At 58.8% G+C, this 57,671-nt stretch carries 49 protein-coding genes (2 of these 49 running past the window's edge); 22 read left to right on the top strand and 27 right to left on the bottom strand.

All coding sequences use genetic code 11. The annotated features are described in order from the left end of the window. The 14 genes from GVK95_RS09530 to glnT form a co-directional block, all read left to right on the top strand. Positions 1–491: the 3' portion of a FecR family protein gene (locus GVK95_RS09530; RefSeq protein ID WP_244618721.1), read on the top strand. Its footprint begins 505 nt before the window's first position; the window shows 491 of its 996 coding nt (coding positions 506–996); the start codon falls outside the window, past its left edge; the stop codon is at positions 489–491. A gap of 108 nt (positions 492–599) precedes the next feature. Next, the gene (locus GVK95_RS09525) at positions 600–3,053 is read left to right on the top strand and encodes a TonB-dependent siderophore receptor (RefSeq protein ID WP_244618720.1); all 2,454 of its coding nucleotides are present in this window, start codon (positions 600–602) and stop codon (positions 3,051–3,053) included. A gap of 281 nt (positions 3,054–3,334) precedes the next feature. Continuing rightward, the gene (locus GVK95_RS09520) at positions 3,335–4,426 is read left to right on the top strand and encodes a DUF2218 domain-containing protein (protein ID WP_159948882.1); all 1,092 of its coding nucleotides are present in this window, start codon (positions 3,335–3,337) and stop codon (positions 4,424–4,426) included. A 188-nt stretch (positions 4,427–4,614) separates the two neighbouring features. Beyond that, on the top strand, positions 4,615–5,535 hold the full coding sequence (locus GVK95_RS09515; protein WP_159948880.1) for a metalloregulator ArsR/SmtB family transcription factor: 921 nt from the start codon (positions 4,615–4,617) through the stop codon (positions 5,533–5,535). A 113-nt stretch (positions 5,536–5,648) separates the two neighbouring features. After that, on the top strand, positions 5,649–7,157 hold the full coding sequence (locus GVK95_RS09510; RefSeq protein WP_159948878.1) for an alpha-N-arabinofuranosidase: 1,509 nt from the start codon (positions 5,649–5,651) through the stop codon (positions 7,155–7,157). 26 nt (positions 7,158–7,183) lie between these two features. Further along, the gene (gene ugpC / locus GVK95_RS09505) at positions 7,184–8,281 is read left to right on the top strand and encodes a sn-glycerol-3-phosphate ABC transporter ATP-binding protein UgpC (RefSeq protein ID WP_159948876.1); all 1,098 of its coding nucleotides are present in this window, start codon (positions 7,184–7,186) and stop codon (positions 8,279–8,281) included. Position 8,282: 1 nt separating this feature from the next. Continuing rightward, entirely contained in the window at positions 8,283–9,164 is an 882-nt protein-coding gene (locus GVK95_RS09500) for a sugar ABC transporter permease (protein WP_159948874.1), read from the top strand. Beyond that, positions 9,161–10,012, top strand: coding sequence for a carbohydrate ABC transporter permease (locus GVK95_RS09495; RefSeq protein WP_159948873.1), 852 nt, complete (start codon positions 9,161–9,163; stop codon positions 10,010–10,012). The genes GVK95_RS09500 and GVK95_RS09495 overlap by 4 nt, the downstream gene beginning before the upstream one ends. Positions 10,013–10,096: 84 nt before the next feature. Further along, a complete protein-coding gene (locus tag GVK95_RS09490) occupies positions 10,097–11,407 on the top strand; it encodes an extracellular solute-binding protein (protein ID WP_159948872.1) in 1,311 nt (436 codons plus the stop codon). Positions 11,408–11,671: 264 nt separating this feature from the next. Beyond that, complete coding sequence (locus GVK95_RS09485; RefSeq protein ID WP_159948871.1) at positions 11,672–12,328, top strand: XRE family transcriptional regulator; 657 nt, start codon at positions 11,672–11,674, stop codon at positions 12,326–12,328. A 93-nt stretch (positions 12,329–12,421) separates the two neighbouring features. Then, on the top strand, positions 12,422–13,327 hold the full coding sequence (locus GVK95_RS09480; RefSeq protein WP_159948870.1) for a glutamine amidotransferase family protein: 906 nt from the start codon (positions 12,422–12,424) through the stop codon (positions 13,325–13,327). Positions 13,328–13,359: 32 nt separating this feature from the next. Next, positions 13,360–14,046, top strand: a complete 687-nt coding sequence (locus tag GVK95_RS09475; RefSeq protein ID WP_159948869.1) for a GXGXG domain-containing protein — start codon at positions 13,360–13,362, stop codon at positions 14,044–14,046. A 14-nt stretch (positions 14,047–14,060) separates the two neighbouring features. Next, the gene (locus tag GVK95_RS09470; protein ID WP_159948868.1) at positions 14,061–15,389 is read left to right on the top strand and encodes an FMN-binding glutamate synthase family protein; all 1,329 of its coding nucleotides are present in this window, start codon (positions 14,061–14,063) and stop codon (positions 15,387–15,389) included. An 85-nt stretch (positions 15,390–15,474) separates the two neighbouring features. Continuing rightward, on the top strand, positions 15,475–16,782 hold the full coding sequence (gene glnT / locus GVK95_RS09465) for a type III glutamate--ammonia ligase (protein ID WP_159948867.1): 1,308 nt from the start codon (positions 15,475–15,477) through the stop codon (positions 16,780–16,782). 123 nt (positions 16,783–16,905) lie between these two features. Here the strand turns inward: glnT and GVK95_RS09460 are convergent, their stop codons facing one another. The 4 genes from GVK95_RS09460 to GVK95_RS09445 form a co-directional block, all read right to left on the bottom strand. After that, positions 16,906–17,964 carry a dipeptidase gene (locus tag GVK95_RS09460; RefSeq protein WP_159949502.1) on the bottom strand — a complete coding sequence of 353 codons (1,059 nt, stop codon included), beginning with the start codon at positions 17,962–17,964 and terminating at the stop codon, positions 16,906–16,908. Between the two features lie 437 nt (positions 17,965–18,401). Next, a complete protein-coding gene (locus tag GVK95_RS09455; RefSeq protein ID WP_159948866.1) occupies positions 18,402–19,547 on the bottom strand; it encodes a helix-turn-helix domain-containing protein in 1,146 nt (381 codons plus the stop codon). Between the two features lie 400 nt (positions 19,548–19,947). Beyond that, on the bottom strand, positions 19,948–23,043 hold the full coding sequence (locus GVK95_RS09450) for an efflux RND transporter permease subunit (RefSeq protein WP_159948865.1): 3,096 nt from the start codon (positions 23,041–23,043) through the stop codon (positions 19,948–19,950). Beyond that, positions 23,040–24,146, bottom strand: coding sequence for an efflux RND transporter periplasmic adaptor subunit (locus GVK95_RS09445; RefSeq protein ID WP_159948864.1), 1,107 nt, complete (start codon positions 24,144–24,146; stop codon positions 23,040–23,042). Before GVK95_RS09445 ends, GVK95_RS09450 begins: the two co-directional genes overlap by 4 nt. A 656-nt stretch (positions 24,147–24,802) precedes the next feature. Between GVK95_RS09445 and GVK95_RS09440 the strand changes: the two genes are divergently transcribed. Beyond that, complete coding sequence (locus tag GVK95_RS09440; RefSeq protein ID WP_159948862.1) at positions 24,803–25,939, top strand: alpha/beta fold hydrolase; 1,137 nt, start codon at positions 24,803–24,805, stop codon at positions 25,937–25,939. Positions 25,940–25,946: 7 nt separating this feature from the next. Here the strand turns inward: GVK95_RS09440 and GVK95_RS09435 are convergent, their stop codons facing one another. Genes GVK95_RS09435 through GVK95_RS09405 form a run of 7 tightly spaced genes read right to left on the bottom strand, consistent with a single transcriptional unit; the run spans position 25,947 to position 31,510 of the window. After that, positions 25,947–29,048: a proton-conducting transporter membrane subunit gene (locus GVK95_RS09435; protein WP_159948860.1), complete on the bottom strand. Its 3,102-nt coding sequence runs from the start codon at positions 29,046–29,048 to the stop codon at positions 25,947–25,949. Continuing rightward, entirely contained in the window at positions 29,042–29,410 is a 369-nt protein-coding gene (locus GVK95_RS09430) for a sodium:proton antiporter (protein ID WP_159948858.1), read from the bottom strand. Before GVK95_RS09430 ends, GVK95_RS09435 begins: the two co-directional genes overlap by 7 nt. 22 nt (positions 29,411–29,432) lie before the next feature. Next, positions 29,433–30,131, bottom strand: coding sequence for a hydrogen gas-evolving membrane-bound hydrogenase subunit E (mbhE, locus tag GVK95_RS09425; RefSeq protein WP_159948856.1), 699 nt, complete (start codon positions 30,129–30,131; stop codon positions 29,433–29,435). Further along, the gene (gene mnhG, locus GVK95_RS09420; RefSeq protein WP_159948854.1) at positions 30,128–30,475 is read right to left on the bottom strand and encodes a monovalent cation/H(+) antiporter subunit G; all 348 of its coding nucleotides are present in this window, start codon (positions 30,473–30,475) and stop codon (positions 30,128–30,130) included. Before mnhG ends, mbhE begins: the two co-directional genes overlap by 4 nt. A gap of 3 nt (positions 30,476–30,478) precedes the next feature. Next, the gene (locus tag GVK95_RS09415) at positions 30,479–30,721 is read right to left on the bottom strand and encodes a hydrogenase subunit MbhD domain-containing protein (protein WP_159948852.1); all 243 of its coding nucleotides are present in this window, start codon (positions 30,719–30,721) and stop codon (positions 30,479–30,481) included. A 5-nt stretch (positions 30,722–30,726) separates the two neighbouring features. Further along, positions 30,727–30,987 carry a monovalent cation/H+ antiporter complex subunit F gene (locus tag GVK95_RS09410; protein WP_159948850.1) on the bottom strand — a complete coding sequence of 87 codons (261 nt, stop codon included), beginning with the start codon at positions 30,985–30,987 and terminating at the stop codon, positions 30,727–30,729. Further along, positions 30,980–31,510, bottom strand: coding sequence for a Na+/H+ antiporter subunit E (locus tag GVK95_RS09405; RefSeq protein WP_159948848.1), 531 nt, complete (start codon positions 31,508–31,510; stop codon positions 30,980–30,982). Before GVK95_RS09405 ends, GVK95_RS09410 begins: the two co-directional genes overlap by 8 nt. A 445-nt stretch (positions 31,511–31,955) precedes the next feature. On the opposite strand from GVK95_RS09405, the gene GVK95_RS09400 reads away from it, so the two are divergent. Continuing rightward, positions 31,956–33,680 carry a hypothetical protein gene (locus GVK95_RS09400; protein ID WP_159948846.1) on the top strand — a complete coding sequence of 575 codons (1,725 nt, stop codon included), beginning with the start codon at positions 31,956–31,958 and terminating at the stop codon, positions 33,678–33,680. A gap of 193 nt (positions 33,681–33,873) precedes the next feature. Here the strand turns inward: GVK95_RS09400 and GVK95_RS09395 are convergent, their stop codons facing one another. The 4 genes from GVK95_RS09395 to GVK95_RS09380 form a co-directional block, all read right to left on the bottom strand. Further along, on the bottom strand, positions 33,874–35,709 hold the full coding sequence (locus GVK95_RS09395) for an SLC13 family permease (RefSeq protein ID WP_159948844.1): 1,836 nt from the start codon (positions 35,707–35,709) through the stop codon (positions 33,874–33,876). Between the two features lie 233 nt (positions 35,710–35,942). Next, complete coding sequence (locus tag GVK95_RS09390) at positions 35,943–37,145, bottom strand: M20/M25/M40 family metallo-hydrolase (RefSeq protein ID WP_159948842.1); 1,203 nt, start codon at positions 37,143–37,145, stop codon at positions 35,943–35,945. Positions 37,146–37,192: 47 nt separating this feature from the next. Next, positions 37,193–38,734, bottom strand: coding sequence for an AbgT family transporter (locus GVK95_RS09385; protein WP_159948840.1), 1,542 nt, complete (start codon positions 38,732–38,734; stop codon positions 37,193–37,195). 448 nt (positions 38,735–39,182) lie between these two features. After that, complete coding sequence (locus GVK95_RS09380; RefSeq protein ID WP_159948838.1) at positions 39,183–39,440, bottom strand: YMGG-like glycine zipper-containing protein; 258 nt, start codon at positions 39,438–39,440, stop codon at positions 39,183–39,185. Between the two features lie 469 nt (positions 39,441–39,909). On the opposite strand from GVK95_RS09380, the gene GVK95_RS09375 reads away from it, so the two are divergent. After that, positions 39,910–40,905 carry a substrate-binding domain-containing protein gene (locus tag GVK95_RS09375; RefSeq protein ID WP_159948836.1) on the top strand — a complete coding sequence of 332 codons (996 nt, stop codon included), beginning with the start codon at positions 39,910–39,912 and terminating at the stop codon, positions 40,903–40,905. 64 nt (positions 40,906–40,969) lie between these two features. Here the strand turns inward: GVK95_RS09375 and GVK95_RS09370 are convergent, their stop codons facing one another. From GVK95_RS09370 to GVK95_RS09350, 5 genes are read right to left on the bottom strand one after another with little or no spacing between them, the layout of a single operon-like run. Beyond that, positions 40,970–42,235 (bottom strand): ABC transporter substrate-binding protein, encoded by a 1,266-nt coding sequence (locus GVK95_RS09370; RefSeq protein ID WP_159948834.1) that lies wholly within the window; start codon positions 42,233–42,235, stop codon positions 40,970–40,972. Between the two features lie 24 nt (positions 42,236–42,259). Then, on the bottom strand, positions 42,260–43,096 hold the full coding sequence (locus tag GVK95_RS09365; RefSeq protein ID WP_159948832.1) for a carbohydrate ABC transporter permease: 837 nt from the start codon (positions 43,094–43,096) through the stop codon (positions 42,260–42,262). After that, positions 43,093–44,031: a sugar ABC transporter permease gene (locus tag GVK95_RS09360; protein WP_159948830.1), complete on the bottom strand. Its 939-nt coding sequence runs from the start codon at positions 44,029–44,031 to the stop codon at positions 43,093–43,095. Before GVK95_RS09360 ends, GVK95_RS09365 begins: the two co-directional genes overlap by 4 nt. Next, complete coding sequence (locus GVK95_RS09355; protein ID WP_159948828.1) at positions 44,024–45,193, bottom strand: ABC transporter ATP-binding protein; 1,170 nt, start codon at positions 45,191–45,193, stop codon at positions 44,024–44,026. Before GVK95_RS09355 ends, GVK95_RS09360 begins: the two co-directional genes overlap by 8 nt. After that, on the bottom strand, positions 45,190–46,026 hold the full coding sequence (locus GVK95_RS09350) for a metallophosphoesterase (RefSeq protein WP_159948826.1): 837 nt from the start codon (positions 46,024–46,026) through the stop codon (positions 45,190–45,192). The genes GVK95_RS09355 and GVK95_RS09350 overlap by 4 nt, the downstream gene beginning before the upstream one ends. A 378-nt stretch (positions 46,027–46,404) precedes the next feature. Between GVK95_RS09350 and GVK95_RS09345 the strand changes: the two genes are divergently transcribed. Then, the gene (locus tag GVK95_RS09345) at positions 46,405–47,655 is read left to right on the top strand and encodes a D-amino acid dehydrogenase (protein ID WP_159948824.1); all 1,251 of its coding nucleotides are present in this window, start codon (positions 46,405–46,407) and stop codon (positions 47,653–47,655) included. A 464-nt stretch (positions 47,656–48,119) separates the two neighbouring features. Here GVK95_RS09345 and GVK95_RS09340 read toward each other — a convergent pair whose 3' ends face one another. The 3 genes from GVK95_RS09340 to GVK95_RS09330 form a co-directional block, all read right to left on the bottom strand. Then, positions 48,120–48,266 carry a DUF1127 domain-containing protein gene (locus GVK95_RS09340; protein WP_159948822.1) on the bottom strand — a complete coding sequence of 49 codons (147 nt, stop codon included), beginning with the start codon at positions 48,264–48,266 and terminating at the stop codon, positions 48,120–48,122. A gap of 159 nt (positions 48,267–48,425) precedes the next feature. Beyond that, a complete protein-coding gene (locus GVK95_RS09335) occupies positions 48,426–49,409 on the bottom strand; it encodes a 3'-5' exonuclease (RefSeq protein WP_159948820.1) in 984 nt (327 codons plus the stop codon). 135 nt (positions 49,410–49,544) lie between these two features. Continuing rightward, a complete protein-coding gene (locus GVK95_RS09330) occupies positions 49,545–50,183 on the bottom strand; it encodes an alpha/beta family hydrolase (RefSeq protein WP_159948818.1) in 639 nt (212 codons plus the stop codon). Between GVK95_RS09330 and GVK95_RS25240 the strand changes: the two genes are divergently transcribed. From GVK95_RS25240 to GVK95_RS09315, 3 genes are all read left to right on the top strand, one after another. After that, positions 50,124–50,705: a hypothetical protein gene (locus GVK95_RS25240; RefSeq protein WP_244618719.1), complete on the top strand. Its 582-nt coding sequence runs from the start codon at positions 50,124–50,126 to the stop codon at positions 50,703–50,705. The genes GVK95_RS09330 and GVK95_RS25240 overlap by 60 nt on opposite strands. 258 nt (positions 50,706–50,963) lie before the next feature. After that, entirely contained in the window at positions 50,964–51,614 is a 651-nt protein-coding gene (locus tag GVK95_RS09320) for a TetR/AcrR family transcriptional regulator (protein WP_159948816.1), read from the top strand. Between the two features lie 224 nt (positions 51,615–51,838). Continuing rightward, a complete protein-coding gene (locus GVK95_RS09315; RefSeq protein WP_159948814.1) occupies positions 51,839–54,052 on the top strand; it encodes an adenylate/guanylate cyclase domain-containing protein in 2,214 nt (737 codons plus the stop codon). Between the two features lie 23 nt (positions 54,053–54,075). On the opposite strand, the gene GVK95_RS09310 is transcribed toward GVK95_RS09315, so the two are convergent. Both GVK95_RS09310 and GVK95_RS09305 read right to left on the bottom strand, forming a co-directional pair. After that, complete coding sequence (locus tag GVK95_RS09310; protein ID WP_159949498.1) at positions 54,076–54,561, bottom strand: YHS domain-containing (seleno)protein; 486 nt, start codon at positions 54,559–54,561, stop codon at positions 54,076–54,078. A gap of 82 nt (positions 54,562–54,643) precedes the next feature. Continuing rightward, positions 54,644–55,234: an ankyrin repeat domain-containing protein gene (locus GVK95_RS09305; RefSeq protein WP_159948812.1), complete on the bottom strand. Its 591-nt coding sequence runs from the start codon at positions 55,232–55,234 to the stop codon at positions 54,644–54,646. 270 nt (positions 55,235–55,504) lie between these two features. Here GVK95_RS09305 and GVK95_RS09300 point away from each other — a divergent pair, with 270 nt between their 5' ends. Then, complete coding sequence (locus GVK95_RS09300; protein WP_159949496.1) at positions 55,505–56,494, top strand: GlxA family transcriptional regulator; 990 nt, start codon at positions 55,505–55,507, stop codon at positions 56,492–56,494. Between the two features lie 117 nt (positions 56,495–56,611). On the opposite strand, the gene arsH is transcribed toward GVK95_RS09300, so the two are convergent. After that, positions 56,612–57,295 carry an arsenical resistance protein ArsH gene (gene arsH / locus GVK95_RS09295; protein WP_200844262.1) on the bottom strand — a complete coding sequence of 228 codons (684 nt, stop codon included), beginning with the start codon at positions 57,293–57,295 and terminating at the stop codon, positions 56,612–56,614. 16 nt (positions 57,296–57,311) lie between these two features. Continuing rightward, on the bottom strand, positions 57,312–57,671 hold the 3' portion of the coding sequence (arsC, locus tag GVK95_RS09290; protein WP_200844253.1) for an arsenate reductase (glutaredoxin). The gene runs 66 nt beyond the window's last position; 360 of the gene's 426 nt are visible here — the last part of the coding sequence; the start codon falls outside the window, past its right edge; the stop codon is at positions 57,312–57,314.

Raw genomic sequence — 57,671 nt, 5'->3', positions numbered from 1 at the left:
AGGCCTTTTTCGATGTTGTCCCCGATGCAGCCCACCCGTTCAAGGTGGCGGGGCACTTTTCCGAGGTGGAGGTCAAGGGCACCGGCTTTTCGGTCAGAACCGACGACCAGCAGGATCTTGTTGTCCTGCAGCATGGCGCCGTTCAAGTCGACCATCTGCCCGATCGCGCCTCGACTGCGCATCTTGATCCGGGACAGTCGATCTCGGCAACAGCCTCATCGCTTTCACCTGTGCTGAGCGTCAGCACCGAAAACGCACTCGCCTGGCTCGAAGGGCGCATCGTGTTCACCGAGCGACAGCTTTCCAGCGTTCTCGACGAGATCGGACGCTACTACCCGAGCCCCGTAATCATTGCCAACAATCGTATAGGCCACATGCTCGTCAGCGGAAACTACCGCCTGACGGATCCGGAAGGAACGATCCGTTCCCTGGCCTCGGCCGCCGGCGCGACAGTGTCGAGGCTGCCGGGTGGAATCTTAATCCTTCAATAAAAGATCAACTTTTTTTGTGAGATTCAAAGCCCCCATTCGTCAATTGTTCATGGCCGCTGTCTGCAAGCGCAGACCGGCCCCTTACGATGATGGTTTGAGGGATTTCCTATGGGGCGTAATACGGGTGCTCGAGACACGGGCAAGATCAACCGAAACAAGGTGTCGAGCGGCAATCGCAGCATTCTGCGCCAATTCGTTATTGGCACTATGCTTGGCGGTTCCAGCCTGCTGATCACGACACCGGCGGTCGCCCAGCAGGCCGAGCAAGCAGCCGAACAGGCGGTCAGATTCTCGATCCCGGCACAGCCACTCGCAGCCGCGATCTCCGCCTTTATTCGAACCTCCGGCTGGGAGGTCGGGTATTCCTCGCAGATCGTCAACGGCAAGACATCCCGCCCGGTTTCCGGCTCCATGACCGCGGCGCAGGCGCTGCAGACGCTTCTGGGCGGAACCGGGCTTCGCATCCAGCTCACCGGCGCAACCAAGGCAGCGTTGATCGACCCGACGGCCACGGCCGGTGCGGACGCAGCAGTTGGCGGCGCCACGGTGCTCGACACAATCGTCGTTGCCGGTGAAGGCGGCGGCGCGATTGGGCCGGATGGCACGATTGTCGCGCAAAATTCGACCACCGGCAGCAAGACAGATACGCGCATCGTTGATTTGCCAGCCGCCGTCTCGGTCTTGACCCAGAAGGAAATGGATCGGCGGGGCGTTAAAAAACTCGACGAGGTTCTTGCCTACACAGCCGGCGTCACCACCGACATGTATGGTTCCGACGACCGTTACGACTGGTACCTGATGCGCGGCTTTGCCCAGACCGGCAATGGAAAATATCGCGATGGTCTGCCAATGCGCGTTTCCAATTTCACGGGGAGCCGCGTCGAGCCATACGGCATGCAGCGGATCGAGGCCTTGAAGGGCTCGACCTCCACCCTGTTTGGCCTGAACAGTGCCGGCGGCCTGGTAAATTCGATCACCAAGCGCCCACAGGACGAAAAATTCGGCGAAGTCTACACGACGTTTGGCGAGGACCATATCGAGACCGGGACGGATTTCGGCGGTCCGATCGACGAGGATGGCGTGTGGACCTACCGCCTGACCGGCAAGTGGCAGGATGGCGGCAACGGCTTCGACTACAGCCAGGACGACCGCATCTATATCGCCCCGGCCCTGACTTTCAGCCCGGACGATGCGACATCGCTCACCTTCATGTCCGACTACAACAAGCGCGACGGCAACACCGGACACGGCATTCCGATCGGCTCCGGCCTCGACACAACGGATTTCGTCGGCGAGCCGGATTTCGAAACCATGGACACGGTGGAAAAGAACATCGGCTATGCGTTCGAGCATGATTTCGGCAATGGGCTGCAGTTTCGCCAGAATCTAAGGTATACCGACCTCGACCTGACCTATGAAACCGTCTACGGCGGCACGATCGATCCGGCAGACGATCGCCTGGCATTCGCCGTCTATGGCCAGTCGCAACAGATCGCGCTCGACAACCAGTTGCAGTATGATGCGAGCTTCGGCCTGTTCGACAGCCGCACACTGCTCGGCTTTGACGTCACCAACACCGATTCGCAGGAAAGCCGCTATGACGGCAATGCAGACGGCATCGACATCTACAATCCGGCCTTCTGCGGCACTGCCTGCATCACCTGGAATACGGTGAATGACACTGACAGCAGCATGCTGACAAAGGGTGTGTATCTGCAGGAAGAACTGACCTTCGACGATCGCTGGATCCTGACCCTCGGTGGCCGCTATGACAATGTTTCCCAGCAATCGGTCACCGTCGGCCCATGGGCATCCGACTACGATTTTACCACCGAAGCCTTCACCAAGCGCATCGGCCTGACCTACAAGGCAACCAGCGAAGTCTCGCTCTACGCGAACTATGCGGAATCGTTCGAACCGGTAGCCCTTTATTACACCACCAGCCTCGACGATCCGAAGCCGATCGAAGGCAAGCAATATGAAATCGGCGCAAAATATCAGCCTGAAGGCATGGACGCGCTGTTCAGCGTCGCGCTGTTTGACCTGACGCAGAAAAATACGCCGCAGACCGCAGACGCCGTATCCTTTGCTGTCGAACAGATCGGCAAAATCAATGTCAAGGGCGTGGAGCTGGAAGGCAAGTTCGCTGTCACGGATCGCGCCAATGTTACGCTCGCCTATACCTATCTCGACGCCGAAATCCTCGAAGACGGCATCGGCACCAATGAAGGCAACCGTCCGGAACTTGTGCCCGAGCACATGGCATCGGCCTGGGTCGACTACACCATTCCAGGCAACGGCACTTTCGGCGACTTTACCATCGGCATGGGCGCACGGTATGTCGGCAGCAATTACGATGACAATGCCAACACACTCGACATTGCATCCCGTACGCTGGTCGACGCTGCCTTGAGCTACAAGGTGACCGACAGCACGACGCTCTCGGTCAATGCCACCAATATCTTCGACAAGAAGTACATCACCCACTACGACAGCTTTGCGAACCTGGAATTCTACGGCGATCGCCGCACTGTCAAAGCCACGCTGAAATACACCTGGTAATCTCAGCTTTTGCCCTACCCGCCTCCCGTGCAAACGGGGGGCGTTTTCCGTTTTCAACCCGACTGCTGATCACGTGCTTCATGGCGGCGCTCCGCCCAAAGAGGAATCGGCGCAATTGTAGCCAAAAACAGCCCCGGCGACATCGTCACGCTATACTTCATCGAGACCGTTTGGCATTTCGTCGATGATCATTGCAGATCCCGTCACCCATGCGCGCTGATTGTTCCGATGCTGCGCAGGGCAACAACATCCGTCCACGATGGCAAGGAAAGAACAACATCATGATCAATGCCTTTACGCTGTCGGGCATCGCCGTGCCGGTCAATGCGCAGCATATGCTCGACGAAGTCTTTGAGCATTTTGACGAACATGCCGATGTGCGACGGGAGGACACGGCCGTCTTCCTCAGCACCGAGATCGGCATCGCGGAGATCCGGATCGTTGACGACAAGCTGGCGATCGAACTTTCCTGCCCGAGCCATCAAGCCCTGCAGATCGCGCGTGGCGTCATCGCCGAGCACCTGTTCATGTTCGCCGGTGACGATCCATTCGAGCTTGGCTGGTCGGACGCTGTCGCAACAACCGTCCCACCGACACTTCGCGAGATCGCCATTGTCCGGGCCGAAACCGTCACGCCCCATATGCGCCGGCTGACCGTCACCTGTGACGATGTCACTTCCTATCTCGAAGGCGGCCTGCATGTGCGCCTTCTGATGCCACCGAAAAACAGAAAACCCGTATGGCCGTCGATCGGCACCGATGGCAGGCTATGCTGGCCAAAGGGCGAAGATGAACTGGGCGTGCGCATCTACACCATCCGGGCGATCGACGTCCCGCGCAAAGAACTGCTGATCGATTTCGTCCAGCACCAGGTCGACGGCATGGCCATGCCGGGCGCAGACTTTGCCCGCGATGCAAAGCCCGGGGATATTGCTGCCCTGATGGGCCCGGGCGGCAGCAGCGTTCCGAAGGCTGCCGATATTCTGCTGCTGGGCGACGAGACCGCACTTCCAGCCATTGCCCGCATCGCAGCCGAAGTGCCGGTAGAGACGCGGCTTCGCGCCTTTATCGAAGTGGAAGACGAGCGCGAGGAACAAGCGCTGTTGTCCAGCGCATCGCTGGAACTTCACTGGCTGCACCGTAAGGGCAGCCAGACCGGTGCAAGCGGCCTGCTGGTCGAGGCCATGCGAAACATCGCCGATGCGCTTGGCACGGACACCTATGTCTGGGCCGGATGCGAACGGCTTGAGGCGCAGCAGATCCGCGACATGCTCAAGGCCCGCGGGCACAATCGACACCTGATGTCGGTCAGTGCCTATTGGATCAGGGAGGAAGACAATACGACACGCGGAGAGACCCAAGCCACGGCGTAAGGCTGGCCGGCACGCGTCTCCAAAACGCGTGCCGGCCGTCGGAAAAGGCAGCTTGCAGAAGCCATAGCTGATTGCCCACTGCCGGTAGCCGCGAAACGCGTCTTGGCTGGGGCATTGACCCAGCCACAAGACACCTTGATTAAATCATATTTCTTGATACAAATCCGGAAACTCGGGCAGGAGAGATGATGAGCAGCCGGTTTCTGATGATCACGCCGGAAGACGGCAAGGATGTCTTGAAATGCCTTGCCGCACCCGCAAGGCTTGCAATCCTCGAACTGCTGCATGCCCGAGGGCCGTTAAACGTCAACGACATCGCCGATGTGCTTGACCTGCCCCAGTCGACTACGTCGACACATCTCAACCAGATGGAAGAAGCTGGTCTAATCCGCACCGAGGCCTTGAAGGCGCGCAAGGGCAGCCAGAAGATCTGCCATGCCGTTCATGACGAGATTATCCTGACGTTTGCCGGCCCGGCAAGGACTGCCGACGAGGCAATCGAGGTCGCCATGCCCGTCGGCCTCTACAGCGGCTACGACGTGGCAGCTCCCTGCGGCATGTGCTCGCATGATGGCATTATCGGCTACCTCGACAGTCCGGACACCTTTCTCGCACCGGAACGGATGAAAGCCGGGCTTTTGTGGTTCACGCGCGGCTATGTCGACTATCAGTTCCCCAACAACGCGCGGATCAAGGGCGCCGAGATCAAGGAACTGGAACTGTTGCTGGAGCTTTCATCCGAAGTCCCGGGCACCTCCGACAACTGGCCCTCCGATATCACCCTGTCGATCAACGGCAAGTCGATTGCCATCTGGACGTCGCCAGGTGACTTCGGCGACCACCGCGGCAAATACACACCGGACTGGTGGAAACTGCGCGGCAGCCAGTACGGAGTTTTGAAAAGCTTCCGCGTGACAGCCGACGGCACTTTCATCGATGGCGTCCGTGTCTCCGACACCTGTCTTGATGATCTGGACCTGCTGGAACATCGCTCGATCCGATTGCGCATCGAGGTTCCGGATACCGCCGAACATCCGGGCGGGATCAACATCTTTGGCCGTGGTTTCGGCAATTATGACCAGGACATCATCCTGCGGCTGAAGATCTGACACGCATTGAAATGAGGATTGCTCCATCCCCGGGTTGACGCTCGGGCGTACCCGTGTATCTTATCAAGCATAATGATACGTATCTAAATAATGGATACAAACGGGAGGAATGCATGCGAGCAGTTGGAACCGTTCACAGCGGTTACGTTATTGGTGCGATCGACGCACGTCTTTACGGATCATTCGTCGAGCATCTGGGGCGCGCCGTCTATAGCGGAATCTATGAACCTGATCATCCGACTGCCGATGCCAATGGCATGCGCCAGGACGTCATTGATCTCGTCCGCGAACTGGACGTGCCGATCGTTCGTTATCCCGGCGGCAATTTCGTCTCGGCCTACAATTGGGAAGACGGAATTGGCCCGCGTGAGGAGCGTCCGGTTCGCCTCGACCTTGCCTGGCACAGTTCAGAATCCAACCATGTCGGGATCCATGAATTCGCAGATTGGGCCGAAGCGGCCGGAACCGACATGATGCTGGCTGTCAATCTCGGCTCTCGCGGCCTCGACCAGGCCCGTGCCTTCCTTGAATATGTCAACCATCCAGGCGGAAGCTACTGGTCGGACCTGCGCCGGCAGAATGGCCGCGAAGAGCCCTGGGGCGTCAAGATGTGGTGCCTGGGCAACGAGATGGACGGTCCCTGGCAGATAGGCCAGAAGACCGCCGACGAATATGGCCGACTGGCATTCGAGACCGCCAAGGCCATGCGCGCGCTGGACAAGTCGATCGAGCTCGTCGTCTGCGGTTCGTCCTCGCCGAAAATGCCGACCTACCCCGCATGGGAAGCAACGGTTCTCGACTACACCTATGACAGCGTCGACTTCATCAGCCTGCATATGTATTTCGACAACCACCAGGGCGACACGGCAAGTTACCTGGCCCAGAACGCCAGGCTGGATGACTATATCGCTACAATTGCCGGCGTGATCACCTTCACGAAAGCCAAGAAGCGTTCGAAGAAAGATGTCTACATCAGCTTTGATGAATGGAATGTCTGGTATCACTCGCGCGACGCTGACCGCCAGGTGCTCGAAGGCAATGACGGCTGGCCGCATGCACCGGCGCTGCTGGAGGACATCTACAATTTCGAGGACGTGCTCCAGGTCGGCTGCATACTCAACACCTTCATTCGCCGCGCCGATGTGGTGAAGGTCGGTTGCCTTGCCCAGCTCGTCAATGTCATCGCGCCGATCATGACCGTTCCAGGTGGCCCGGCATGGCGCCAGACCACCTTCTACCCCTATCTTTTCGCCTCCCACTACGGACGCGGAAAAGCACTGCAGCTGGCGCTTGATTGCCCCGGATATGCAACCGACTTTGCCGACAATGTCGCGTATCTGGATGTGTCTGCGGTCGAGACAGAGACCGATGGCGCATTGACTCTCTTCATCGTCAACCGCAACCAGACCGAAACGATCGATCTCGACCTGGCACTCGAAGGTTTTGGCAGCCGCAAGGTCGTCATGGATAAAGTCATCGAGGGCCACGGCCTTCGCGACACGAACAGCCCGGACCAAGAGCCGGTTGCGCCGAAGGATGGCACCGGAGCGCTGGTCAAGGACGATCGGATCACAGCCGCCATAGCGCCGCTCAGCTATCGCATGATCCGGCTCGGCCTGTAGACGGCTTGCGACGGGGAGGAGGAACCATGTCGGCTTCAATCGAGATCAATAATGTCACAAAGCGCTATGGCGCCCTGACTGTGCTGGACAACATATCGCTCACCATCAAGCCCGGCGAATTTGTCGTGTTCCTCGGGCCATCTGGCTGCGGAAAATCGACGCTTTTGCGAATGATCGCAGGCCTTGAGGACGTCACCGACGGCATTATTTCCGCCGGTGGGACACGCGTGGATACGCTGCCGCCCGGCAAGCGCGGCGTCGCCATGGTGTTCCAGTCCTATGCGCTTTATCCGCATATGACCGTTGCCCAGAACATGGCCTTCGGCCTTGAGAATATCAAACTGCCGCGAGACGAAATCAACCGCCGTGTCGAACTTGCAGCCGAAACGCTGGAAATCGGCCATCTGCTCGATCGCAAACCGGAAAAACTGTCTGGCGGGCAGAGACAGCGCGTCGCCATCGGTCGGGCGATCGTCAAGGAGCCCAAGGCCTTCCTGTTCGACGAACCGCTGTCCAACCTCGATGCCGCCTTGCGCGGACGCACACGGCTGGAACTCGCCCAGCTGCATGCCCGTCTTGGCTCGACCATGGTTTTCGTCACCCATGACCAGATCGAAGCGATGACGCTCGCCGATCGTATCGTCATCATGCATGACCGCAAGATCGAGCAGATCGGTACGCCGATGGAGGTCTATCAGAAGCCTGCCACACGCTTCGTTGCCGGTTTTATTGGTTCGCCTGCAATGAATTTTATTCCGGTCACGGGTGTCGGATACGAGAACGCTGGTCTTTCCGTCACCACCGCAGGCCTTGGAACACTGCAGACCAGCCTCCAGCCGCAGGCGGGTTTTTCGGACGATGGCAGCACGCTCGGCATCCGTGCCGAAGACGTAACGGTCCTTTCAGATGGCGAGACGGGCATCGGGTTCACCGTCGAAGTGGTCGAACGGCTCGGCGATCGGACGTTGGTCTACGGCGCACTCGATGATGGAACAAAGCTGACGGCCGAAGCCGACGGCCGGAGCACTGCGCGCATTGGCGACAGGCTGCAGATCCGGCTGGATCTTTCCGCGCTGCATCTCTTCGACGCCAAGGGCTTTGCCCATCGCCTGGAGGGCGTTTGACATGGCCGAGAGCTATCGCCGCAGCCAATGGAGCCACGGGCTGTTCATCCTGCCCTATCTGTTGTTCTTCACTGTCCTTCTGGTCTTTCCGCTGATCTGGGGCATGTGGCTTAGTCTGCACAAGGTTGACCTGTTCGGGCCTGGCCGCTTTGTCGGCTTGTCCAATTATGTCCGCGTCTTTGGCGACTCTGTCTTCCTGCAGGCGCTGCGCAACACGCTTGTCTTCGTCGCATTCAGCGTGCCGGCGCTGGTTGCACTCGGCCTGTTCCTGGCGCTGGCGCTCAACCGCACTACCCGCTCCACCTCATTCCTGCGTGGCCTGTTCTTCTCGTCTTCGGTGCTCTCGGTCACCATTGTCACCCTGATCTGGCGCTTCGTCTTCATTCCCGGCGACGGCCTTTTGCCTGTGATTTTCGAGCAACTGGGGATGGAGCCGCTCAATTTCCTTTCGACCAGTGGCTGGTCACTGTTTGCGGTCGGCGTCGCAACTGTGTGGTGGTGCCTCGGCCTACCGATGATGCTGTTTCTGGCCGCACTTCAGCAGATTCCGGTCGATCTCTATGAGGCGGCGGCACTCGACAATGCCAGTCCGTGGCGCGTGCTCACCCGCATAACCCTGCCCTCGATCGCACGCACGATCATGCTGGTGACCATCATTCAGATCGTCATGCAGTTCCAGCTGTTCGGCCAGGCCCAATTGATGACCAATGGCGGCCCGAACGGATCTTCGCGTCCTTTGGTCATGTACATTTACGAGGTCGGCTTCGTCCGGTGGGACCTTGGCAAAGGTGCCGCAGCTTCGCAGGTCCTGTTCCTGATCATCCTCATCGCTGCCATGGCGCAATATGTGGTCTCGACCCGCAAGACGGAGGCTGGCGCATGACCCTGGACAACAAAACATACCGGCCCTCTGCATTGACGGCAAACCGTACAATGCTCTGGCTTGCCGGAACGCTGTCGGTGGTGATGATGGCTCCGGTGGCCTGGCTCATCGGCCTTTCGATCAAGAACAACCAGGAACTGATGCTGGGCACCGAATCCGTCTTCAGGGTGCCCTACACCATTGCCAACTATCTCAACATCCTGCATTCATCGCAGGTGTTTGGCTGGCTGATAAACAGCTTCATCGTTGCCTGCGGCCAGACGTTCGGCGTCCTCGTTCTGTCGTCGCTTGCCGGCTACGCATTCGCGCGGCTGCACTTTCCGTTCCGCCGCACCCTGTTCATCATCGTTCTCTTCGGCCTGGCCGTACCGGAACAGGCGGTGATTATCGCGCGCCACCAGATGTTCAACTGGTTCGGCCTGCACAATTCCTATCTGGGACTGATGCTGCCCGGAATGTCGTCGGCCTTCGGCGTATTCCTGATGACGCAGTTCTTCCGGGCCATTCCCAAGGAGATCGACGAGGCAGCCCTCCTGGATAACGCATCGCAATTCCGGATCTTCTGGAAGATCATGCTGCCACTCACACTACCCGCCCAGGCAACGCTCGGCATCTTCACGTTTCTTCATGGATGGAACGACTACTGGTGGCCGCTGATTTCCGCGACCAAAAAGGAAATGTTCACGCTGACGGTCGGCATCGCCTCATCGCAGACCAACTTTGCCCAAAGCGAAGGACTTGGCTTTCTCGCCGCACAGGCGGTGTTTGCCAGCCTTCCGGTCCTGATCGTCTATCTGATGTTCCAGCGTCACATCGTCACCGCCGTCTCCGGCGGTGCGGTGAAGTAATGCCTGATCCGATCGAGAGGAGTCGATCGGGTCAGTATCAACCAAAGGGGGCCGCGCGCCCCGACACAAGGGAGAGAAACTGTCATGAGACGTATACTTTTAAGCACGGCTGCCCTGATTGCATTGAGCAGCGGCACACATGCCCAGGCTCAAACAAAGATTGAACTGCAGCGTTTCTTCGGCGCCTGCGAAGCCGACTACGGCTCGGTGACCGATGTGTCGTCCGCCGTTGGCGAATGCGGGATCATCACCGCGCTGGTCAACAAGTTCGAGGCGGACAATCCGGATATCAACGTTAATGTCACCACGGTGGAATGGCCGGGCTACGACCAATTGAATGCCCAGCTCGCATCCGGCGCGGCCCCCGATGTCGTCTCCATGCACTACTCGGCGATTTCAGACTATCAGTCCCGCGGGTTGATCGAACCGATCGATCCGGTTCTGGCGACACAGGGCATCACGCCCGAGAGCTTCACGGATGCCGCCCGCGACGGTGTCACCAAGGAAGGCCAGATGTTTGGCTTGCCGTTTGACAACTGGACCATGCTCTTCCATGTCAATCTCAATCTGATGAAGGAAGCCGGCCTTGTGAATGCGGACGGCACTCCGATTTTGCCGAAATCCGCCGACGAATTGATCGCCCAGGGCAAACAGTTCAAGGAAAAGACCGGCAAACCTTATCTGGTGCAGATCCTCGCCAACGAAACCGCCTCGTATGCGCGCGTGCTCTACACAATGCTGCAGCAGCAGAAGTCGGACTTCTTTGCCGATCCGACATCGATCAAGCTGAACACGCCGGAGGCCAAGGCGGCGGTTGAGCTGATGAAGCGCATCAAGGACGAAGGTATCAGCACGCTGGGGCTCGACTATGCGGCCGCCGTATCATCGTTCGCCAATGGCGATGGCGGCATCGCGGTAAACGGCACCTGGCTGATCGGCGACTATGTCGCCCAATCTGAAAAAGCCGGCACTGCGCTTTCCAACGGCTACACGGTCTATCCGATCCCGCAACTCTTTGCCGCGCAAGACAGCACCTATGCCGATGGCCATAGCTGGGTCATGCCGAAAAAGGACCGCTCGCCCGAGCAGGTCGAGGCAATCGGCAAACTGTTCAAGTTCCTGACCGACAACGACTTCCAATGGGCCCGCACCGGTCACCTGCCGGCCGTCAAAGCGGTCTTCGACATGGCGGAATTCAAGTCGCTGCCGCATCGCGACAATATTGCGCGGATTGCCGAAACCGGCCGTTCTTTGCCATCAGCCGTCCAGAGGCAGTTTCCGATCCAGGACATCATCGGCGAGGAAGTCGGCGCTGCGGTCAACGGCGACAAATCGGTTGAAGAAGCACTGACCGGTGCAGAAAGCCGGATCAACGACCTGCTGGCCAATCTTTAAGGCGGCCGATCACGCTGCCCCACGCGGAATCTCCTTACAAACGGCTTCCCTGGGCCGTCTCCACGCGCCATATTCGGCGCGTGGAGTAAATACGGAATGGCTGGCTTCAGACGATCAATTGCTCCGGCAATCGCCACCTGCGTCTCCAGCCGAGCGCGTATTTTTCCCGCCTTCAGGAGAATATTTTGGCATGGCGCCAAAATCGGCTAAATCAACCAGACGCGCAGGCTTACAGTCACAGCCCGCGGGACAGGAAAGAAGCCGATGGCCAAGAATGAACCCGGGACCAAAAGTCCCCTCAAACCCCTCCTCGTTCAGGATCCGCACGCCGTTCGCGAGCCACGCGCTAACAATCTGGAAATGGCGATCGGCCACGAGGTGCGCACCTATCGCAAGAAGCTCGGCATCACAGTGACCGATATGGCGGTCGCCACCGGTATGTCGGTCGGCATGCTGTCGAAGATCGAGAACGGTAACATCTCTCCGTCACTGACCACGCTGCAGGCGCTTTCCAAGGCTCTGGGCGTGCCGATCACCGCCTTCTTTCGCGGCTTCGAAGAGCCCAAAAGCGCAAGCTTCGTCAAAGCCGGTGAAGGCGTCAATCTCGAGCGGCGCGGCACACGCGCAGGGCACCACTACAGCCTGCTTGGGCATATCGAAAACAATAGTTCCGGCGTGACTGTCGAGCCGTATCTGATCACGCTGAATGCCTCATCGGACGTGTTTCCGACGTTCCAGCATGAGGGCATGGAGTTCCTCTACATGCTCGAGGGGGAAGTGATTTATCGCCACGGCGATAGTCTCTACCGCATGGAGCCCGGCGACAGCCTGTTCTTCGATGCGGATGCACCACATGGGCCGGAGGAACTGGTGAAGCTACCCGCACGATATCTGTCGATCATCGCCTATCCACACCAATGACACCTCCTTACCAGGAAGATATTATTCCTGTGGATTGATATCGTCACTGACCACTGCTAGGTCTGTCTTCAAGGAAAATTGGAGAAGACGGCCATGTGCGGCATCGTTGGTTTGTTCCTCAAGGACAAGACGCTCGAACCACAGCTCGGGACACTGCTGTCGGACATGCTGATTATCATGACCGACAGAGGACCGGATTCAGCCGGCATCGCCATCTATGGCGCCGCAGCCGAGGGCAAGGCCAAGGTCACGATGCAGTCAGCGGAACCGGCAGTCGATTTTTCCGACCTTGAAAGCGATCTCGGCAAGGCAGGCGTTGCAGCATCAGTCATCGTCAAGAGCACCCATGCGGTGGTCGAAATCGATGCATCAAGGCTTGGCGACATACGCGCCGTCTTAGCCAACATCCGCCCCAATGTCCGCCTCATGGGTTCGGGTGAGAGCGTCGAAATCTACAAGGAAACCGGCCTGCCGAAAGATGTCGTTGCCCGCTTTGACCTGCGCGCGATGTCTGGTTCGCATGGCATAGGCCATACGCGCATGGCGACCGAAAGTGCCGTGACCACGCTTGGTGCCCATCCGTTCTCGACCGGCGCCGATCAATGCCTGGTGCACAATGGCTCGCTGTCGAACCACAACAATCTGCGCCGCGAACTGACCCGCGACGGCATGACGTTCGAAACGCAAAACGATTCCGAAGTGGCTGCTGCCTACCTGACAGCCGAAATGGCGAAGGGCAAGGATCTGGGACAGGCGTTGACCAGCGCGCTCGATGATCTCGACGGCTTCTTCACCTTCGTCGTCGGCACGAAATCCGGTTTCGGCGTCTTGCGCGATCCGATCGCCTGCAAGCCTGCCGTCATGGCCGAGACCGACCAATATGTGGCTTTCGGTTCTGAATACCGCGCGCTGGTCAATCTGCCGGGTATCGAGACTGCCCGCGTCTGGGAGCCAGAGCCAGCCACCGTCTATTTCTGGGATCACGAAAAGGCGGCCTGACATCTGCCCTTCACGACAAGAAAGTTCTGCTCATGCCCGTCTTTGACCTCTCCCAAACGCCGCTGCGCGAACTCAACAGCGCCCTGCACAAACTCGGCCAGGGCGCCAATGATACCGCTTTCGAGGTCATCAATCCGCGCGGCAGCCATTCTGTTGCCGTCGGCATCGACACAGCCGTCACCGTCGAGGTCAAGGGCTCGGTCGGCTATTACTGTGCCGGCATGAACGATGGCGGCACGGTTACCGTGAACGGGTCCGCCGGCCCCGGCGTTGCCGAAAACATGATGTCTGGCACCGTCGTCATCGAAGGCGATGCCTCGCAATATGCGGGCGCGACCGGTCGCGGCGGACTGCTCGTCATCAAGGGCAATGCCGCCTCGCGCTGCGGCATCTCGATGAAGGGTATCGATATCGTCGTACATGGCTCGATCGGCCACATGTCGGCCTTCATGGGTCAGTCCGGCCATCTCGTCGTCTGCGGCGATGCCGGCGAAGCGCTTGGCGACAGCCTGTATGAGGCAAAACTCTTCGTGCGAGGCGAGGTCAAAAGCCTGGGAACCGACTGTATCGAAAAGCAGATGAAGCCCAAACATCTGGTAAAACTTGCCGAGCTTCTGCAACAGGCCGGCATCACCAATGTGAAGCCGGAAGAGTTCAAGCGTTATGGCTCGGCCCGCAAGCTCTACAATTTCAATATCGACAACGCCGACGCGTACTGAGGCGAGGAACAGCCATGAGCTATCACAACCCCTTCACCCCACCGCGCAAATCCGCCACCTTCGATGACCATACGCTGGCCGAAATCCGACGCGCAGCCGCCACCGGCATCTACGACATCCGTGGTGGCGGCACCAAGCGCAAAGTGCCGCACTTCGACGACCTGCTGTTTCTCGGCGCCTCAATCTCGCGCTATCCGCTCGAGGGCTACCGCGAAAAATGCGACACATCGGTGGTGCTCGGCACGCGTTTTGCCAAGAACCCGATTCATCTGAAGACCCCAATCACCATTGCCGGCATGTCGTTTGGCGCGCTGTCGGGCAATGCCAAGGAAGCGCTTGGCCGGGGTGCAACGCTCGCCGGCACCTCGACCACGACAGGCGACGGCGGCATGACAGACGAAGAGCGTGGCCATAGCCAGACGCTGGTCTATCAGTACTTGCCGTCGCGCTACGGCATGAACCCGAAGGATCTTCGCCGCGCCGATGCCATCGAAATTGTAGTCGGCCAGGGCGCCAAGCCCGGCGGCGGCGGCATGTTGCTCGGCCAGAAGATCTCCGATCGCGTCGCCAACATGCGCAACCTGCCAAAGGGCATCGACCAGCGCTCAGCCTGCCGCCACCCTGACTGGACAGGCCCGGACGATCTCGAAATCAAGATCCTCGAATTGCGCGAGATCACCGACTGGGAAAAGCCGATCTACATCAAGGTCGGCGGCGCACGGCCCTATTACGACACCGCGCTTGCCGTGAAGGCCGGCGCCGACGTTGTCGTGCTCGATGGCATGCAGGGTGGCACGGCCGCCACCCAGGACGTGTTCATCGAGAATGTCGGCATGCCGACGCTCGCCTGCATCCGCCCCGCCGTCCAGGCACTGCAGGATCTCGGCATGCACCGCAAGGTGCAATTGATCATCTCCGGCGGCATCCGCTCGGGCGCAGATGTTGCGAAAGCGCTGGCGTTGGGGGCCGATGCGGTGGCAATCGGCACCGCGGCGCTGGTTGCCATCGGCGACAACGACCCGAAGTGGGAAGAGGAATACAGACAACTCGGCACCACTGCCGGCGCCTATGACGACTGGCACGAGGGAAAGGATCCGGCCGGTATCACGACGCAGGATCCTGAACTCGCCGCGCGCCTTGATCCTGTTGCGGCCGGTCGTCGGCTTGCCAACTATCTGAAGGTCATGACGCTGGAAGCCCAGACGATCGCGCGGGCCTGCGGCAAGAACAGACTGCACAATCTCGAGCCGGAAGATCTTTGCGCGCTGACCATGGAAGCTGCCGCCATGGCACAGATCCCGCTCGCCGGCACCAGCTGGTATCCCGGCAAGGGAGGCTTTTAACACCGAAATGGCCGTATCCTTCTCCCAGGGATACGGCCATTTTCTATTCAACATGTGTCTCAATCCATAAAAACAGGGGAACGACGTGACACAGGACCTGTCAAAATTCGCCGCCGAGCGCGGCATCAAATATTTCATGATCAGTTACACCGACCTGTTCGGTGCCCAGCGCGCCAAGCTCGTGCCGACGCAGGCAATCGCCGACATGCAGAAGGACGGTGCTGGCTTCGCCGGTTTCGCCACCTGGCTCGACCTGACACCAGCCCATCCCGACCTCTTCGCCGTGCCGGACCCGTCTTCGGTCATCCAACTGCCCTGGAAGAAGGATGTTGCCTGGGTCGCCGCCGATTGCGTGATGGACGACAAGCCGGTCGATCAGGCGCCGCGCGTCATGCTGAAACGACTTGTCGCAGAAGCCGCCGAGTTGGGCCTGCGCGTCAAGACCGGCGTCGAGCCTGAATTCTTCCTGATTTCCGCCGATGGCGAGAAGATCTCGGACGAGTTCGATACTGCCGAAAAGCCCTGCTATGACCAGCAGGCCCTGATGCGCCGCTATGACGTGATCGCCGAAATCTGCGACTACATGCTCGAACTGGGCTGGAAGCCCTACCAGAACGACCATGAGGACGCGAATGGCCAGTTCGAGATGAACTGGGAATATGACGACGCCCTGACGACGGCCGACAAGCACTCCTTCTTCAAGTTCATGGTCAAGTCGGTCGCCGAAAAACACGGCCTGCGGGCCACTTTCATGCCCAAGCCGTTCAAGGGCCTGACCGGCAACGGCTGCCATGCCCATATCTCGGTTTGGGACAATGACGGCAAGATCAATGCTTTTGCCGACAAGGCCATGCCGTTTGGCCTGTCCGTCAAGGGCAAGACCTTCCTCGGCGGCATCATGCGCCACGCGTCGGCGCTCGCAGCAATCACCAACCCGACCGTCAATTCCTACAAGCGCATCAACGCGCCGCGTACCGTCTCCGGCGCGACCTGGGCACCCAATACCGTGACCTGGACCGGCAACAACCGCACCCACATGGTGCGCGTGCCGGGACCAGGCCGTTTCGAGCTTCGCCTGCCTGACGGGGCAGTCAATCCCTACCTGTTGCAGGCGATCATCATCGCGGCGGGTCTGAACGGCCTGAAAAGCAATGCCGATCCGGGTCCGCATCACGACATCGACATGTACCGAGATGGCCACATGGTCAAAGATGCGCCGAAACTGCCGCTCAACCTGCTCGATGCGCTACGCGCCTACGAGGCGGACAAGGAACTTCAGGCCGCTCTCGGGATGGAATTTTCCATTGCCTATCTCAAGCTCAAGCATGGAGAGTGGAGCAGTTACTGCGCGCAGTTCACCCGCTGGGAGCACCAAACCACGCTCGATATCTGAGTGATCCCCGGTGTGCGGTCTGCGTACCCAAGCGCTGCAACCGGGTGACCAACCCGGCGCGAGAGCAATCAGTGGCCAAAACAGGTTGCAGGCAACTGGCATGGACGCCCTTTGCCAATGCCGTCAGGCGCCCCAGGTTCGCTCCAGCAGCGACAGCCAGTTGCCATGCGCGATCCTGGTCAGTGCCGCATCGTCATAACCGGCCGTTCGCAAGGCGCCGAGCAGACGAGGCAAACCGGTTGCATCGCCTATCCTCTTCGAAATCAGTGTGCCATCGAAATCCGATCCAAGGCCGACATGGTCAATGCCGACCCGGCCGACCAGATAGTCGACGTGGCGCACCATCACGGAGATGTCCATGTCGGCGTCGGCCTTACCGTCCGGATGGAGGAACTTGACGCCAAAATTCAGGCCGATCAAGCCGCCAGTGTCGCGGATCGCGTCGAGCTGCCGATCCGTCGCGTTGCGGCTATGCGGGCAGATGGCGAAGGCGTTCGAATGCGAAGCGACCAGCGGCGCATCGGAGATTTTTGCAACGTCCCAGAAACCGGCATCGTTCATGTGTGAAAGATCAACCATAATCCTAAGCCGATTGCACAAGCGGATAAGATCGCGCCCGGCGTCGGACAGGCCCGGTCCGATATCCGGGTCATGATTGAAACGGAATGGCACGCCATGGGCAAAGATGTTTGGCCGGCTCCACACCGGGCCGAGCGTGCGAAGGCCGGCCGCATGCAAAACATGGATCAGTTCAAGATCCGGCCCGGCAGCCTCGATACCTTCAATGTGGAAGACGGCGGCAAAGCTTTCCTTTTCCATCGCTGCGCGAATGTCTGCCACCGAAGTGCAGATGCTGAAGGCACCGTCCGACTGTTCGGCTATCCGGCTGAGCAGGGCGGCCTGCGCGATTGTCTGATCAAGCGCAGACAAACGCTCGACGCGCGGCAAGTCGCCGTTTGCATCGAGGCCCCATGCTGGCGACGGGACATAGATAGCGCAAAGACCGCCAGCGAGACCGCCTTCCCGCGCCTTGGGCATATCGACCTGCATGCCGGCACTTCCTTTCAGAACCCGCGTCTCGGCACCTTCGCGTCCCTCATGCATCAGACGTGACAGGATGTCGTTGTGGCCGTCGAATACGGGAATTCTGACCAGCTCATCCACTCTGCCTGCCACCGCCATATCTGCCTCCGTCACACTGTGATTTCCTAGATTTCTTCATGCCCGCGACAAAACATGTCCGTCGGCTCCGACCAAGTCGTGGCGCAGATCCTGCGCTTGAAAGGCAAGATGAAAGCCCTGCGCCTGGATCGTCGCAAGTCCCGCGCCCATGTCATTGCATCGGGGTCGTGGTCTACGAATGATCCGCAATGGATGCAAGTCCTCGTGCATCCGCATGATTGAATGCGCGGCCAGCGAGCGCCGGGCACGGTGTCGCCGTATTCGCGACCGGTGTATGGAATGACTGTGGATGCTGGCAAACCGCCGTAGCGGCAGCACGTCCGCGTGCAAAGGACTTTGCAGGAACGGTTCCGGACATGGCGAAACAACGCACCATTGCCGCAAACCGACGACACAGCCGCACCGCGGGTGGTGACCAGCGTAAAATGTGAAAGCGGCTAACCCTGCAATCGGCGCAGGAGCGTACCCAACCGGCCCGTGGCCGGGCAATCATCACGACGACGGTCCTGGGGGCATGGCACGCGGCCCTTACCGCCGCGGCGCGCATCACTTGGACTGTACCCGAAGGCACGCTTGAAAGCGCGGCTGAACTCTGCGCCATCCGAAAAGCCGTGCTTCTCGGCAATTTCGAGGATGAGACGCTGATCGTCGGGATCGGTCAGGGATGAATGGGCTCCAAGCAGCCGGCGATGCTGAATGTAATGCATTACCCCGCCGAAGGGTTCGAAGAGATTGTACAGCCGTGTTCGTGAAATGCCGAGTTCTCGTCGAACTGACTCGCTCGCCAGTTCCGGATCGAACAGTCTTTTTTGAACGAACTGCCTGGCTTTTTCCAGAAGTACAGTCGCAATCGGCTCCTCTGCGGCTTCGATGTTGTCGACCGACGGAGACACACAGGCGAGGATCATCGCGTTGGTGGCCGCGACCAGATCCGGCACCTCAGCCTGGGTGAGCAACGGCAGATGGTTCGCCATCCCGACGAGATAGTCCGAGAAGAGGTGGCCCATTCCCGTACCAAGCTTTGAAAGTTCCGCGGCACTCAGCGCAACGGCGGCCTCGTGGGAGAAGTCGCGCGGCACAAACAGCATCAGCATCTCGCTTCTCGAGACAGCACCAGAAAAACTGCGACCAAGGGAGTGGATTTGAACCTCGCCGGGGCCGGCGGCAAATGTCCTTCTTGCGCAATCGGTCCTGATCCTGCCTGATTTCAGCAAGGTAACCGTCCAGTGATCGAGCGGCTCACGCCGGACGTGTCCGGGCAGGCTGGCAAAGCCAAGTTCATCGGTGCTGATCTCAGCAAAAACAAGATTGCCCAGATCCCAGATCTTCTGCCTCCCGTGAAACCTCTCCTCAGTGCTGCCCGTCCGTGTTAATTCGAGCATCGGCGCAAAACTGTCATGCCAGACCGCGAACTGAGCAGAATGATCAAATCCGTCCGTGCTCAGTTCGAAGCATGGCAATCCAGGCGACCGGTCAATGGCGTAATCAATGTTACACCCTGGACGCCCCCCGGCACCGAGCGGCGGATGGGGCATCAAAGCAGCCGACCCGGCAAGCGTGGTATTGCTCTGGTGGAACCTCATATCATTGCCTCCCCTATTGAAGCCATAGACATCATGCGAGCACACATCCCGACCCGGCGCAAAACGGTGGAGGTTCCTCCTGAACGAAGAGGCTTCAAATCGGCTGGCACCTTCGACACCAAAGCACTGAAGCTAGGGGCCGATTCCGGCAATGAATGCCCCATTGAACAACAAAATTGACCAAGCGCATGAGCAGATACGGAAGTATCAGGTGGCCAACACCCAGAAGCAATTAGCCATGAATCCCAAGACTATGCATTGCGTCCGCGTGATGCGCGGAACGGCCGGCCACATGTGCGGTGCCGCAATACGGTTTCGTGTGCCAGAACATGGTCGAAAACTGATCTGCCGCGACACAGGGTCCGCGGCAGTGCATCTCGGGAGACGGCCCACAGAAAGATCAACTCTGCGCGCCGACTGCCGCTGTGTGCGGCTGCGGCTCATCGTTCTTTGCTGTTCCAAGCTCCGCTGGAATGCGAAACCACAGCACATAGAGGGCCGGCAGAAACACCAGGGTCAGTGCGGCCGCCACGACAAGACCGCCAATGACCGTGAAGGCAAGCGGTGACCAGAATGGATCCCGGATGATCGGCAGCATGCCGAGGATCGTCGATCCTGCCGTCAGAAACACCGGCCTCAGTCTTTGCGCGGTCACCTCGATCACCCCCTGCCACGACGGCCCCTGCTCTTCCATGCGGATGTCGATCTGGTCGATCAGCACCACGGAATTGCGGGTGATCATGCCGATCAGCGCGATCATGCCGAGCACCGCAATGAAGCCGACAGGCGTATTGGTGACCAGCATGATCAAGACGACGCCGATCAGTCCGAGCGGCACGACGCTGACGACCAGCAGCAAGCGCTGCACACTCTGTAGCTGGAACATCAGGACAATCAGGATGATGATACCCATCAAAGGCAGCATTTCCAGAACGGATGCGAGACCTTCCTCCGCACCTTCGACGGCACCCCCGACCTCGATGACGTAATCAGGGTTGGCGAGGCGCAGTTCCTCGATCTTGTCCTGTGCAGCCTCAACGACCCCCGCTGCCATGACGCCTTCGGCGACATCCGCCTGCACAGTGATGGTGGTCGAGCTGTCACGGCGCCAGATGATGGGCTGCGTGGTCTGGTATTCGATCGTCGCAATGCTTGAGAGTGGTATCGTGTGATTGGGGCCGACCGGAATCTGCAGTTGACGGAGCGTATTGACGTCGACGCGCTCTTCCGCATTGGCTCTTGCAACCACGTTGACGAGATAGATCGAGTCCCTCACCTGGGTGATCGGCACGCCGGAGGCGGTGGCAAACAGCGTCTGGGCGATCACCGCGGAGTTCAGGCCGACCAGTCGGGCACGATCCTGATCGACATTGATGACGACCTTGCGCACAGGCTCGTTCCAGTCGAGGTTCGGCTCGACCACACCTGGCACCTGCGCGATGGCGTCCGCCACCTGCCAGGCAACGTTGCGCACACCCGGTATATCAGCGCCGCTAACACGGTACTGGATAGGCCAACCGACCGGCGGGCCCATTTCCAGCGGCGAGACGCGAACAATGATATCCGGCATTCTTTCGTCAAGCTCGCTTTGCAGACGCTTTTGCAAAGCATCGCGGGCCTCGACGCTCTTGGCGATCACGACGGCCTGCGCGCGCGATGGTGCAGGCGCCTGCAGATCCATCGACAGATAGAAGCGCACGGGGTCCGAGCCGATGTAGAAACTCCAGTCCGCAACATCTTCGTCTGCGGCCAGAACTTCCTCGACTTTGGCCACCTCAGCCGCCGTGGCTGCCTGCGATGCATTTTGCGGCAGGGTCAATTGCAGTATCAGTTCCGGCCGGTCAGATGCCGGAAAGAACTGCCGGTTCATTGCCTGGGACCCGAGAAGGGCGAGCACGAACATCGCAACGGTTCCAAGGATCACCATGACCCGCAGGCGCATGCAGGTATGGAGAAAGTTCTTGAAGCCGCGGATCACCGGACCATCCTGCTTTTCACCAGTCGCTGCGCCGGATTTAAGCACGGCGAGACCGACAACCGGAGTGAGCAGCACGGCGACGAGCCAAGACACGATGAGCGAGAAGCCGATCACGAAGAACAGCGAGCGAGCGTATTCGCCCGAAGAACTGCTGGCGAACCCGACCGGAATGAACCCTGCAATCGTCACAAGCGTGCCGGCAAGCATAGGGAACGCCGTCGTCTTATAGGCGTGAGAGGCGGCCTTTACCCGGTCCCACCCCTCTTCCAGCTTGGCCATCATGGTCTCGACCGTCACCATGGTGTCATCGATCATCAAGGTCAGCGCGATGATCAGCGCACCAAGCGACACGCGCTGCAAGGCGATGCCGGTGATGTCCATGAACAGGAAGGTGAGTGCAAGCACCAGCGGAATGGACACAGCAACGGCAAGACCCGCGCGGACACCAAGCGCCAGGAAGCTGACGCCGAGCACGATGACCACAGCCTGGCCGAGCGACGTCGTGAACCCGCGGATGGCGTTCTCGACCACCTCTGGCTGGCTTGCGACATGCGACAGGTTGATCCCGATCGGCAGATCGTTCTCGAACTGGCGCATCGTTGCATCGATGTTCTGGCCAAGCTGCAGGATGTCGCCGCCCGACGCCATCGAGATGGCGATCCCGATCGCCGGTTTGCCCTTGACCCTGAACCGCGGCTGCGGAGGATCGACAGTGGCCCGGACAACGCTTGCAATATCGCCCAGCCGTACGAAACCGGAAGCGGTTGGAATATTCAGTTTGCGGATGTCGTTTTCATCGACGAGGCTTCCGGACACCTGGAGAATGGTTCGATCCTGCTCCGTGGTCATCAGGCCGGAGGGCAGAACCGCGTTCTGCGCCTGTATCGTGTTCACCACCGTCGCTGCACTGAGGCCGAGGCTTGCCAGCCGCTCGGTTGAAAATTCGATATAGATCGTCTCGTCCTGCGTGCCGATCAGCTGGATCTTGCCGATATTCTCGACCTTGAGCAGACGGTTGCGTGCCTCATAAGCCCAGTCACGCACTTCACGATCACTGAAACCATCCGATGACAGGCTGTAGATGATGCCAAATGTATCGCCGAAGTCATCGTTGAAGAACGGTCCGCGAACCCCTGCCGGCAACGTGGCCTGCATGTCGCCGACCTTCTTGCGGGTCTGGTACCAGCTTTCGCCCACCTGATCCGGCGGTGTCGAATCATCGAGCGTCACATAGATGACCGACTGGCCCGCCGTGGTCAGGCTGCGCAGGTTGTCGAGATTAGGCACCTCCTCCAGCGTGCGCTCGAGCCGGTCGGTGATCTGGTCGGCAGTCTGCTCGATCGTGCCTCCCGGCCAAGCGGCCGAAACGATCATCGTCTTGAAGGTAAATTCCGGATCCTCGTCACGGCCGAGATTGATATAGGAGACAACCCCGGCAATGGCGCTGATGACAACGAGAAAGACGATGAGGCTCTGGCGCCGGATCGCCCATTCAGACAGATTGAATCCTTCGTTCATTTCGCGCTTCCTTCCAGAAGGCGAACCGCCATGCCCGGACGAAGCTGCTGGACGCCGGCGACCACGACCTGATCTCCGCTCGCCAGCCCCTTGGTGACGAGGAAATCCTGTGTGTCGAACCGATGAACCTCAACCGGAACCAGCTTGGTCGTACTGGAGGCAGCGTCGACCAGCCAGACCGCTGTCTCATTGTTCTGATTGAACAGCGCAGTCATCGGCAGCCGTGCCGCTGGTGCCCCGGCAAGACGGATCGTACCGCGGACAGCACTACCGAAGCGGAAGTCATCCGGCGCGGCGTCAAGCCCGACGCGTACGGTGAAATTGCGGGTAATCGGATTGGCCGTGGGAGAAATCTCGCGAACGGCTCCCGTCGCCGTACTGGTCGGGTTGCTCAACAACTGAACATCGACACGCGCCTGACCACCTGTGGTCTGTATGGTTGCCTCCGGAACCTCGAAGACCGCGTCACGCGCACCGAGCTGGGCGACACGAACGACCATCTGCCCACCGCCAACGACCTGGCCGACCTCACCGCCGGTCGCAGTCACGACGCCGGCCGCATTGGCCTTGAGCACGCGATTGTCGAGATTGGTCTGGGCGATCCGCAACCCGGCCTTGGCGGCATCGACGCCAGCCTGCGCCATGCTGGCCTGGGCGATCGCATTGTCGAGAGCCTGGCGGGTTGTGGTCCGCGGATAGAGCTGTTGCTGGCGTGCGCGCGAAATTTCCGCATTCTGGGACTGGGCTTCAGCCGAAAACAGGTTTGCTTCGGCTTTGCGCAGTGCGTCCTGGGCGTCTTCTGCGTCGAGGCGAGCCAGCACGGTGCCCGGCTCGACAAGATCTCCGACCTCAACATCGCGTTCGCGGACTTCGCCGCCCTGCCTAAAACTGAAACTCGTCTCGACAACCGGCCTGATTTCGCCAACCAGCGAGCCGAATGTATCCTCAGGGCTGAAGGAGACGGAGACCGTCTTGACCGGCCGTGGCGGCAGCTCAGCGCCCTCGTCTTCCCCCTGGCAGCCAACCAGAAGCATGGCCGTCAAGGCCACCGCTGCCGGACCCAGGAACAGCTTATACTCCAACGCTGAATGACGTGTTTTCATGAAAGAATTCCCCATATGCATTTCGATGCAACGGCATGGCCGTCACGTGTGGGTCGTTGGTTCAAGACGTTTGATTGGGCTTGCTAAATTGTTTCCGGACAAGGCTGTGCAATGGACATGCGACGGAGCCTTACTTCCACGTGCCATGTGGCTCACGGATACGGCTGAGCATTGAACCTGAGTGGCAAGAGACACGAAGCGATGTGCAACCCGAAGGCTTCGGCGACGGATCGGAGAAACGGAAATCAGCCGACATATCCGTCCTGGCCCCGCAACATATTCCCCAACGCGACCGCCTGAACTCTGTATGGAAACCGAAGTCATGCTGCTCCCGTTCAACGCTTTACATATTCATGACGATGGCTCACGGAGTAAAAACGCAGACCTCGCCAAGGCACTATAGTGCTGTTCAAGATGCGAAGTGATCAGCATAGAATCCCGCAAACAGGCACAGCGTACAGATTTCGCCACCGGAAAATCGTGTGCACTACAGCCTCTTGCATGGACGCGCCGCATATCCGCGTGACCGCGAAAGCACACTTGCTTTCTTCCCTGCCGGAAAGATACAAAAACGGGCCATGAAGCCGTTGTCTACTTGCCGCTTTGCTGCTCATAAATCGTTAGCTTCTCTGCAAAATCGAGACGGATGCTGTTCCATGCGTTTGTGTGTCCTTCTGATCATCCTGATTTCGTTGACAAGCTGCGGCGGACCGCGTGCTGTCATTGGTCTCGATGCGCCGGCTGGCCGAGATCCGAAAACAACGGAAACAATCTATCTGGCGACGACGCGCGCCCGGTCGGACAATCCAGGCCTTCCTTATTCCGCGGGTCGATCGATGACGCTGAACTTTGCCAGGTTCGAAATCGGCATTCCCGAAAACCACATACCGGGGAATGTCGAAAAGACCGGCCGAACACCGGATCCGTCCCGCCACTTTACCGCTCGCGAATACCAGCCGATCGACCAGCGCAAACAGTTCATCGCCCAACTCAACGCAGCACTGGCGACCCGCGCACCGCAAGACCGGGAAATCTTCATCTTCGTGCACGGCTACAACAACAATTTTGCCGACAGCATTTTCCGAAACGCCCAGATTGTGCATGACTACAACATCAACGCCGTTGCGCTGCATTACGCCTGGCCATCAGGCGGCGCGCTTCCACTCTATGTCTTCGACAGGGACAGCGCTCTTGTCGGTCGGGCAGGACTTGCCGAAACGATCGAGATTGCCTCGAAGACCAAAGCGAACAGGGTCATCCTGGTCGGTCATTCGATGGGGGCCTATGTCGTGACCGAAGCCCTGCGCGATCTAGCCGTCACCGGCCGCCGCAGCAGCCTCGATCGACTGGGTGGCGTCGTACTCGCGGCTCCGGACATCGATGTCGATGTCTTCCAGAGCCAGGTTCGCGATATCGGAAAACTTCCCAAACCCTTCACGATCATCGTTTCCAGGCGCGATCGTGCTCTTGGAATTTCCAGACGCCTGACAGGTGGACATCCGCGTGTCGGCAGCGGCTCGGACATCGCCATGTTGCAGCAGAAGGAGATCGCGGTGATCGATGCCTCTGACCTCGACGGTGGCAGACACAACGTCTTCGCCAGTTCGCCGACGCTCATGGATGAGGTCAACAACAATGATCTTATGCGCAACCTGCTTCGCGAGGATCAGGCTCCGGCAACGCAGACCTTGATCGGCGACGGTGCCTCGGTCGTCGAAGGCGCAGCCTCGCTGGTGATCTTTCTGCCGGCCCGGATCCTGGGCGGCATGGCAAACGCGGTCGCCGCCCGATAGCCGGCTTTTACTGGATGCCAGAGCCAAACCCGAACGTGCCAAGCGCGTACAACGCGATCACATAATAGAGGACATGAAGCGCATAGGTCTGGCCATTGCCGGTGTAGATCTTGCGCACGACACCGCCCGCGCCAAGGGTCAGCCCGGAAACGCCGTCCCAGAAGGCATTGGCAAGCGGCGTAACCAGAGGCGTGAAAACTGCTCGGTAGAAGCTGTAAAACCGCGTTACGCCGGGGGGAACTGAACGGCCGCCGCCAATCCAATACAGCAGCAGAAACACAAGAAACAGGATTACTGTGGCCACGACGGTCACAGCCATGACGGGCAACGGGTTCCAATAGTCGTAGATGCTCTCCAGCGACATGCCCTTCCAGACCAAGGTGGACGCGAAAAGCGGGTCGATGGCGTTTGATACCGGTTCCATGACCAGCTTGGGAAAAAACGACAGCGCCAGTATTCCGGCCACCAGTACGAACTGCGGCACCAAAATCGGCAATGGCGCCTCCCTGATGTCGCTTCTGACGATTGCAGACGGTGCCCAGAACACGGCATGGAACAAGCGAAACATGTAGAGAAAACCGAGGAATGTCGCCACGGCGGCAAGGATCGCCAGCCCCGACCAACCTTTCTCCATCATCGCACTGATCAGCAGCCATTTGCCCCCGAAACCGGCTAGAGGCGGAAGCCCCGACATCGAGATCAACGCGATGACGACGGCTGCAAACGTGAACGGCATCTTCCCCGCAAGCCCGCCGGTCTGATCCAGCCGTCTTGTCCCTGTCCTGAGCACGATCCCGGCGACGGCGAGAAACAAGATGCCTTTGACCATCAGGTGGTTGGCGACAAGATAAAACGCCGTCACCCAGCCGAGATGGCTCATCAGAGCGATCGCGGTGATTATGTAACCAATCTGGCTCATGCTGGAATAGCCCAGCATGCGCTTAATATCTGCCTGCTGAAGCGCCATGATCGCACCGGAAATTGTTGTCAGCAAACCGATCCAACCCATGACATGCGCCATTTCGAGCCCGACTTCGGATCGGATAGCAAGATATGCGGTCATGAACAGACCGAAGACGGCAATCTTGCTGATCACGGCCGAGAGCATGGCTGAGAGGTCGTCATCCGCCTCGGCATAGGCACCGGGCAACCAGACATGCACGCCGACAGCGCCCGCCTTGACCAGAAACCCGCCTGCCAGAAGCAGGAAGGCAGGCGCGGCTGCGGGACCGGCGGTCGCGAATGCGGACAGAGCCGTCGTTCCATTGACACTTGTTGCGATACCGAACCCGGCAAGCAGGCAGAATGCCGACACAAGCGAAAACAGCAGGAATTGCAATGCGTAAGGATGGGCACCGCGCCCGAGGGTGATGAGAAAATAGGAAGACAGCGTGATGATTTCCCAATGGAAGAAGAATTCGAGACTGGTGGAAGCCTGCAGCAAACTGGCGATCGACAGCAGCAGAATTGTCATCATCGGATAAAACCCGGCGCGTGCGTCTGGCCGATAGAATCCAGACGATCCGATGATCAGACCGCCAACGATCAGGATCGCGGCGAACAAGGCGTTCACGCCAACGACATCATCCAGGATCCATCGCGCACCAAAGAATACGACCAGAAGCATCAACAGGCACTTGGCCCGTCCGGAAAGCCAGTCCAAGGCATAGAGGCCAGCCCCGATGCAAAGCGGCGCAACAAGTGAAAGGGAGGCAGCACCGGAAAGACCGGCCGCCGCAAAACCGCTTGCGGTCAGCAGCACGGCGCATCCCAACACTGGCAGCATCCTGCCAAGACCTGGCGTGACCGCAACGCCACCGCTCACGGGACGCATGGCCTGCTTGAACCAGCGGAACATATAGGCAGCCTCCAGCAAGGAGCCGGCAAGGATGACCGCGATCCAGATATACCGTTCGCCCTTGGCGACCTGCATGATGAGTTCCCATTTCGCCCAGAAACCGGGAAATGGCGGCAAGCCGGAAATTGCCACGAGAAGCAACGCAAATATGCCGAGAAGCAAAGGTCGCCCGGCAATGTCGGACCAGCCATTGATATCCTTGCGCCCGATCACGCCCGCAAGCCAGAACAATCCCGCCTTGGCAAAAAGATGATTGATGAACAAGCCGCCGACCACAAGCGGCATTGTTTCCTGCGCACCGAATTGCTGCATCAGCGACAAGGCAAGGGTCAACAACCCCATCTGCGCGATTGAGGAATAGCCCAGCATTCGTTGAACATTGGCCTGCTGAAGCCCGACCAGATTGGAAAACAGAAAGGTTATGCCGCCGGAGACAGCCAGGATATCGAGGTGGTTCTCAAACAACGGCAGAAGCTTGAAAAGCGCAAAGAACACGCCCGCGGACACGCCACCCGAAACAAGTGCTGCAACCCCGCTATGGGCCGTCTCGTATACATCCAGCCCCCAGCCGTTTGCCGGAAACGGCTTCAGTTCCACCACCAGGCATGCCAGCACAAACAGCAGCGCGGCAGCTCCAATCGGCCCGGAGATCAAGGCGCGGTTGGCGATCATGTCGTCAATATTGAGCGTTCCGGTGACATGATAGAGAAGTGCGGCCCCCAACAGGAAGAACGAGGAAGCGATCACGGTCGCCATGATATACTTGAAGCTCGCGGCAAGGGTTGCCGGCGTTCGTTCAAGGCCCAGAAGGCCATAGGTACCGATCGAGACGATCTCGAGAAACACGAACAGGTTGAACAGGTCGCGGGTCATCACCATGCCGTTGATGCCCATGATCAGGATCAGATAGAGCAGCAAGGCTGGATAGCTTGCGCGTAGCCTGTCCCACATATGCCATGCGCCCAGAAGGGCAGCGACGTTGACGCAGACGGAAAAGAACCCTTCGGCAAGCCCGAAACGCAGGTTGATCGACAACGGCGGCAGAACGCCCGCTGTCAGCACTTCGATTGTCGGGGCACCATTGTAGAGGCTCCAGAAGCAGGCAGCGGAGATCGCGGTCATGCTCACAAGCGCCATGACAAAGGCTGCCGCCGGCAGCGGCCTGGCGATCTTGTGGAGCAGCGGAATCAGAAATCCGCACCCGAGGCCGAGGAGAAAGATGTTCAGCGGTTGCAGGACGCCGTCTACCATTTTTGCTCCGTCAACCTGTCTATCGAAAGGGTCTTGGTGGCCTGATAAAGCACGATTGCGAAAGACAGCATGACGGCAGTCACCGAAAAGCCGATCACGATGGCTGTCACAACCAGAGCCGAAGGGATCGGGTCGACGGAGCGCGCGGCGGCATCGGCAATGGAGAGCGCGTCATCGACAATCGGCGCGGTTCCGCCGGTGATATAGCCGGTCGCCACCATGACGATATGCAACCCGGTATCCACCAGCGAAAACCCGATGATGATGCGCAGGATATTGCGGTGCTTGAGAATGCCCCAGAACCCGATCAGCACCAGCGCAAATCCCGTCGCCAGCAGTATTTGTGAAATCGGCAATCCCATGATGACACCCTGCCTCGTGGCGCTAGCTGCGGAAACGGTCGATGATGACACTCAACTCGGCACCGACCTTGATGCCGAGCAGGGCTGAAATGATCGGAATGGCACCAGCACTGATGAAAGCTCCAAACTCGCCGCGGGGCAGGATCGTGCTATCGAGGAAGCCACCGGCAAAAACGATACCGAGGATGCCGATCGTCACATAGACGACGCCCGCCAGGGACTCCGTGATGCTGAGAACGTCAAGGTTGATCCTTCCGCGTGGATAAGCCAGCATCAACAGCATGACTCCGGACGCAACGACTGCGCCGCCCTGGAAGCCGCCACCCGCCGAAAGGTGACCGTTCATGATCACATAGGCGCCGAACAGAAAAATCAGCGGCAGCACCACCTCGGCGCCATTGCGCACAAGCTCGCTCGGCGGGCGTCGACCGACGTTTTCAGGTGCCTCTGACATGACTGCGTCCTTCTCCTTGCCGCCGAGAAGTGTTCCGACGCTTGCCGCGACCATAAAAAGCACGGCGACTTCGCCCAGTGTGTCGAAGCCGCGAAACGAAATCAGGATACCGGTAACGACATTTGGCGCGCCGAGGCCCTGCGGAACCTCGGTCAGGTAGCGAATGGCAAGCGCCGACAGGATCTGCCGTTCGTCATAGGCCCCGATCAGACCGGTAAAGACAAAAGCCAAAGCCACTAGCACTAGTAGATTAAAGACGCGGCTCATGGCACGTCACCGCCGTTTGCCGCCTTGTCTTGCTCATCACGCAGGGCGTCATACATCGTGGTCGGTGTCATTGGCGTGCGGATCGCATAGGCCGCCCGTGACAAGGCATGCGATGACAGGGGATTGGTCATCAGGATGAAATAAGCGACGATCAGAAGCTTCAGCGCCCAGTCGGGATGATAGACGCCAAGGCCGGCCAGAACCAGAATGTTGCCGAGTGTCGAGGCCTTTGTGCCGGCCTGGATACGGGTGAAGGTATCGGGCATGCGCAAGAGACCGAGACCTGCGGAGAACAGGAAAAACGCACCGACAAGGATGATGATACTGCCGATCAGCTCAGCCATGCGTCACTCCCCTCCGCCATTGGTCTTGCGGATCGCATAGAGAAAAATCAGCGTTGCGAGCCCCGACCCGATGGCAGCCTCGGCCATGGCAACATCCGGGGCCGCGAGAAGCACATGGGAGACGGCTGCAAAAAGACTGGCGAGGCCGGCACTGATCATCGCAGCCATCAGGTTACCCAGCAGAACGGCCAGAACGCCACTCACGAGAATGCTGCCGCAGACCAAGAGGATCAATAATTCGAGCACGGCGATTACGGCCCCTTTTCCAGGAAACGGGCGATGGCCAGCACGGCCAGAAAGCTCAACAGGCCATAGACCAGGGCAACGTCGATATAGACGAAGCGCCCGGACAGATGCGCGTAGAGCGCAATCATTGCGATCGAAACAACCGTCAGCATGTCGATTGCAACGACACGGTCGACGGCGGTTCTGCCGATGATCAGGCGCAACACACCCAGAACGATAGAAAGGAAAATCAGGACGACAGCGATCTGGAGAATGATGTCAGCCAAACACCACCTCCAGATGTTTCTCGAACGGTCCGGCAATCATCCTGGTCGCCAAATCCGGGTCGGTCGTCTTGACATCGAGCCAGTGAATGAACAGCGCGTCGTCGCTGATGTCCATGACGAGCGAACCGGGCGTCAGCGCAATCGAATTGGCCAGCGCCAACCGGCCGATCGGCGACTTCAACCGCATGTTGATCTTGACGATTCCGGGGCGGATATCGATGCGCGGCGCATAAACATAGCGCATCATATTGATGTTCGCCTTGACCATTTCGACGAAGAAGACGCCGGTATAGGCGATGAAATGAAAGACTTTCCTAGGGGTGAAGCCGATGCGCCAGACATCGCCGCGCCAGACAAATATCGATGCCAGAGCAAAGGAAATGATCGCACCGACAATCACGACTGGAAGCTCTGTCGTGGCATTGATCACCAGCCATACGGCAAACAGAAAGCCCCAGAGCAGCACCATGCCTTGCAACCATGCTGCACCGCTCAATCGATCATATTGCGGGTCTGTGGACATCGCGCGGCCTTCAATAAGCGAACGGGAACGTGGCAGGAGCGTTCAGCAAGGGTGGCCTTCGGATTCTGCGCTCTCGCCAACCCGGTTGAAGCCGTTGTCTCGGCTTGAAGCTTAACATCACGCGCGTCCGGCTGTGATCGGCATGGAATCCGAAAATTATGCGCTGTGTCCGATATGTCATTGCTGTACAAAGCTTTTTGGCGCCGGATCGTACCATGAAAGCCGATAGGTCTTGACCCCTGCCCAAAACGCAGAAATCAATCGGGAACTTGCCGATGCAGGCAAGAGATTTGGGCCGGAGTTTGGAAATCGGCACCCTGCCCACCCAATCATGCGCCTTGTTGAGCAGGGTGCGGTGCGCGCGTATCGATGAGCCGGGAACTCATCGCGGAAGGAAACATAGGATGATGGATGCAGCGACAGACAGCAGACGGATCCCTCGTTCATGACCGGCGCTCCACCAGCCACGCCTCCGATTGCCAGCGTCATCTCCGGCCTAGACAGCTTTCGCCCCTTCAGCGCCGCCGAGGCAAAGGTGGTTGCCTATCTGAGTTCCGGCGACTTCGATCGACTGGGCGACGGGCTCCTGCCCGAGCGCGAGGATGACACAAGAACCATGCGCGCCGAACTGCTGCGCTTTCTTATCCTTGGCGACAATAGCTACCGTTCTCACGAAAAAGGCGTTCGAGTCAGTGGTGCCTGGATAACCGGGATACTCGATCTCGAAGGTTGCCGAATTCCGCGCGATATCGGCCTTAAAGACTGCCGGTTCGAGGCCTCTCCAGTACTGAAATCCGCCATCATCGACAATCTGTTCCTCGACGGTTCCCACCTCCCCGGCCTGCAGGCCGACCGGCTTGAAGCCCGCGGCTGCCTGTCCATTCGCGGCGCAATCGTGACCGGCGAGATCCTCCTTTCCGCAGCGCGCCTGGGCGGCAGTTTTGAAGCCGACGGGGTCTCGATCACCTCACCAGAGGGCATAGCGATCGAAGCCAGCGGACTGGAAGCCAAGGGTGGCGTCCTGATGCGCGGCGCAGATGTGAAGGGGGGAGTTAACCTTTCAAATGTGCGCCTCGGCGGCGATATCAATGCTGTCGGCGGAACGATCGTTCGGCCGGGTGAAACGGCCCTCAACGGAGATGGTATTATCACGGGCGGTGATCTTGCCTTGCGCGGCGCAAAGATCACCGGTGAGACCCGTCTGCTTGGCGCGCGTTTCGGCGGGGATATCGATTGCACGGCAGCCTCCCTGTGCCAGCCGGGCGGCTATGCGCTAAGGCTCAATCGCGCAGCGGTCGAAGGCGCCTTCTTCCTGCGTCAGGGCGCCTCCATCGAAGGCACACTTGACCTGACTGCGACGACGATCGGGGCAATTGATGACGAACAGTCAAGTTGGCCAAAAACCGGAGACCTGCTGCTGAACCGCTGCCAGTACGGCGCCTTTATCGGCGGACCCGTCGATGCCGCAAGCAGGCTTGACTGGCTTTCGCGACAAACACCGGACCGTTGGAAAGCGGATTTCTGGCCGCAGCCCTACGAGCAGTTGGCCATGGTTCTGGGCGCTATGGGTCACGATGAGGATGCGCGCGCAGTGCTGATCACCAAGGAGCGACTGCAGCGGCGGGCGCGGCGTTCACGAGCGAAAAACCCGGCCCTGCGTGCGGCACTTGCGATGACTGACGGCATCTTGAGTATTACGGTGCGCTATGGCCGCCAACCCCTGCTCGCCCTGCTTTGGCTCGTCCTGTTTTGGGCAGTGGGCGCGATCGTTTTCGCAATCGCCGAGCGGAATGGCGCGGTGAAGCCAAACAGTCCGGTCGTCCTGCGTTCAACGGAATGGACGATGTGCGGACTGGAACAGAGCGCAAGCCGCTACATGCCATCAAGCTCACAGGTGCTCGCTGGTCGGGCAACAGCCGGAGAAAACCAGCTGACCTGTTTCCTCAGGCAACCGGAGGCGTCCAGCTATCCCGAGTTCAACGCACCGATGTATTCGTTGGATGTTCTCTTGCCGGTGCTGTCGATCGAGCAAAAGGAATTCTGGCGGCCGGATCCGACCAAGCCGAAAGGACCGTTCACGTTGAACTTCTTCTTCTTCCAGTCGATCGTAGGCTGGGCGCTCAGCCTGCTGGCCGTCGCCGGCTTCTCCGGTCTCGTCAAATCGAAATAGGCCCACGACGGCCCGCTCTGAACACCAGACAGCTACACCGCGACATAAACTGAATCGAGCCTTGAGCCACAGGTACTCCTGCATGGCTGCAACACCTCGCACTCGGCGTCAGGCGGTCGGGCAAATAATCGACGACCCACCGGAGAAACAAGCGGGTCGTCTTATATCAGTCGATCGATAGCAATCCGACGTTTCAGAACTGCCAGATCAGTGGCACGATGAACACCGAAACGACGAAGAACCAGATCAACAGCGGCAAACCGAGTTTCCAGTAGTCGCTGAAGGCATAACCGCCGGGGCCCATCACCATCAGGTTTGTCGGCGTTGCAATCGGGGTAAGAAATGAAGCGGCGGCAGCGACTGCCGTGCTCATGAGCACCGGACGCGGCGAGACACCCATCGCCGTCGCCGCGGCCACTCCGATCGGGATAACGATGAGTGCCGTTGCAGTGTTACTGATCAACTGCCCCATGATCGCGGTCAGAAGGAACAGGCCGGCAAGTAGCGCCAGCGGTCCCGCATCACCGACAAGATTGACCAGATGTTCAGCCATCAGTTGTGCGGCACCGGTTTCAACCATGGCGGTGGACAGGGGCATCATTGCACCGACCAGGATGACCGTCGTCCATCCGATGGCGCGGTAGGACTGCTCGACGCTCATGATGCCGGAAAGGATGATGGCACCGGCAGCAAGCAGGCCTGCCACTGCCGGAGGCACCAAGCCTGTCGCCAGAAGCAGGACCATAGCGAACAGAATGATGACCGCCTGGCGTGCGCCCGGGCCCATCGGCACCGCCTGACGGCGCACCAGTTCGGGCGAATTGACGACGAGAACGTCGGGATCATCAAGGTGTACGTCAAGCGCTTTCCAGGTTCCCTGCAGCAACATGGTGTCACCCGCCTGCAGCACGACACCGCCTGCGTCGCGCGTCGCACTAGCGGCCTCCATCTGATCGCCCGCACGCTGCACGGCAAGGATGATCAGATCACCACTCTCCGTCACCATTCCGGGGAACACTGTCTCCCCGATCAGGCCGGAACGCGGCGGGATGACGACTTCGGCAAGGCCTGAACTGCGGTTAAACAGGGTCTCTTCGCCCTGACCCGTCGCCTTCTCATCTCGAAATGCCATATGCATCTTGGCGGCAAAGGCGGCCGCCAGTTCCGCATCGCCGCGCACCAGCACATGGTCACCTTCGGCGATCACTGCGCGCCGCAGCGGTCCGGACGTCTCTCCTTCCTGGATTGCGACAAGTTGCAGCCCCGGATGATCCGCCATGCTGATTTCGGACGAGGCCATCCCGACAAAGGGTGAACTGGAGCGGACTCGCATCTGATAAATCCCGCTCGCAAGGCCGTATTGCTCGACCAGCGTCTTCGCATGGCGGCTGAAATCGGACGGCATTGTCGCCCCATTGCGCTCGGGAAGCAGCTTTGCGCCGAACAGTACGATGATCGCCATCGTTCCGGCCAGCAATGGCACGCCGACAAGCGCAAATTCGAAAAATCCGAAACCGCCGACACCTGCATCGATGCCAGCTTCCGACACCAGCACGTTTACCGGGGTGCCTGTCAGTGCCAACATCGAACCTGCATGCGCGGCAAAGACCAAAGGCATCAACAATTGCGAAGAATTGCGCTTCAGGCGGACGGCGATGACCACCACGACAGGCAACAGCGCGGCAACCGCACCGTTGACGCTGATCAGTGCGGTCAACAACGAAACAAGCACCATGGTCAAAAGCAAAAGGCGTGTCCGACTTTCCTCGCCGGCGCCGCGGATCAACAACTGACCCGCCCATGCCGTGACACCGGTGACTTCAAGGCCGGAACTGACAACAAAAAGCGAAGCGATGAAAATGACCGCCGGATCACCAAACCCACTGAGGGATTGGCCAAGTGTCAGAACACCGCTCGCCCAAAGCGACAGAGCCGTCATCATGGCAATGACCACGACCGGGAGCTTGTTCCAGACGAACAGAACGACGGCTGAGGCAATGATTATGGCTATATATGCTATCGGGCTCAATCGCTCTGCTCCTCATATGGACCTGATCAGGCCATTCAATACGTCCGACGTTGGGGCCACATTGTGTAGGCACCCGCCATGTCTGGTTCCAATGGTGGATCCGGCATCTAATCCTGCGGCTGAACTGCATCCTTCGCCCCCACCCCGGACAAGGGGTGAGGCATTGCTGATCGAAGCTATCGCGGAGACCTGCCGAATTGCGCCACCACGAGAAAAGTAGCGGCCAAACGTCTTCAGTCGTCGAGCGTCGCCAGAAGCACACCAAGACGGCAGCCCTTTTCGAACTCGGTCAGGTTGACATATTCCTTGATGGTATGGATTTCGGCCTGGCCAGCACCAATGGTGATCGTCGGCACCCCGTGCTTGTCGAGCCAGTTGGCATCAAGGCCGCCATTCGAGAAGATATAGACCGGCTCTATGCCCAGTATCTGCATCGCCTTGGCCGCACGCTTCACAATTGGTGTATCCTTGCCAAGTTCGAACGGCGGATAGGATGCCTTGTGGCTGAAGGTCACTTTAGCCGTGTCGCCTTCATGATCTGTCACGTCTGCCTGCGCCTTGGCGAAGGCCTGCTTGTAGCCTTCGGCGATCTTTGTCGCGAAGCTGGATTCGGGGCTACGCGCTTCGCCCTTGATGAAGGCGTAGTCGGTCACGACATTGGTCGCGTCACCGGCGGGTGTGTTGCCCTTGCCACCAAAGATGCCGACATTGCTAGTGCCGCGACCGTCGGGTTTGACGATCTTTCCGAACCAGCCTTCCTTGCGCGCTTCGGCAAGAGCGATCGCGCCGACCATCGTTGCCGAAATGCCCTTGTCCGGTGCCACGCCGGCATGCGAGGCGCGGCCGATGATTTCGACTTCCCAGTTTTCCTGACCGACTGCGCCGATGATGAGATCGGCAGCCGACTGGCCGTCGACATTGATGCACATAACCGCCCCGTTCAGATCGGCAGGGTTCAACTCGCGCGCGCCATGCAAGCCGCTTTCCTCACGCACCGTGAACAGAAGCGTGATCGGCGGATGGGGCAACTTGTTCTTCAGCAGCGTTTCAGCCACGACGACCAGAACAGCCACGCCGGTGCGCGCATCGCCACCGAGTGCCGTCGTGCCATCGGATACGATCCGGTCGCCTTCACGCCTCGGCTTCACTCCGGCGCAAAGCGGTACAGTGTCAAGATGCGTGGAGAACAACAGTCGTGGTCCCGGCCGCGTTCCGGGAAGATCGACGATCAGGTTTCCCGTCTCTGTCGGCAGCGGAATCCTGCTATTGGCATCGTCAAACCGAATGGCGGATTCCGGCACACCCACCGCCTTCAAAGCGTCGATTACGGCGGCGGCAATATTGGCTTCCTGGCCCGTTACACCCTCGACAGACAGAAAACGCATCAGATGATCTTCTGCGGCGGCGACGTTGAGTGGAATTTGGCTACTGCTCATGGTGTCCCTCCAATTATTGAGTTTTCAGTCTTTTCACATACGAGCCACTACAGACCCCATGGCAGTCCAAGCGCTTGCCAGATGGCAAAGAGCGCCGTCCACAGAACGAACATCCAAACGACGTAGGGAAGCATGAGAGAGACGAGTGTGCCGACGCCGGCGGACTTGTCGTATTTCTGGGCGAAGCCGACGACCAGCGCAAAATAGGCGTTGAGCGGTGTGATCGCGTTCATCGGGGAATCACCGACGCGATAGGCAGCAAGCACCGCCTCCGGTTCAACGCCAAGCTTCATCAGAAGAGGAACGAAGACCGGGGCGAAGATGGCCCATTTTGCAATCGCGCCTGTCAGAAGCAGGTCGATGATCGCGACCACGACGATGAAGCCGAGTAGCAATGGCAACGCCCCGATATTGGCGGCCTGAAGTGTGCCTGCCAGGCTCAGTGCCATCACGGTGCCGATATTGGTGTAGGTGAAATAGGCAACGAACTGGCTGAGAACGAAGAACAGGAAGATCGTGCCACCCATGTTCTTGATCGACTTCTCAATCGCCGCAATCACTTCCGCCAAAGTGCGCATAGTGCCCGCACCCACACCAAATGCCCAACCCGTTGACAGAAAGACCAGCATGATCAGCGCGATCAGGCCGTTCATGAACGGCGAGTTTCCGATCAGTTCGCCGGTATCGGGGTTGCGCAGCGGCGCACCGGACGGAAGGGTCAGCAGGAGAAAGACCACGACAAGCGCGATCAGTGCGTAGAGTGCATAACGCAGTCCATGCGTTTCCTGTTCGGTCAAAACAGCGCCCTGGCTGACACCAGCGCCATCGGCCGGCTTGTATTCCCCCAGGCGTGGCGCAATCATCTTGTCGGTGATAAACGCAATCACCACTGTGAGGAACATCACAGAGGCTATGGAGAACCAGAGATTGGATGCCAGCCCTATCGATGCGTTCGGATCGACGAGCCGGGCTGCATCATTGGTGAACTCGACAAGAACCGCGTCCAGCGGTTTGATCAGCATATTGACGGTGAAGGCACCGGCGACCGCGGCAAAGCCTAGTGCCAGGCCCGCAAGCGGATGACGACCGACAGCGAGGTAAGCGACACCCGCCAGCGGGATCAGCACCAGATAACCGGCGTCTGCTGCGATGCTGGCGAGGATGCCGACGAATGCAAGGATATAGGTCAACGCCCAGCGTGGCGCGACGATCACGAGCTTGCGGATCAGCGCTGTGACAAGACCGGATTCTTCCGCGACACCCGCACCGATCATGGCGGCGATCATCAGGCCGACAGCGGTGAAACTCATAAAATTGGGAACGAGAGACGCATACATGAAGCGTATGCCCTCGATGCTCAGCAAGCTTCGGATCGCCGTCGATGCCGTCTCAATTTCATGCGTTTCGGGATTGATTTGCTCGAACGTGACAGCAGCCCCGAAGAGGCCGAGAATGGTCGACAGAACGATGACGATACCGATCAGGATCAGAAAGATGACCACGGGGTGTGGAACCATGTTCCCCACCTTTTCGACACCGTCGAGGAATCTCTGCATCGTGGTCTTTGATGCGGCATTGGCATTGGCCATGTCTTGCCTCCCGTTGAGCCCAAGGATAGCGCCCGATACGATCGTTAGAATGACGTTCGTTTTGGTGCGCTTTGATATTCAGTCATCAAAATCGATTTGAAGCAGGCAGGAGGAATCCCCTGATGAGCCGCTGGTGCGCCCATGCCAAAAGAGGCACCGGCCATGTCCGGATTTATTACGTAACCAAGCCTGAACAGCTTTCGTCGCCAGTTTTCAATACCTGCTTCGCCCTCCGCCTACCGCATCCACAAACGACCGCCCGCGTAACAATTCTGGCGGCCATTCTTTGCATGTCTTGAAAGGGGCGCACGCCAACAGCAAACGGGTACGTCACAAAAGACAAGAGCCGGCCAGCGGGACTGGAGTTTGCGGGTCAAGCTTCCGGCACATGCTCCGGCAATTCCCCGCGTTGTGGAGACGGGGCAGCTATTGTGCCCCGTACACGCGTTCACCGTGGGCAGGGTGCAGTATAACGGCGGCCGTTGCGGTCGCGGTAGTAGCACTGGCCAGGCTGGCCCGCGACATTGCCGATCAGGGCACCCGAGACACCGCCGATGGCAGCACCGACAGCTGCGCCGCGCACATCATTGGTAATCGCACCGCCAATGACAGCACCTGATGCTGCACCGATGCCCGCACCCCGTTCAGTTGCGGTACAACTTGCAAGGGATAGACCGACCAGGAAAAACACGAGCAATTTCTTCATTATACTCTCCTTCGTGATGGTCATCGAGTTTTGGCGATTGCGATTGAAGTCACAGGCACGATTAGATCGAATATAGTGCCACAAAACCGTCTGTGATCAGCTCAGAATCCCAAAACTAGGCTTCGGGTTCAAAACTTGCTGGCGCAACTAAGTCGCGAATACATTGCTCAGCAAAGCGGCCCCCGAATGACGTTTGATAACAAATTCAAGCATCGGCTTTGCCTCAGCCTTCTCCGTAGACAGGGCTGCGCGGGCCGGCGCACAGCAAGAAACACATCGCATGCAGCGTGGTGATTGACCTCGAAACAAGGGGTAGAACATAAACGGGACGAAATTGGCCCAGCTCCAGGCCGCGACGCGTCTCTTCTTGCGTCAAACCACTGTCATCGAAGTCCGCTAGCAGAGGTTCCACCGTGCTCAAAAAGCCGCCCCAACGGGCTGTTCTACAGCACCATCAACGCGAGATCACATGGCGACCCTTGAGGAGATTGCGCTGAGGGCCGGCTGCTCCACGGCGACCGTCAGCCGCGTGCTCGGCAGAAGCGGACCAACCAGCGAAAGCATGGTCCGGCGCGTGCGCAAGGCCGCATCCGACCTTGGCTACCACCGTATCGATGGCGCGACCACTACCGGCCGGCGGCGACCCGTGATCGGCGTTCTCATCCCGAGCATCACCAATCCGGTTTTTGCCGCCTCCCTGTCGGGAATCCAGAACCGCATGCGGCTTTCGGGACATGGTGTGCTGATCGCCCAATCCGACTATGATCCATCCCGCGAATCTGATGCGATTGCGTCGCTCCTGGCGGAAAAGCCGACCGGACTGATTGTCACCGTCTGCGACATGGAGAAGAGCCAGAATGACCTGCCCGCCCATCTGCCGCCGATCGTGCTTCTGAACAATCTGCCGACGGCGCGCTTCCAGGCGGCGGTGACGACAGACAACCGAGCGGCGGCAATGGAGCTTGCCCAGCATCTGATCGAACACGGCCACAAGAAAATCCTGTTCGTCTCTGGCTCGTTTGAAAGTTCAGATCGGGCGCGTCGGCGCTATGACGGCTATTGCGACGCGTTGGCTGCTGCCGGACTTGAAGCCCTCAAGGCGTTGCAGATCCCGTTCGTCACCGGCAATGACGAACTCGATCTCAGCCAGGCGCTGCTTGCCCATCGCCCAACCGCAATCATTGCCTCAAACGATCTTCTGGCGCTCGGCGTCATCGGTGCGCTGCGCCGCGAGGGTCTGTCCGTGCCTGGCGATATCTCTGTCGCCGGTTTCGACGGCATTGCCATCGGCCGCCTGTTTGATCCGACTTTGTCGACAATCGAAATGGCAGATGCAAGCATGGGAACCACTGCCGCCTCGCTGCTGCTGGACATCGCCGAAAACGCTGCGGAACCGCGCCATCTGAGCATGGCATACAAGCTGAAGCCGGGCGGCACAGTGCGCAGCATCAATAAAGCGTTGTGACAAAAATGCGCCGCCCTTGGGGGCGGCGCACCATCGTTTGCGGCTTAGCCGATCAATCCCTGTATCAGCTGCGCGGCAGCAGGCCTTCGACTTCGGCTGCGGCGTCGTCCAGCGCTTCCTTCGGCTCGGCAGACTGCTCGACCACGCGCGACAGGTTCTCAACGATGGTCTGGGTGACCTTCACACCGTTTGAACCCGGGAACGCATACCAGGGCTGCATCAGCGGCATCTGCTCGAGGCCGGCGCGAAACAGCGGGTTTTCCTTGTAGAAATTGCCGAGATACTCTGGCGACGTCGCGGCCAGTTCATTGTTGGGAACATAGCCCGTGCCCGGAACGACGACCGAGGCGCCGTATGGTCCCGAAGCGAACTTGATGAACTTCCAGGCAGCGTCCTGCTTTTCAATGTCGCGGGTCAACATGACAGCCGCGTTGCCGCCGGTCGGCAGCTTGCCGTTGACCGGGTCGATCAGCGGAATATGAGCGGTGCGCAGGTCGAACTTGTCGCCGACATTCTTGATCGTGTTGCGAAGCGCGCCCGTTGTCTGGAAGGCAAAGCCGACCTTGCCGGCCACAAAGGCCTGTTCGCCAGCCTGCTTGGTGAAGACCGGAAGACCGCCTTCCTTGACCATGCGATCGACCAGTTCAAATGCCTTCACGCCTTCGGGGCCGTTGAAAGCAACAGCGGTCTCTTGATCATTCAGCATCTTGCCGCCGGCGCCGAACAGCAGCGCGGAGAACATCCAGTCGTCACCCTGCCAGCGAAAGTCGATGCCTTCATTGCCGTCGCCGAGTGCCTTGATCTTGGAGGAGAGTGCAATGACCTCGTCCCAGGTCTTTGGCGCGACGTCCGGATTGCCGCCGGCTTTGCGAACCAGATCGGCGTTGTAATACATGATCGGGTTGGAGGTCGCGAAGGCGAGACCGACCTGTTTGCCCTTGACCTGGGCGAGCTTCAGGATGTTGTCGGAAAAGCCCTGATCGGCCATATTGCCGTCCTTGGACATGAACGGGCCGAGGTCGACGGGAATATCACGCTCATTGAGCATGCGTAGACGGTTCAGGCCAATGAAGGTGACGTCAGGCATTTCTGCCGTGCCCGCCTGACGCATGATGGTCTGAATACCTTCTTCATAGGTCGCCGACGGGTTGGCGAAGGTGATCTTGATATCGGGGTTTTCTTCCATGAACTTCTTCGAGATCGTGTCCATCACGTCCTTGAAGAAGCCAGGCATCGGATAGTGGATGTTGAGCACCGTTTCGGCATGCGCCGGGACGAAGGTCGCCATCGTGACCGCGGCTACGGCCATCGCTTTCTTGAAAAGAGTCATTGCAGATCTCCTGGGTTGGACCGATCAGCCTTTCAGACCGGTCATGGTGATACCCTCGACGAAGCGCTTCTGCGCGAGCAGGAAGGCGAGAACGAGAGGAAGGGTAATGATGAGCGTGGCGGCCATCAGCGCGCCGTAGTCGTCGCCAGCCTCAGCCGCGCGGAAGTAGAGAAGGCCGAGCGGCGGGGTGGCATAGGACTGGTTGGTGACGACGATCAGCGGCCAGAACAGATCATTCCAATGGGCAACGACCGAGAAGATCGAAAAGGCAGTGATTGCCGGCCAGGCATTCGGCACGATCACCCTAGCAACGATGCCGGTCTCCGACATGCCGTCGAGCCGTGCCGCATGGATCAGGTCATCGGGAATGCCGCGAAAGAACTGCAGGAACAGGAAGATCGCAAACACTGAAATCGAGAACGGCGCGACCAGTGCGAAATAGCTGTTGAGCACAGACAGCCGATCAAAGGCGACATAGAGCGGCAGGGCCGTCGCATGGATCGGGACGAGCAGACCGAGCATAACCAGCGCCATCATCAGACGCGCGGCGGCAAAGGAGAGCTTGGCCATGGCATAGGCGCAAGGGATTGCCACCACGACCTGGACAATCAGGATCAGTGCGCAAACGACGATGCCGTTGAAAAGCAGTCCCGCCATGGATACCCGGCCGAAGGCCTTGGCGAAGTTTTCGGCATACGACCAGGTCTGCGGGATCAGCGAGAGCGAGGAGGAGAATATCTCGCTCTGTGCTTTGCCGGCGGTAGAAATCATGAAGATGTAGGGCGCCAGAAACAGGATGGCGCCAAAGGAAAGGGCGGCGAAACGCAGGATGCGGCCGAGGGAAAATGGAGCCTGTGTCATGCGTAGTGCACCTTCCGGTCCATGACGCGGTACTGGAGGAACATCAGCGATACGAGGATGGCCAGGAAGATCACGGTCATCGCCGAGGCATAGCCGACACGCAGGAAGACGAAACCTTCCTGGTAGATGGTGAAGAGCAGGACTTCGGACGCTTTGTTTGGGCCGCCTTCGGTCAGCGTCTTCACCGTCTCGAACACCTTCACCGCATTGATGGTGCTGATTGTCGTGACGAAGAGGGTCGTCGGACCAAGCATTGGCCAGGTCACTAGCCGGAACCTCGAGAGAGCCGAACGGGCGCAGTCGACTTCAGCCGCCTGATAGAGCTCACGCGGGATGGCAGAAAGACCGGCAAGGAACAGGACCATGTTGAAGCCGGTCGATTGCCAAATGCCGATGATCGACAGGCTGGTCATCACGGTTTTCGACGCGCCGAGCCAGTTCGGACCCTGGATGCCGATCATGTCGAGCATTGCGTTGATCGGCCCGATCGTCGGATGGAAGAGATATTGCCACACGGTGGCCATGGCAACGAGCAGCGACGCGACCGGCAGGAAATAGGCAGTGCGAAACAGGCTCTTGCCCCAACCCTCGGATTCGATCAGCAGCGCGATGGCAAGCCCGAGCGCCATCGAAGCCGGCGCCACGATCGCCGCATAGACCGTGGTATTCCACAGCGACTTTCGGAAGGTGCGGTCGTTCAACAGCTCTGCATAGTTCTCGAAGCCGACAAAATTGAAACTGCCATAGCCAAGTTCGAAATCGGTAAAACCGAGGACGATTACCGCGATGGTCGGCAAGATGATGAAGCAGAAGATCAGCAACAGTGCCGGTGCCGAAAGCGCCATGGCAATGCGGGCTTCCCGGCGCTGCGCCAGTCGAGCACCCTTTCGGGAAAGCGAGGGCATGGCGCTGCGATCCAAGACAAGACTATCCATGAAGGGCCTCCGATCGCAAAGCCGATACCATGGCCACGCTGGCCGGCAGGCGCTCACCCTGTTCATCGAAGAGCAGGATTGCGTCCGGATCGATCTTGAGATCGATTGGCTGGCCAGGCTTGAGCCCGATCGCGTCCGCAGGCGCGATCTTCGCCACAACGACCGCATCCATTGCCGCGAGCTTGGTAAAGACCACCACTTCGGAGCCGAGGAATTCCAATCGCTCGACCCGCGCCGGCAGACCACCCTCACCGGCCTCGCCAAGCCGAACGAATTCGGGACGAAACGCGATCGTCAGTGCCGCTCCGGGCTTGAGGTCCTTGCGCGTAGCAAGCCGGATGTTGCCGACATGGACGAGGCCGTTGTCGTCAATCACGGTCGACAGCACATTGATGCGCGGCTGGCCGAGGAATTTCGCCACTTCGAGATGTGAGGGATCGTCGTAGATGGTGCGCGGGCTGTCGAGCTGCAGCAGCCGGCCACCGATCATCACGGCAACGCGGTCGGCCATGGACAGGGCTTCCGACTGGTCATGCGTGACATAGAGCGTCGGCACACCGGCCTTGCGATGCAGCTCAACGATTTCGCCGCGGGCATGGACACGCAGGTTGGCATCCAGATTGGAGAGCGGCTCGTCCATCAGAAAGACGTTCGGCTGTCGGACCATGGCGCGTGCCAATGCCACGCGCTGGCGCTGGCCACCTGACATCTGGCCCGGCTTGCGATCGAGCAGGTGGTCGATCTTGAGCGAACTCGCCATGGCGCGAACGTCGCGCTGGATATCGGCGCGGATCTGGCGCTGGCCAGACAGAAGGTCTCCAATCAGCGGCAGACGGCCGGCCGTCGACAGTCGGCGCATGGCGAGCGGCACAGCAATGTTCTGGCCTGCCGTCAGATGCGGGTAGAGCGCGTAAGACTGGAAAACCATTGCGACGTTGCGGTCGCCTGCAGCCTTGGCCAAGACGTCTTCGCCGCCGATAACGATCTCGCCACGATCTGCATGATCGAGGCCGGCGACGATGCGAAGCAGCGTGCTCTTGCCGCAGCCAGACGGACCGACAAGGGCAATGAACTCCCCGACTTCCGCCTCAAGACTGACGCCTTTCAGGATGCTGTTACCACCGAAGGCCTTGTTGATGTCGCGAAGGATGAAGGCAGTCATTGGGCCGCCTCCACGACAACCTTGGTCGCATGGCGCGGATAAACCTCGTCGATCACATGATCGAGGATGTGTGCCGTGGTGCCGTCGACTGCAACGATCTCGCTCGTCACGCCGTCAGCCAAGTGATGCACGACACCGCCGACCAGTCGCTCGCCCGGCATTTCACGCTCCAGCGTATCGATAATGAAGGAGGTCGGCGGCGCCCAGACGAGCTTGGTCGCACCTATCTCGCCCTGCCAGGCCCAGTGCAGATGGCCGCTGGCATAGAGCGCGACGTCATGAGCGGCAAACAGCTCGAGCAGTTGCTGGCGAACGGCGGGACCAGCGCCCCAGTAACCCGTGTCGCCTTCTGCCGGATCATCGACGAACAGCGGCTTGTGACCGAAGATCGCCACCCGCCGGCCGTTGCGACCTTCCAGCATCTCAACAAGCCAATCGACTTGCTCACTTTCTTCCGCGTGGCCCGAGCCGATCAACAGGCTGTTGAGGCCGATCAGTCGCCAGTTGCCGAGGTCCTTGGCAAAGCGATCGGGCCCCGCCAGCCGGCGCCAGCGCTCAAGGCGCAGGTCGTCGATCGGCTGCAACGAACCGGGCATATGGCCGACATCGTGATTACCGGGGACCAACAGAACCGGAACATCAAGTTCCTGCAGCAAGGACATGGAAAAACTGATGTCTTCGTCCTGATCGGCACCATCTATCGTAAGGTCGCCGGTATGCACGACCACATCAGGCCTCACCGTCTCGATCCAGCGTCGCACGGGCTCCCAGTTGCCGTTGAAATGCGCCTTGGACGGGCTGAAATGGGTGTCGCTGATCTGGACGACTTTCATCGGATACTACCTTTCAAGACACGAGCTGACTTGCTTTGGACGGCCATGTGCAGAGGCGAAGTCCGGCGTTGCTGGCCTGTCTTTAAGGGTCCAGCATGTCAGTCGCTTGACGGTGCTTTTCAGTGGTTTTCCAATTTCGTCATCAAAGCGTCAGAAACTGATCGTGATAGTTGTCCCTATAAACTGGGGGATCACCCGGACACTCCGGATCACACATGGCGGCATGGAGTGCCAAATCATCTGCAGACGTGTGAAGGCCCCCCCTGTTATTTCGTTGGGGCTAACTGCCAAGTCGCTGCATGGCCGGCCTCAACAAGGCTCGCATTGCGTTCGCAACGGCGCTATTGCTGAACGCTTCTCTTGGCCTGTGGGGACCACATGAAAGTCATCGTTCTCGGCGCCGGCATCATCGGCGTAACGTCTGCCTATCAGCTGGCGAAAGCCGGCCACGACGTGACAGTCATCGACCGTCAGCAGGCTCCCGCTCTCGAGACCAGCTTTGCCAATGCCGGCGAAGTCTCCTTCGGCTACTGCTCACCCTGGGCAGCCCCAGGCATTCCAATGAAGGCGATGAAGTGGTTGCTCATGGAGCATGCACCCCTGATCCTGCGTCCCAAAATCGATGCAGCCATGCTGTCATGGATGCTGAAGATGCTGTCGAACTGCACCTCCAAGCGTTATGCCATCAACAAGAGCCGGATGTTGCGACTGGCTGACTACAGCCGCGTATCGCTTGCTGCGCTGCGCACCGAAACGGGAATTTCCTATGACGAGCGCATGCAGGGCACGCTGCAGCTGTTTCGGACACAGCAACAGCTGGACGCTTCAGGCAAGGACGTCAAAGCGCTCGCTGCCGACGGCATCCCCTATGAAGTGCTCGACCGTGACGGCTGTGTTCGTGTGGAACCGGCACTCGCCCAGGTGCGCGACAGGATCGTCGGCGGGCTTTTGACCCCAAAGGATGAAACCGGCGACTGCTTCAAGTTTGCCAATGCGCTGGCCGCAAAGGCCGAAGCACTCGGCGTGCGATTTGCCTATGGCCATCATATACTGGGCCTGGACGTCGAAGGCGGACAGCTCCGAACAATTATTACCGACAAGCAACGATTTGCAGCTGATGCCGTCGTCATGGCGCTGGGTAGCTACTCCCCTATCCTGCTGAAGCCGCTTGGCATTTCCCTGCCCGTCTATCCGGTCAAGGGATATTCGCTGACCATCCCGATCACCGATGCGTCACGCGCGCCGGAATCCACCGTCATGGACGAAACCTACAAGATCGCCATCACGCGACTTGGCGAACGCATTCGCGTCGGTGGCATGGCCGAAATCTCTGGTTATACCAATGATCTCGGCCAGGCGCGGCGACGCACGCTTGAACATTCGGTGTCAGACCTGTTTCCCGGCGGCGATGTGTCGAAGGCAACATTCTGGTCCGGTCTGCGCCCGATGACGCCGGACGGAACGCCGGTGATCGGCCCGACGAAGATCAAGGGCCTGTTCCTCAACACCGGACATGGCACGCTCGGATGGACGATGAGCTCAGGCTCGGCAAGGGTGATTTCAGATCTCGTCAGTGGCCGCACCCCTGATATTGATGCGACAGATCTTGCGATCAGCCGTTACGCTTGACCTGAGGCAGCATCGGCAAAGGAGCCGGCGTCACGTCGGCACAAACAGCTTCACCAAATTTTCCGAGAAACCCGCACAAACGAAAAAGCCTGCCGCGGGAGGAGGTGCGGCAGGCTTTTCGAAATGATGAACAGCGACTGGGAGGAGGAGTGCCGCTGTCCCTACAGGCGCCCCTGGGAGGAGGAGTGGGTCGCCTGAAACACGAAGCTCTGCGGGAGGAGGTGCATTGCTTCGTTGAAATCCAACATACAGCATCGCCGTGCTTATAAAATACGCCTTGTTGCAGTGCAGCCATGCAGAAATAGCATTGCTCGAATGCGCCGGAATCATGCGCCCAAACCCACAAGGCGGCGGCACCCATTCCGCCAAAAAGCACCGACCGCACCGAGCACGAAAATCCCAAATGCAAAAACGCCCGCGTCATCAGCGGGCGTCGTGCAAACATGCGAAGATGTCTTCAGGCGTTAGCGAGCGTATGATGCACGGGCGACACTGTGGATGTCGGCGCGGCTGATACCGATGTCGGACAGTTCACGGCTCGACATGCGGCCAAGTTCGGCAACCGTCTGACGATACTTGCGCCAGTTATTAAAAGAGCGTGCTACGTTCATGATGATCCCCTTTCGTGAGGTCTCTTTGACGCCAGCAACCTTGCTTCAGTTCCAACGTCGTTTCGATGGTTGGAATATAGGCGCATGCCTGCCCCAACAAAAGTGACAAGCTCACAGGTCAGCCATGATCAGGACGCATGGATCATGCGTGGCACCTTGTTAGCCACGAAATCGATCGCACGCCGTCAGGCGCTTCATCGGCGGATCGGCATCTCCGTAGCGATAGATTTCGCTACGGAGAAAATGGAGTTCGTCCTCAAGCGCTTCTTCGCCAACCTCAACCCACCAGGATTTGGGGCGGCCATCGCTGCCATCAGACCACCGATAGCCGCGCGCCTTGAGATGGTCCTTCATGTCGAAGGGACTGCCTTCGGCATAGACGCGAACACGTGTTCGCTGACTGGATTCATAGAGTTCAGCAAATGCGGGTAACCGCCCCGCCGCCTCACGCGACAGCACTTCCAACAGCGCGAAACAGTCATCGACCGCTCGATGACCATCATGGAAATATCCGGCCTGATTGATCAGATAACCAAGCTTGGTGCCTTCAAACCCGCGCGACGACCAATCCACTTCAAAATTGGAGCAAGCCCAGGCCTTGGCTGCAAACATCGGCGAGAACGCCTCGCAGAAAGGACGGTCGAAACCTGCATTATGCGCGATAACCAGATCGGCAGGATCAATCAGCGCATACAATGCGGTCAGGTCGATCGACTGGCCGGCTACCATCTCGTCGGTAATCCCGGTCAGTTTGGTGATCTCGGCCGGGATAGGCACAGTTGGCTGCCGCAAACCGCCGTAGATGCCCGTAACATCTCCAATATTTCCGCAATGATCGAATGTGAAAGCGATGACGCCGATCTCGATGATCTCGTCCTTGCGCGCATTGAGACCCGTTGTTTCCGTGTCGAGAATGACGCCGCGCAACGGATATTCTGGACGCGCAACCGCCACGACCTGCCGCGGTTCAAGTTTCTTCAGCAGACGATATCGGCCGGTCTCGGACAGATGCCGAACCATGGCCTCTTCGCTCATTGCAGTTGACGGCTGATGCTTCCTCGGATTGGCCGGATGAACCTTGCCTGGAGCGGACCGGGGGCCGACATCTGCCTGCTGTGCGAACATATCAAACTGATTCGTCATGTCCTATTCTATGTGCTGAGGCTGCATCAATGTCACCACCGCCTCCACATCGATCCACTGCCGTTTGGCAAAAAGACCTGCCAAAGGAGCAGCCATAGCGGTTGCGCCCTCAACCCCAGCCAAGTGCCCGCCGGACTATTGCGTATTTCTGTCGGCCCACATCGAAACCTCCTTTGCCAGGATGTTCATATGGTCGGCAAACGAGAAGCCTGAGACGCTTTTGCGAGGCTTCAGATCGTGATCGCCGTCTTTGAGCCAGAGCAACTCGATCGTATGAGCCAAGTCATAGGTTTCGACTTCGTCACGTGTTCCAAACGGATCCCGCGTGCCCTGGACGATCAATGCCGGCGTTTCAAGATCGGCAAGATGAGCCGTGCGCAATTGTTGTGGCTTGCCGGTCGGGTGAAAGGGATATCCAAGACACAGGAGCCCTGCGACCCGTTTGGCGTCGAACAGATCATCTGCAACCAGGCTCGCCACACGGCCGCCCATTGATTTTCCGCCAATGATCAGCGGCCCATTTGCCTTGAGTTGCTCCACGGCCTGGCGATACTCAGTCATGAGCTTTTCTGCCACCGGCGGCGGGCGGCGGGCGGCCAAAACGCGCCTGGCCGCCATGTAGTCAAATTCGAAGCGGGCAACGCGAAAACCGGAGGAAGCCAGCGCTTGAGCAATGGCATTCATCGTCGCCGTGTCCATCGGCGCCCCTGCCCCATGGGCAAGCAGAATTGTGCCCCTGGCCTTGCTCGGACCATCAAACAGGAAACTGGTCATCCATCACCCGACTTTGTCCTAACCATGATCCGCATTGTTTCGCAGGGCCGGAATGAAGGGATGGATATGGATCGCAAACATCCCACGGCAACTAAATGTACCGCCCGGTACCTTAATTATGATTTCGTTAACATTTCCGGCCTAAAACGAGACCATTCATCAATGAAGGTTACTCTCATGGTCAGCGCAATTTCAAGTTCTGCAACCAGTATTCTGAGTTCAACATCCTCGTCCAGTTCCGCGAGCGATCTCGCATCGCTTGAGGCACAGCTTGCAGAAAAGCAGGCTGCCCTGTCTGAAACGGACGACGAGGAAGAAAAAGCCACGATTGAAAAGGCTATCGCGACATTGCAGTCCAAGATTGCAAAAATCAGCGTGACCGAAAGCAGCGATACGCAAACGACCACATCGACAAAAACCGAGGAGGAAGCTCCGCAGGAAATGTCCGGTGAAAGCGAACGGATCGGCACTAAGAATTTCGACGAAGACAGCGCCTTCGGCGACCGTACGGCCTATGTATGATTGCTCCTGCACCCTGGGGCGGCCAACGTGGCCGCTTCAGAGGACTTGATGGCAGGTGCGCTTGCTGATTGTCACCGGACCACCGATGCCAGACTAGCCATCTCGCCCGCTCCCTCCTGCATCTTCGCGATGAAGCAATGGGGCTTGCGGCTCAAAAAACAAGCTTAAATCAAATTCAGACTCTGAAAATTATTGGTACCATATAGTACTATCTTTATATTGGCTGGATGATTGTCAATCAGATGCTATGACAAGCGTATGAGCGACACCGAAACAACAGCCGTGCAACCCGCTGCAAAACGCAAGCGCGGCAGACCGAAAACGCATTCCGACACGGATCGGCGCTCGGACATTATCGACACGGCGCGCAAGACATTTGTCGAGCTGGGGTTTTCCGGGACTACGACGGATATTGTCGCGGCAAGATGCCGGATCTCCAAGCAGACGCTCTACCGTCTGTTTCCCTCCAAGTCAGACCTGTTTCTCGCCGTGGTTGCCGCACACCGGCAAATGATGCTTGATCTGCCGCGCCCTGTCGACGAAGACGCCCCCATCGACACCGTGCTGCAGAAGATCTTCATGATCGATATCGACGAAGCGGCCGAGAATGAGCGACAGGCCTTCATCCATATCGTCATGCGCGAAGGCGGACAGTTTCCCGAAATTGCTGAAATCCTGAGACGCGATGGAATCGATCGCTCACGCCAGATACTTGCAGACTGGCTGTCGGCCGAGGCCAAACGCGGAAAGCTGGTGATCGAAGATCCGCTCGGCAGTGCCCGGATGCTGATGGATTTGCTATTTGGCGCAATGGGCCCTAGGCGAGAAGACTTCAAAAGCAGAGCAGATCGCCGGCGCCACCTTGAACAGTGCATTGATCTTTTTGTTCGCGGAACACGGCCGTCCTGACACACAACTACCGAGACCTGCGTTGATCAGGTTTCGGACAAGTAGGTGCGGCAAGCCAGCATCGGCCGTAAATTTCGCATGATCAAGGACGAGCAGTCCCATCGATACGCGAGTATGTCTGGTGATAGGGCGGAGAAGAGAACTCCCTGCACGCCGACGCAATGGCGTCGAGCGCCTGTCTCCTATAGAATAGCCGCTGGAGCACACGCTCCGGGAGACGGAGCATGGAGCGCCATCTCGCAGCCATCCTGATTGCCGACGTCGTTGGCTACAGCCGTCTGAGCCAGATCGACGAGGAAGGAACGCGTGCCCGCTTTCAACGTGACATGGAGACCATTTTCGAGCCCGAGATCGCCCGGCACAACGGCCGGCTCGTCAAAACCATGGGCGACGGACTGCTGGTCGAGTTCCACAGTGTGGTCGATGCAGCCCGTTGCGCGGTCGCCGTACAGCAACAAAAGGCAAAAAAGGAAGCGCTAGCGTCACCCGAACACCGGCTCGATTTTCGCATCGGCATCAACCTCGGCGACATCATCGTCGAAGGCACGGACATCCACGGCGACAGCATCAACATTGCGGCCCGGATCCAGACGCTGGCAGAACCGGGCGGCATCGCCCTTTCGGGATCGGCCTATGATCAGATCAAATCAAGACTGCCGGTCGGTTTCACGTCTCTGGGCGAGCAGAAGGTCAAGAATATCGCCGATCCCGTTCGCATCTACCGCGTCCTGCTTGATCCGGCGGCCGCCGGAAAGACTGCTGAGGCCCGCAAACCGCGTCGCGTTCATCGTAGTCTGGCGACAGCCGCATTTCTGTTCGCTGTTGGCGGTGCGGGTATCTGGTTGCAACCCTGGACATTCATCCAGCCGTCTTTACTGAGCGATCGTTTTACCTATCCCCTGCCGGACAAGCCGTCGGTCGCCGTTCTGCCCTTCATCAATGTCAGCGGAGACAAGACCCATGATCATCTCGCCGATGGCCTGACAGACGATCTCATCACGGAACTGTCGCGGGTTTCCGGGTTGTTTGTCATCGCACGCCATTCGGTCTTCGCCATCACAACCACATCCGGCAAGGTTCAGGATGTCGCTGCCGAACTCGGCGTTCAATATGTGCTGGAAGGTACATTGCAGCAGGCCGGCGCAAGACTACGCATCAACGCCAAGCTCATCGACGCAGTGACCGGCCTATCGCTTTGGGCGGAACGATATGATCGCGAATATGCCAATATCTTCGCAGTTCAGGATGACGTGATCAGCAAGATCATTTCTGCCATGTCGGTCAAACTGAGTGAGGGAGAACGTCATCGGCTGGCCCGCATCCCGACCGAGAATCTCGAGGCCTATGACTATTATCTGAGAGCCGAACAGAAGGGGATTACCTATAGCGACGTCGAGACCTATCGCCAGACACTCTCGTTTTACCAGAAGGCGATCGACCTGGACCCGAAATTCGCCGACGCGCATGCAGGCATCGCACGGGTGGCTGTGGATGTCTGGCGCAACGACTACACCTATCTCTGGTCGGCCGCGGTTGCCCGAAAGATTGCCTATGATGCAGCAGGACAGGCATTGAAACTCGCCCCCGACAATGCGCGCGCGCTTGCGGTCCTGGCGCTTCTGCAACTGGTCGACGGCCGCAGCGCCGAGGCGATGGCTTCCGCAACGCAGGCTGTGGTGGCGCAACCAAGTGACGCTGAGGCTTTTGGCAACCTGGCACTAATTCTCGCGCATACGGAAAGACATGAAGAGGCAATCAGCGAGATGGAGAAAGCCATGCGGCTGGATCCTTCGCCATCGCCAAGCTTTCAATTGTTGGCCGGCATCGTCTTCTACACGGCCCACGATCTCGACAGAGCGATCCCTTTGATGGAGGCGGCCCGAGATGCCTTGCCGAATGCCGAACCCGTGCATGAGTATCTGGCCGCCGCATACATGGCCAATCGCGACAAGCAGCGCGGCGCTCAAGCAGCAACGCGACTGCTGCAGCTATTCCCCGACACCAACTTGACCTATTACAGCTATCTCTATGACTACTGGAACAGCGAGGACCTTCAATATCATCTGGCAGGCCTGCGCGCGGCCGGCATTCCGGAATGGCCTTTTGGTTTTGAAGGAAAGCCGGCAGACAAAATTAGTGAGGCAGACCTTCGCAAACTGGTCAGCGACAAGACCTGGATCGGCAAGCACAAGAACGGCACAGACTTCATTCAGCACTTCGACAAGGCCGGAAATACAGCCTATCGCAGCGCCAATACAAGCATTACCGGCATTGCCGAAATTCGCGATGGCCAACTGTGCGAAACATTCGGTGGCTCGTTCCTTGATCGCATGGTCTGCGGATATGTCTACCGCAATGGAGAGAACCGGTCACGCGGCGAGTATGTTCATGTCACCCCGCAGGCATTGAAGTTCTTTTCGCTTGCCCCAGCGGCTTGAACGACCTCGCACGATACAATCAATCAGTTCGAAGTACCCTTGCGCCAATCGGTCTGCAGCTTTTCCGAAACAAGCGTGTGCTGAACGTCAGCCCAATGCTGCTTCGAGTTGGCAACCTTCATCGGGTTCTTCTCGAAACCTTCGGCAGCCCCCGGATCGTAACTGATATAGAGCTTGCCCTCGATAATCCGCCAGGCTTTCGGGTCTATGTTGGTTGTCACCGTGCCAAGGGACACGCCATCTGCGCAATAGCCACCGTATTGGGGTGCGTATCTGGCTGGATCCTTGATGAAAAGGGCCATGTTCTCCGCGCTGGCAAAATGCCAGGTCGCGCCCAGCCAGTGGTGGGAATATGTCGCAGACCCTTCCATCGCCTGATTTTGCGTAAAGTAGGCGACCGGGTCGAAACCCTTGATCGCGACATCGCCAAAGTAACCCGTGTTGACGACATCTTCAGCAGCAATCGCCGGGGCAGCCAAGAGTAGAACCGCAGCAACCCCCGTCGCCATTGCAAGGCAAGCCGAGCGCGTTTTGCGTAACATCGCATCCTCCTTGTTCGCACCTCAGCTCACGTCCTCAAGCTGCAAGGCGCTATTTCCGTTTGATACATTCACCGTGTAGCCACTCGCCGACAATGGCGGCATCCTGACATGCAGCGCCAGCATTCAGCAACAATTGGGCCACGTCCCAATGCTCGCGCCAGCCGGCCTGGCTCAGCGGTGTAATTCCATTTCTTTCCTTGGCTTCAATGTCTGCCTTGTTTGCCAGCAGGAAGGCGACAATATCCGCATGCCCCTCTTCGGCGGCCGCATGGAGCGGCGACATCTGATAGAAATTGCGGGCATCGTTGATTGCAGCCCCTTTGGACACAAGCAGCATCACCACATCCAGTTTACCCGCATATGCAGCCGCATGCAGGGCAGTCAGGCCACCCTTGTTGCGGGTTTCGATGTCGGCACCGCGTTCCAGAAGAAACGCAGTCACATCGGCGTGCCCGGCAAGTGCCGCCAGAAGCAGCGGTGGCTCGCCTGCGCTGTCGGGCGCCGCCAGATCATGATCTTGGGTCAGCATGCCTTTTACAGCATCCAGATCACCGCTTTTGGCAGCGTCGTGCAGTGGACCAGCCACAGCTGTGGCAACCCACAGCGTTGCAACTTGCACAAAAATGTAAAAAATCCTCATCGCGCCCTCCGATCTGTCATTGGTTCGATCAGTGCGGACAAGAAAAGAGTATACCGCATAGCGACCACTTGGACAATGACGAGAGAAGACGGATGGCAACTTGATCCGAACGACCGAATACCCCACGCGCGTCTTCGATACGCAAAATCCGGTAGTGGTGGCGTCTGATCAAACATGGGGTGACTTGGAGGCCCTTGTTGTAGGTGCTCTGGACGCGGCGTATAGAATAGCGTTGACAGTGTCTTCAGGCGGGATTTGATCAACGTGACTATGAAATACTCCGATACAAGCGCTCCTGGCGAACGCCTGAAGATCGGCTTCGTCCTGTCCAAGTCCTTTACGCTTTCGGCCTTTTCGCTGTTTGTCGATACGCTTCGGCTTGCGAGCGACGAATTTGACAGGTCAGGGCGTGTGCTTGCAGACTGGGAGGTTCTCGGCAGCACACGCCACCTGATCATGTCCAGTTGCGGCGTCAAAGTCGCGCCGACGTCCGACTTTGTCGATCCGAGCCAGTTTCACTATATTGTGGTCGTTGGTGGCCTGCTGAACAGCGAGACGCCCATAGACCAGGAAACCGTGAGCTTCCTGAAAGCTGCCGCGACGAAAAATGTGCGACTGATCGGCGTCTGCACCGGCTCGTTCATCCTGGCCGAGATCGGCCTGATGAAACAACATCAGACATGCGTCAGCTGGCTGCACTATCAGGCGTTTCGAGACCGGTTCCCCGACCATCAGGTTCGATCCGACCGTATATTCAATCTTGACCGCACGCGCGGCTCCTGTGCCGGCGGCAGTAGCGCGGCCGACATGGCCGCCTCGATCGTCCAGCGACATATCGGTCACGATGCAGCCCGCAACGCGCTTGAGGTTCTCCAAATTGAGAGAGCGCGTACCGCGCTGGAAATCCAGCCCCGCAGACCGCTCGAGATCGCGTCGGAAGATGCGCGCATCCGGGCCGTGCTGATCATGATGGACCGGCATATCGAGGGCACGATAACGATACCGGAACTGGCACGCTCGGTCGGCCTGTCGAGACGGCAGCTCGAACGGCTATTCCTCAGCGAAACCAACAGTACGCCCGCACTGGTCTATCGCAGGGTCCGGCTGGAACGAGCCAAGCAGGTGCTTCTGCAATCAAAAGCGCCACTGATCGAAATCGCGCTCGACACGGGCTTTGAAAACGCGTCGCACTTCTCGCGCGCCTTCAAGCAGACCTTCGGCCAGACCCCGACCCAGCTGCGTGCATCCATGGCAGATTAGCCACGGCTCGGATCATATCCAATTTCCGCGCCGCATCGCCCTGCTCCATCTCTCCCTAATCTCGCCACCCTGTGATCTTTTCGATCAGTCGGCTTGCCCCTTCATCTGCCTGTCGTATCAGATGGATTTCAACCTGGTACGCTGTTCGAGCTTTTCCGCCGCTTCTTTCCGCTCGCTGTAGCGATCCGTCAGATAACCCGATACGTCTCGCGTCAGGAGCGTGAACTTCATCAATTCCTCGCAGACATCCACGACGCGGTCGTAATAGGAAGATGGCTTCATCCGTCCAGACTCGTCGAACTCCTGATAGGCTTTCGCCACCGACGACTGGTTCGGGATGGTGATCATCCGCATCCAACGGCCGAGAATACGCATCTGGTTGAGTGCATTGAATGACTGCGACCCACCGGACACCTGCATCAGAGCCAACGTTTTGCCCTGTGTCGGGCGCAGGGCACCTATGGAAAGCGGGATCCAGTCGATCTGCGCCTTCATGACACCCGTCATCGCACCATGGCGCTCCGGGCTAACCCAGACCTGTCCCTCCGACCAGCCCGACAATTGCCGGAGCTCCTCGACCTTGGGATGTGTAACGGGCGCACTGTCGGGCAGCGGCAGGCCATCCGCATCAAAGATGCGAACATCGGCACCGAGATGTTCCAGCAGACGGCGAGCTTCATGCGCGAGAAGACGGCTGTAGGATAGCGGACGCAGCGAGCCATAGAGGATGAGAATACGCGGCTTGTGCGTGGACAACCCCCGCCGCAGGGCGTCGCTGTCCGGCAGGTGAAGATGATCCATGGCAGCAACAGGCAGATCAGACAACGCGCTTCCCCCTCTCGTCCAGCAATGGCGCACCGTCCTCCTTTGAAAAGGGTCCGGAGAATGCATCCTCGGGCAGTATATCCAGGACGATCTCGGAAGGGCGGCACAGCCTTGTGCCCAGTGGCGTCACCACGAAAGGGCGATTGATCAGGATTGGCTGATCGAGCATTGCATCGATCAGCTGGTCGTCGGTGAGCGCCGGATCGTCCAGGCCGAGCGCCGCATAGGGCGTTCCTTTCTGGCGGATCGCGTCGCGGACCATCAGTCCTGCGTCAGAGATCAAATTTACCAGTTTCTCCCTCGATGGCGTTGCTTTCAGGTATTCGACCACCGTGGGCTCGATACCGGCATG

The sequence above is a fragment of the Rhizobium sp. 18065 genome (genome assembly GCF_902706095.1).
Classification (GTDB): Bacteria; Pseudomonadota; Alphaproteobacteria; order Rhizobiales; family Rhizobiaceae; genus Allorhizobium.
Note: the sequence above shows the minus strand (reverse complement) of the source record. Positions and strands in the feature narration are given on the sequence as shown.

Excerpts from the sequence above, each read along its gene's own strand:
- GVK95_RS09335 (WP_159948820.1), bottom strand. The coding sequence starts at position 49,409 with ATGACGAATCAGTTTGATATGTTCGCACAGCAGGCAGATGTCGGCCCC.
- GVK95_RS09355 (WP_159948828.1), bottom strand. The coding sequence starts at position 45,193 with ATGACTGCCTTCATCCTTCGCGACATCAACAAGGCCTTCGGTGGTAAC.
- GVK95_RS09330 (WP_159948818.1), bottom strand. The coding sequence starts at position 50,183 with ATGACCAGTTTCCTGTTTGATGGTCCGAGCAAGGCCAGGGGCACAATT.
- GVK95_RS09455 (WP_159948866.1), bottom strand. The coding sequence starts at position 19,547 with ATGAGGTTCCACCAGAGCAATACCACGCTTGCCGGGTCGGCTGCTTTG.
- GVK95_RS09345 (WP_159948824.1), top strand. The coding sequence starts at position 46,405 with ATGAAAGTCATCGTTCTCGGCGCCGGCATCATCGGCGTAACGTCTGCC.
- GVK95_RS09495 (WP_159948873.1), top strand. The coding sequence starts at position 9,161 with ATGACCCTGGACAACAAAACATACCGGCCCTCTGCATTGACGGCAAAC.
- GVK95_RS09490 (WP_159948872.1), top strand. The coding sequence starts at position 10,097 with ATGAGACGTATACTTTTAAGCACGGCTGCCCTGATTGCATTGAGCAGC.
- GVK95_RS09360 (WP_159948830.1), bottom strand. The coding sequence starts at position 44,031 with ATGGATAGTCTTGTCTTGGATCGCAGCGCCATGCCCTCGCTTTCCCGA.
- GVK95_RS25240 (WP_244618719.1), top strand. The coding sequence starts at position 50,124 with ATGGGCAAGCAGAATTGTGCCCCTGGCCTTGCTCGGACCATCAAACAG.
- GVK95_RS09400 (WP_159948846.1), top strand. The coding sequence starts at position 31,956 with ATGACCGGCGCTCCACCAGCCACGCCTCCGATTGCCAGCGTCATCTCC.
- GVK95_RS09310 (WP_159949498.1), bottom strand. The coding sequence starts at position 54,561 with ATGGCGACGGGGGTTGCTGCGGTTCTACTCTTGGCTGCCCCGGCGATT.
- GVK95_RS09515 (WP_159948880.1), top strand. The coding sequence starts at position 4,615 with ATGAGCAGCCGGTTTCTGATGATCACGCCGGAAGACGGCAAGGATGTC.
- GVK95_RS09385 (WP_159948840.1), bottom strand. The coding sequence starts at position 38,734 with ATGGCCAATGCCAATGCCGCATCAAAGACCACGATGCAGAGATTCCTC.
- ugpC (WP_159948876.1), top strand. The coding sequence starts at position 7,184 with ATGTCGGCTTCAATCGAGATCAATAATGTCACAAAGCGCTATGGCGCC.
- mbhE (WP_159948856.1), bottom strand. The coding sequence starts at position 30,131 with ATGAGCCGCGTCTTTAATCTACTAGTGCTAGTGGCTTTGGCTTTTGTC.
- GVK95_RS09370 (WP_159948834.1), bottom strand. The coding sequence starts at position 42,235 with ATGACTCTTTTCAAGAAAGCGATGGCCGTAGCCGCGGTCACGATGGCG.
- GVK95_RS09320 (WP_159948816.1), top strand. The coding sequence starts at position 50,964 with ATGAGCGACACCGAAACAACAGCCGTGCAACCCGCTGCAAAACGCAAG.
- GVK95_RS09510 (WP_159948878.1), top strand. The coding sequence starts at position 5,649 with ATGCGAGCAGTTGGAACCGTTCACAGCGGTTACGTTATTGGTGCGATC.
- GVK95_RS09435 (WP_159948860.1), bottom strand. The coding sequence starts at position 29,048 with ATGGTAGACGGCGTCCTGCAACCGCTGAACATCTTTCTCCTCGGCCTC.
- GVK95_RS09450 (WP_159948865.1), bottom strand. The coding sequence starts at position 23,043 with ATGAACGAAGGATTCAATCTGTCTGAATGGGCGATCCGGCGCCAGAGC.
- GVK95_RS09445 (WP_159948864.1), bottom strand. The coding sequence starts at position 24,146 with ATGAAAACACGTCATTCAGCGTTGGAGTATAAGCTGTTCCTGGGTCCG.
- GVK95_RS09375 (WP_159948836.1), top strand. The coding sequence starts at position 39,910 with ATGGCGACCCTTGAGGAGATTGCGCTGAGGGCCGGCTGCTCCACGGCG.
- GVK95_RS09390 (WP_159948842.1), bottom strand. The coding sequence starts at position 37,145 with ATGAGCAGTAGCCAAATTCCACTCAACGTCGCCGCCGCAGAAGATCAT.
- GVK95_RS09405 (WP_159948848.1), bottom strand. The coding sequence starts at position 31,510 with ATGTCCACAGACCCGCAATATGATCGATTGAGCGGTGCAGCATGGTTG.
- GVK95_RS09340 (WP_159948822.1), bottom strand. The coding sequence starts at position 48,266 with ATGAACGTAGCACGCTCTTTTAATAACTGGCGCAAGTATCGTCAGACG.
- arsH (WP_200844262.1), bottom strand. The coding sequence starts at position 57,295 with ATGGATCATCTTCACCTGCCGGACAGCGACGCCCTGCGGCGGGGGTTG.
- GVK95_RS09500 (WP_159948874.1), top strand. The coding sequence starts at position 8,283 with ATGGCCGAGAGCTATCGCCGCAGCCAATGGAGCCACGGGCTGTTCATC.
- GVK95_RS09475 (WP_159948869.1), top strand. The coding sequence starts at position 13,360 with ATGCCCGTCTTTGACCTCTCCCAAACGCCGCTGCGCGAACTCAACAGC.
- GVK95_RS09300 (WP_159949496.1), top strand. The coding sequence starts at position 55,505 with ATGAAATACTCCGATACAAGCGCTCCTGGCGAACGCCTGAAGATCGGC.
- GVK95_RS09440 (WP_159948862.1), top strand. The coding sequence starts at position 24,803 with ATGCGTTTGTGTGTCCTTCTGATCATCCTGATTTCGTTGACAAGCTGC.
- GVK95_RS09365 (WP_159948832.1), bottom strand. The coding sequence starts at position 43,096 with ATGACACAGGCTCCATTTTCCCTCGGCCGCATCCTGCGTTTCGCCGCC.
- GVK95_RS09350 (WP_159948826.1), bottom strand. The coding sequence starts at position 46,026 with ATGAAAGTCGTCCAGATCAGCGACACCCATTTCAGCCCGTCCAAGGCG.
- mnhG (WP_159948854.1), bottom strand. The coding sequence starts at position 30,475 with ATGGCTGAGCTGATCGGCAGTATCATCATCCTTGTCGGTGCGTTTTTC.
- GVK95_RS09470 (WP_159948868.1), top strand. The coding sequence starts at position 14,061 with ATGAGCTATCACAACCCCTTCACCCCACCGCGCAAATCCGCCACCTTC.
- GVK95_RS09430 (WP_159948858.1), bottom strand. The coding sequence starts at position 29,410 with ATGGGATTGCCGATTTCACAAATACTGCTGGCGACGGGATTTGCGCTG.
- GVK95_RS09525 (WP_244618720.1), top strand. The coding sequence starts at position 600 with ATGGGGCGTAATACGGGTGCTCGAGACACGGGCAAGATCAACCGAAAC.
- GVK95_RS09315 (WP_159948814.1), top strand. The coding sequence starts at position 51,839 with ATGGAGCGCCATCTCGCAGCCATCCTGATTGCCGACGTCGTTGGCTAC.
- GVK95_RS09460 (WP_159949502.1), bottom strand. The coding sequence starts at position 17,964 with ATGGCGGTGGCAGGCAGAGTGGATGAGCTGGTCAGAATTCCCGTATTC.
- GVK95_RS09305 (WP_159948812.1), bottom strand. The coding sequence starts at position 55,234 with ATGAGGATTTTTTACATTTTTGTGCAAGTTGCAACGCTGTGGGTTGCC.
- GVK95_RS09520 (WP_159948882.1), top strand. The coding sequence starts at position 3,335 with ATGATCAATGCCTTTACGCTGTCGGGCATCGCCGTGCCGGTCAATGCG.
- GVK95_RS09480 (WP_159948870.1), top strand. The coding sequence starts at position 12,422 with ATGTGCGGCATCGTTGGTTTGTTCCTCAAGGACAAGACGCTCGAACCA.
- GVK95_RS09380 (WP_159948838.1), bottom strand. The coding sequence starts at position 39,440 with ATGAAGAAATTGCTCGTGTTTTTCCTGGTCGGTCTATCCCTTGCAAGT.
- GVK95_RS09485 (WP_159948871.1), top strand. The coding sequence starts at position 11,672 with ATGGCCAAGAATGAACCCGGGACCAAAAGTCCCCTCAAACCCCTCCTC.